The 57,671-nt window shown below is 44.0% G+C and carries 58 protein-coding genes and 1 riboswitch (2 of these 59 cut by a window edge); of the genes, 42 read left to right on the top strand and 16 right to left on the bottom strand.

The window, feature by feature from the left end:
* Positions 1-55, top strand: partial view of a lipoate--protein ligase gene (locus HC026_RS03955; protein WP_168924696.1) — the 3' end only. The gene continues 986 nt to the left of window position 1, outside the view; only the last 55 of its 1,041 coding nucleotides appear in the window; the start codon falls outside the window, past its left edge; its stop codon occupies positions 53-55.
* A gap of 7 nt (positions 56-62) precedes the next feature.
* A complete protein-coding gene (locus HC026_RS03960; protein WP_168924697.1) occupies positions 63-371 on the top strand; it encodes a DUF7671 family protein in 309 nt (102 codons plus the stop codon).
* Positions 372-430: 59 nt separating this feature from the next.
* Here the strand turns inward: HC026_RS03960 and dapF are convergent, their stop codons facing one another.
* Positions 431-1,441 carry a diaminopimelate epimerase gene (gene dapF / locus HC026_RS03965; protein WP_168924698.1) on the bottom strand — a complete coding sequence of 337 codons (1,011 nt, stop codon included), beginning with the start codon at positions 1,439-1,441 and terminating at the stop codon, positions 431-433.
* Between the two features lie 86 nt (positions 1,442-1,527).
* Positions 1,528-2,892 carry an aspartate kinase gene (locus tag HC026_RS03970; RefSeq protein WP_168924699.1) on the bottom strand — a complete coding sequence of 455 codons (1,365 nt, stop codon included), beginning with the start codon at positions 2,890-2,892 and terminating at the stop codon, positions 1,528-1,530.
* A 360-nt stretch (positions 2,893-3,252) separates the two neighbouring features.
* A riboswitch (Lysine riboswitch) is annotated at positions 3,253-3,432 on the top strand.
* Positions 3,433-3,532: 100 nt separating this feature from the next.
* Here HC026_RS03970 and lysA point away from each other — a divergent pair.
* The 8 genes from lysA to recQ all read left to right on the top strand — a co-directional run bounded on the left by lysA (position 3,533) and on the right by recQ (position 13,020).
* Entirely contained in the window at positions 3,533-4,849 is a 1,317-nt protein-coding gene (gene lysA / locus HC026_RS03975; RefSeq protein WP_168924700.1) for a diaminopimelate decarboxylase, read from the top strand.
* Positions 4,850-4,896: 47 nt separating this feature from the next.
* Positions 4,897-5,607: a 2,3,4,5-tetrahydropyridine-2,6-dicarboxylate N-acetyltransferase gene (gene dapD / locus HC026_RS03980; protein ID WP_168924701.1), complete on the top strand. Its 711-nt coding sequence runs from the start codon at positions 4,897-4,899 to the stop codon at positions 5,605-5,607.
* A 4-nt stretch (positions 5,608-5,611) separates the two neighbouring features.
* On the top strand, positions 5,612-6,763 hold the full coding sequence (locus HC026_RS03985) for an N-acetyldiaminopimelate deacetylase (protein WP_168924702.1): 1,152 nt from the start codon (positions 5,612-5,614) through the stop codon (positions 6,761-6,763).
* A gap of 40 nt (positions 6,764-6,803) precedes the next feature.
* The gene (gene dapA, locus HC026_RS03990; protein WP_168924703.1) at positions 6,804-7,700 is read left to right on the top strand and encodes a 4-hydroxy-tetrahydrodipicolinate synthase; all 897 of its coding nucleotides are present in this window, start codon (positions 6,804-6,806) and stop codon (positions 7,698-7,700) included.
* Positions 7,701-7,725: 25 nt separating this feature from the next.
* Positions 7,726-8,505, top strand: a complete 780-nt coding sequence (gene dapB / locus HC026_RS03995; RefSeq protein ID WP_168924704.1) for a 4-hydroxy-tetrahydrodipicolinate reductase — start codon at positions 7,726-7,728, stop codon at positions 8,503-8,505.
* Between the two features lie 24 nt (positions 8,506-8,529).
* The gene (locus HC026_RS04000) at positions 8,530-9,714 is read left to right on the top strand and encodes an aminotransferase class I/II-fold pyridoxal phosphate-dependent enzyme (protein ID WP_168924705.1); all 1,185 of its coding nucleotides are present in this window, start codon (positions 8,530-8,532) and stop codon (positions 9,712-9,714) included.
* A gap of 86 nt (positions 9,715-9,800) precedes the next feature.
* Entirely contained in the window at positions 9,801-10,892 is a 1,092-nt protein-coding gene (gene asd, locus HC026_RS04005) for an aspartate-semialdehyde dehydrogenase (protein WP_168924706.1), read from the top strand.
* 358 nt (positions 10,893-11,250) lie between these two features.
* Positions 11,251-13,020 (top strand): DNA helicase RecQ, encoded by a 1,770-nt coding sequence (gene recQ / locus HC026_RS04010; RefSeq protein WP_168924707.1) that lies wholly within the window; start codon positions 11,251-11,253, stop codon positions 13,018-13,020.
* Positions 13,021-13,080: 60 nt separating this feature from the next.
* Here the strand turns inward: recQ and HC026_RS04015 are convergent, their stop codons facing one another.
* Entirely contained in the window at positions 13,081-14,742 is a 1,662-nt protein-coding gene (locus HC026_RS04015) for a peptide ABC transporter substrate-binding protein (RefSeq protein ID WP_168924708.1), read from the bottom strand.
* A gap of 95 nt (positions 14,743-14,837) precedes the next feature.
* Here HC026_RS04015 and HC026_RS04020 point away from each other — a divergent pair, with 95 nt between their 5' ends.
* The 6 genes from HC026_RS04020 (at position 14,838) to HC026_RS04045 (ending at position 19,675) form a co-directional block, all read left to right on the top strand.
* Positions 14,838-15,650 carry a MerR family transcriptional regulator gene (locus tag HC026_RS04020; protein ID WP_168924709.1) on the top strand — a complete coding sequence of 271 codons (813 nt, stop codon included), beginning with the start codon at positions 14,838-14,840 and terminating at the stop codon, positions 15,648-15,650.
* 4 nt (positions 15,651-15,654) lie between these two features.
* Positions 15,655-16,773: an A/G-specific adenine glycosylase gene (gene mutY, locus HC026_RS04025; protein ID WP_168924710.1), complete on the top strand. Its 1,119-nt coding sequence runs from the start codon at positions 15,655-15,657 to the stop codon at positions 16,771-16,773.
* 57 nt (positions 16,774-16,830) lie between these two features.
* Positions 16,831-18,255, top strand: a complete 1,425-nt coding sequence (locus HC026_RS04030) for an MDR family MFS transporter (RefSeq protein ID WP_168924803.1) — start codon at positions 16,831-16,833, stop codon at positions 18,253-18,255.
* Positions 18,255-18,764 carry a DUF4811 domain-containing protein gene (locus tag HC026_RS04035; RefSeq protein WP_168924711.1) on the top strand — a complete coding sequence of 170 codons (510 nt, stop codon included), beginning with the start codon at positions 18,255-18,257 and terminating at the stop codon, positions 18,762-18,764. The genes HC026_RS04030 and HC026_RS04035 overlap by 1 nt, the downstream gene beginning before the upstream one ends.
* A gap of 80 nt (positions 18,765-18,844) precedes the next feature.
* Positions 18,845-19,162 carry a hypothetical protein gene (locus tag HC026_RS04040; protein ID WP_168924712.1) on the top strand — a complete coding sequence of 106 codons (318 nt, stop codon included), beginning with the start codon at positions 18,845-18,847 and terminating at the stop codon, positions 19,160-19,162.
* A 312-nt stretch (positions 19,163-19,474) separates the two neighbouring features.
* A complete protein-coding gene (locus HC026_RS04045; RefSeq protein ID WP_054736490.1) occupies positions 19,475-19,675 on the top strand; it encodes a cold-shock protein in 201 nt (66 codons plus the stop codon).
* A 72-nt stretch (positions 19,676-19,747) separates the two neighbouring features.
* Here HC026_RS04045 and HC026_RS04050 read toward each other — a convergent pair whose 3' ends face one another.
* Entirely contained in the window at positions 19,748-21,166 is a 1,419-nt protein-coding gene (locus HC026_RS04050; RefSeq protein WP_168924713.1) for a PH domain-containing protein, read from the bottom strand.
* Positions 21,156-21,632, bottom strand: a complete 477-nt coding sequence (locus HC026_RS04055; protein ID WP_168924804.1) for a PH domain-containing protein — start codon at positions 21,630-21,632, stop codon at positions 21,156-21,158. The genes HC026_RS04050 and HC026_RS04055 overlap by 11 nt, the downstream gene beginning before the upstream one ends.
* Positions 21,633-22,059: 427 nt before the next feature.
* Here HC026_RS04055 and HC026_RS04060 point away from each other — a divergent pair, with 427 nt between their 5' ends.
* From HC026_RS04060 to HC026_RS04075, 4 genes are all read left to right on the top strand, one after another.
* A complete protein-coding gene (locus tag HC026_RS04060) occupies positions 22,060-22,764 on the top strand; it encodes an NAD(P)H-dependent oxidoreductase (protein ID WP_168924714.1) in 705 nt (234 codons plus the stop codon).
* A 3-nt stretch (positions 22,765-22,767) separates the two neighbouring features.
* Positions 22,768-22,944: a hypothetical protein gene (locus HC026_RS04065; protein WP_168924644.1), complete on the top strand. Its 177-nt coding sequence runs from the start codon at positions 22,768-22,770 to the stop codon at positions 22,942-22,944.
* Positions 22,945-23,023: 79 nt separating this feature from the next.
* On the top strand, positions 23,024-23,335 hold the full coding sequence (locus HC026_RS04070) for a DMT family transporter (protein WP_168924715.1): 312 nt from the start codon (positions 23,024-23,026) through the stop codon (positions 23,333-23,335).
* Between the two features lie 11 nt (positions 23,336-23,346).
* Positions 23,347-23,733, top strand: coding sequence for a DMT family transporter (locus HC026_RS04075; RefSeq protein WP_168924716.1), 387 nt, complete (start codon positions 23,347-23,349; stop codon positions 23,731-23,733).
* Positions 23,734-23,922: 189 nt separating this feature from the next.
* Here the strand turns inward: HC026_RS04075 and HC026_RS04080 are convergent, their stop codons facing one another.
* Positions 23,923-24,600: a potassium channel family protein gene (locus HC026_RS04080; protein ID WP_168924717.1), complete on the bottom strand. Its 678-nt coding sequence runs from the start codon at positions 24,598-24,600 to the stop codon at positions 23,923-23,925.
* Entirely contained in the window at positions 24,593-25,936 is a 1,344-nt protein-coding gene (locus HC026_RS04085) for a TrkH family potassium uptake protein (protein WP_168924718.1), read from the bottom strand. The genes HC026_RS04080 and HC026_RS04085 overlap by 8 nt, the downstream gene beginning before the upstream one ends.
* Positions 25,937-26,138: 202 nt before the next feature.
* Between HC026_RS04085 and codA the strand changes: the two genes are divergently transcribed.
* A complete protein-coding gene (gene codA / locus HC026_RS04090; RefSeq protein ID WP_168924719.1) occupies positions 26,139-27,395 on the top strand; it encodes a cytosine deaminase in 1,257 nt (418 codons plus the stop codon).
* A gap of 142 nt (positions 27,396-27,537) precedes the next feature.
* Here the strand turns inward: codA and HC026_RS04095 are convergent, their stop codons facing one another.
* Positions 27,538-27,993, bottom strand: a complete 456-nt coding sequence (locus HC026_RS04095; RefSeq protein ID WP_168924720.1) for a hypothetical protein — start codon at positions 27,991-27,993, stop codon at positions 27,538-27,540.
* Between the two features lie 194 nt (positions 27,994-28,187).
* Between HC026_RS04095 and HC026_RS04100 the strand changes: the two genes are divergently transcribed.
* Positions 28,188-29,015, top strand: coding sequence for a ribonuclease H family protein (locus HC026_RS04100; protein ID WP_168924805.1), 828 nt, complete (start codon positions 28,188-28,190; stop codon positions 29,013-29,015).
* A gap of 18 nt (positions 29,016-29,033) precedes the next feature.
* Here the strand turns inward: HC026_RS04100 and HC026_RS04105 are convergent, their stop codons facing one another.
* Positions 29,034-29,600 carry a DUF2179 domain-containing protein gene (locus tag HC026_RS04105; RefSeq protein ID WP_168924721.1) on the bottom strand — a complete coding sequence of 189 codons (567 nt, stop codon included), beginning with the start codon at positions 29,598-29,600 and terminating at the stop codon, positions 29,034-29,036.
* A gap of 125 nt (positions 29,601-29,725) precedes the next feature.
* Here HC026_RS04105 and HC026_RS04110 point away from each other — a divergent pair, with 125 nt between their 5' ends.
* From HC026_RS04110 to HC026_RS04130, 5 genes are all read left to right on the top strand, one after another.
* A complete protein-coding gene (locus HC026_RS04110; RefSeq protein WP_168924722.1) occupies positions 29,726-30,277 on the top strand; it encodes a sugar O-acetyltransferase in 552 nt (183 codons plus the stop codon).
* Between the two features lie 483 nt (positions 30,278-30,760).
* Positions 30,761-32,338: a BCCT family transporter gene (locus HC026_RS04115; protein ID WP_168924723.1), complete on the top strand. Its 1,578-nt coding sequence runs from the start codon at positions 30,761-30,763 to the stop codon at positions 32,336-32,338.
* Positions 32,339-32,545: 207 nt separating this feature from the next.
* Complete coding sequence (locus HC026_RS04120) at positions 32,546-33,682, top strand: GGDEF domain-containing protein (RefSeq protein WP_168924724.1); 1,137 nt, start codon at positions 32,546-32,548, stop codon at positions 33,680-33,682.
* A gap of 73 nt (positions 33,683-33,755) precedes the next feature.
* Positions 33,756-34,697 carry a phosphoglycerate dehydrogenase gene (locus HC026_RS04125; protein WP_168924725.1) on the top strand — a complete coding sequence of 314 codons (942 nt, stop codon included), beginning with the start codon at positions 33,756-33,758 and terminating at the stop codon, positions 34,695-34,697.
* A gap of 168 nt (positions 34,698-34,865) precedes the next feature.
* Entirely contained in the window at positions 34,866-35,291 is a 426-nt protein-coding gene (locus HC026_RS04130; RefSeq protein ID WP_168924726.1) for an OsmC family protein, read from the top strand.
* 49 nt (positions 35,292-35,340) lie between these two features.
* Here HC026_RS04130 and HC026_RS04135 read toward each other — a convergent pair whose 3' ends face one another.
* On the bottom strand, positions 35,341-36,003 hold the full coding sequence (locus HC026_RS04135; RefSeq protein ID WP_240891017.1) for a hypothetical protein: 663 nt from the start codon (positions 36,001-36,003) through the stop codon (positions 35,341-35,343).
* An 81-nt stretch (positions 36,004-36,084) separates the two neighbouring features.
* On the opposite strand from HC026_RS04135, the gene pgmB reads away from it, so the two are divergent.
* Positions 36,085-36,762 carry a beta-phosphoglucomutase gene (gene pgmB, locus HC026_RS04140; RefSeq protein WP_168924727.1) on the top strand — a complete coding sequence of 226 codons (678 nt, stop codon included), beginning with the start codon at positions 36,085-36,087 and terminating at the stop codon, positions 36,760-36,762.
* Positions 36,763-36,787: 25 nt separating this feature from the next.
* Here pgmB and HC026_RS04145 read toward each other — a convergent pair whose 3' ends face one another.
* Positions 36,788-37,150, bottom strand: coding sequence for a DUF488 domain-containing protein (locus HC026_RS04145; protein WP_168924728.1), 363 nt, complete (start codon positions 37,148-37,150; stop codon positions 36,788-36,790).
* Positions 37,151-37,207: 57 nt separating this feature from the next.
* Here HC026_RS04145 and HC026_RS04150 point away from each other — a divergent pair, with 57 nt between their 5' ends.
* A complete protein-coding gene (locus tag HC026_RS04150; RefSeq protein ID WP_168924729.1) occupies positions 37,208-37,837 on the top strand; it encodes a DNA-3-methyladenine glycosylase in 630 nt (209 codons plus the stop codon).
* Position 37,838: 1 nt separating this feature from the next.
* Here HC026_RS04150 and HC026_RS04155 read toward each other — a convergent pair whose 3' ends face one another.
* Positions 37,839-38,564 carry a demethylmenaquinone methyltransferase gene (locus HC026_RS04155; protein WP_168924730.1) on the bottom strand — a complete coding sequence of 242 codons (726 nt, stop codon included), beginning with the start codon at positions 38,562-38,564 and terminating at the stop codon, positions 37,839-37,841.
* Positions 38,565-38,663: 99 nt separating this feature from the next.
* Entirely contained in the window at positions 38,664-39,455 is a 792-nt protein-coding gene (map, locus tag HC026_RS04160) for a type I methionyl aminopeptidase (RefSeq protein ID WP_168924731.1), read from the bottom strand.
* Positions 39,456-39,907: 452 nt separating this feature from the next.
* On the opposite strand from map, the gene HC026_RS04165 reads away from it, so the two are divergent.
* From HC026_RS04165 to HC026_RS12880, 6 genes are all read left to right on the top strand, one after another.
* Positions 39,908-40,615: a zinc metallopeptidase gene (locus tag HC026_RS04165; protein ID WP_168924732.1), complete on the top strand. Its 708-nt coding sequence runs from the start codon at positions 39,908-39,910 to the stop codon at positions 40,613-40,615.
* A 48-nt stretch (positions 40,616-40,663) separates the two neighbouring features.
* Positions 40,664-40,834 carry a hypothetical protein gene (locus HC026_RS04170; protein ID WP_168924733.1) on the top strand — a complete coding sequence of 57 codons (171 nt, stop codon included), beginning with the start codon at positions 40,664-40,666 and terminating at the stop codon, positions 40,832-40,834.
* 125 nt (positions 40,835-40,959) lie between these two features.
* Positions 40,960-41,412 carry a Crp/Fnr family transcriptional regulator gene (locus HC026_RS04175; protein ID WP_408640977.1) on the top strand — a complete coding sequence of 151 codons (453 nt, stop codon included), beginning with the start codon at positions 40,960-40,962 and terminating at the stop codon, positions 41,410-41,412.
* A gap of 183 nt (positions 41,413-41,595) precedes the next feature.
* Positions 41,596-42,972, top strand: a complete 1,377-nt coding sequence (locus HC026_RS04180; RefSeq protein WP_168924735.1) for an MFS transporter — start codon at positions 41,596-41,598, stop codon at positions 42,970-42,972.
* 210 nt (positions 42,973-43,182) lie between these two features.
* Complete coding sequence (locus HC026_RS04185; RefSeq protein ID WP_168924736.1) at positions 43,183-44,880, top strand: phosphoenolpyruvate carboxykinase; 1,698 nt, start codon at positions 43,183-43,185, stop codon at positions 44,878-44,880.
* A gap of 320 nt (positions 44,881-45,200) precedes the next feature.
* Positions 45,201-45,431 (top strand): DUF454 family protein, encoded by a 231-nt coding sequence (locus tag HC026_RS12880; protein WP_240891015.1) that lies wholly within the window; start codon positions 45,201-45,203, stop codon positions 45,429-45,431.
* Between the two features lie 81 nt (positions 45,432-45,512).
* Here HC026_RS12880 and HC026_RS04195 read toward each other — a convergent pair whose 3' ends face one another.
* Together HC026_RS04195 and HC026_RS04200 are read right to left on the bottom strand one after the other, a co-directional pair.
* Entirely contained in the window at positions 45,513-46,622 is a 1,110-nt protein-coding gene (locus tag HC026_RS04195; protein ID WP_168924737.1) for a lactate oxidase, read from the bottom strand.
* A gap of 144 nt (positions 46,623-46,766) precedes the next feature.
* Positions 46,767-48,122, bottom strand: coding sequence for a DUF2252 domain-containing protein (locus HC026_RS04200; RefSeq protein WP_168924738.1), 1,356 nt, complete (start codon positions 48,120-48,122; stop codon positions 46,767-46,769).
* A 241-nt stretch (positions 48,123-48,363) separates the two neighbouring features.
* On the opposite strand from HC026_RS04200, the gene HC026_RS04205 reads away from it, so the two are divergent.
* From HC026_RS04205 to HC026_RS04235, 7 genes are all read left to right on the top strand, one after another.
* On the top strand, positions 48,364-50,091 hold the full coding sequence (locus tag HC026_RS04205; RefSeq protein WP_168924739.1) for a phospho-sugar mutase: 1,728 nt from the start codon (positions 48,364-48,366) through the stop codon (positions 50,089-50,091).
* 226 nt (positions 50,092-50,317) lie between these two features.
* Positions 50,318-51,490: a galactokinase gene (locus HC026_RS04210; protein ID WP_168924740.1), complete on the top strand. Its 1,173-nt coding sequence runs from the start codon at positions 50,318-50,320 to the stop codon at positions 51,488-51,490.
* 88 nt (positions 51,491-51,578) lie between these two features.
* Positions 51,579-52,583 (top strand): UDP-glucose 4-epimerase GalE, encoded by a 1,005-nt coding sequence (galE, locus tag HC026_RS04215; RefSeq protein ID WP_168924741.1) that lies wholly within the window; start codon positions 51,579-51,581, stop codon positions 52,581-52,583.
* 1 nt (position 52,584) lies between these two features.
* Positions 52,585-54,051: a UDP-glucose--hexose-1-phosphate uridylyltransferase gene (locus HC026_RS04220; protein WP_168924742.1), complete on the top strand. Its 1,467-nt coding sequence runs from the start codon at positions 52,585-52,587 to the stop codon at positions 54,049-54,051.
* A gap of 22 nt (positions 54,052-54,073) precedes the next feature.
* Positions 54,074-55,069 carry a LacI family DNA-binding transcriptional regulator gene (locus HC026_RS04225; RefSeq protein WP_168924743.1) on the top strand — a complete coding sequence of 332 codons (996 nt, stop codon included), beginning with the start codon at positions 54,074-54,076 and terminating at the stop codon, positions 55,067-55,069.
* Positions 55,070-55,434: 365 nt separating this feature from the next.
* The gene (locus tag HC026_RS04230; protein WP_168924744.1) at positions 55,435-56,364 is read left to right on the top strand and encodes an L-lactate dehydrogenase; all 930 of its coding nucleotides are present in this window, start codon (positions 55,435-55,437) and stop codon (positions 56,362-56,364) included.
* A gap of 78 nt (positions 56,365-56,442) precedes the next feature.
* Positions 56,443-57,225 (top strand): alpha/beta fold hydrolase, encoded by a 783-nt coding sequence (locus HC026_RS04235; RefSeq protein ID WP_168924745.1) that lies wholly within the window; start codon positions 56,443-56,445, stop codon positions 57,223-57,225.
* 81 nt (positions 57,226-57,306) lie between these two features.
* Here the strand turns inward: HC026_RS04235 and HC026_RS04240 are convergent, their stop codons facing one another.
* Positions 57,307-57,671, bottom strand: partial view of a sugar-binding transcriptional regulator gene (locus HC026_RS04240; protein ID WP_168924746.1) — the 3' end only. Its footprint extends 586 nt past the window's final position; only the last 365 of its 951 coding nucleotides appear in the window; its start codon lies off the right edge, out of view; the stop codon is at positions 57,307-57,309.

Here is a 57,671-nt window from a genome sequence, read left to right on the forward strand (position 1 = left end):
GTCCGATGACGACATCGAGGTGCTAGTTGACCAATTATTAATTGAAAAGCAGTAGGTGAATCATGGCAAAAGCAAAGTACCCAGTTGAAGAATATATCGGTGTACCAGTTGAACAAGATGATAGTGGTCAGTACGTGATCCCTGATGAAGCCAACTTTCAGTTACATTCTTGGCGGACGGGCAGACATACTAAGGGTAAATTAAAGGGAATCGGGCAGGTGTTCTTGACCGAAAATCATTTGACGGTGGCGGTGATTGCCACTAAACCTGTGGCGTATAAGGATCGTCACGCCATTACACCGATGCAACGATTTACCAGTGAATTTGTCAGTGAGGACTTAGTTCAGCTTGCGAAAAGTAAACTCACTTAAATTAAAAATGGCTTCAACCCGAGAAGGATTGAAGTCATTTTTGCTGTATACATATTCATTTACTTTTTAACAGCAATGGCAGAAACTTTTGGCAATTGATCCACAAACTTCAGGTAAGCTGCCTCTTCAGAAGTTTCCTGAATTGAAGCTGTTTCTGTTGTAACATTAGCGTTGTGAAGTTCTTCTTCGTTAACATCAATGAGATGGGTTTCAGTGGCATTACCAATTAAATCAATCCAGTAACGGTCATCTGACTGGTGAACTTTAGTCTTTACCATACCACCAGGGTTATAAACCGAAATCGTGTGGTCGAACTGTCCCACATTAGGATGGACCATCGCAAAAGCCAAACTAGTAGCGGACATTCCAGTTCCACAAGCGTTAGTGAACCCAACGCCACGTTCGTAGGTCCGAACGAATAGCTGGTTCTTACCAAGGATTTGAGCGAAGCTGACATTCACGCCATCTGGGAAATAGTCGTTAGCACCATTCAGACGGGCACCTAGCTCGCCTAAAAGGGGACCGTTCATCGTTTCTTCATCCACGAAGCTAATTAGGTGAGGATTAGGCACAGCGATTGCCGTGAAATTCAGGCCTGGCGCAAGTGCCGGAACGGGTTGGTCAATCAATGCGCCGTCACCAAGGTTGGTAAATGGGAAATCGGCTGGCTTAAACCGCACTGGCGAAATTTCTACACTGAAAGCAGGAACGCTAGCAGCTAAATCATTTTGCCGGCTGACTTGTAAGTCTGCAGTTAGGGTTTCAACTTTAAATTGATTGGTGTGGTTCTTTTCAGCCAAATAGCGTGAAACGGTTCGTAAACCGTTCCCACACATTGAAGCTTCACTACCATCGGCGTTGATCACACGCATCTGTCCTAAAACGTTGGCGTGGTTAGATGAATTCACAACGAGTACCCCATCGGCACCGTCAAGAATCCCTGTGTCTGGGTTGGTGACTTGTTGGGCTAGTGCGGATAGTTCATCGTCGTTTAGCTGCTGGTCAAGAGTGGTTTGATCTAACAGGAAAAAATGGTTTTCAGATCCATGTACTTTACGTAATTGCACCATAGTTTTGACTACTCCTTGTTGTTGATAAATAATCGTGTTGCCATTCTATCAGTCTTTAATCAAAATGTCTCTCTTTTGGATCAAATTTAAGCTGGCTCACTGCTGAAAAAGGCGTTATAGATTGATTTAACAGCTTCGCCAGCATCTGCACGGCGGGTACCCAACATGATGGAAATCCGTGAGGCACCCTGGTTGATCATATGCACGCCAATGTCGTGTTGAGCTAGGGGTTGAATGATTTGTTCAATGACGCCAACTTGATTACGCATGCCTTCACCAACGACCATGATGATGGCATAATCATCGATCCATTCTAATGTATCAGGGTCGAGAGCTTCTTGAATATCATGACACATGTTATGGACGGTATCTTCGTCAAACTGGGTCTTATCGAAGATCACGGTTAAGTCATCGATCCCAGAAGGCATGTGTTCATAAGACACATTGTATTTTTTAAATACTTGTAACAGCTTCAGGGTAAACCCAACTTCTTTGTTCAACAGGTAGCGGTGAAGATAAAGCGCCGCAAATCTGGTAGAACTGGCAACGCCGGTAATCGTTTGTGCTGGTTTGAAATCCTTTTCGGGCACGATTAAAGTGCCAGGAAGATTTGGTCGGTTGGTATTTTTGACGTTGATGGGAATTTCGCCCTGAATTGCGGGAATTATGGCTTCGTCATGGAAAACAGAGAAGCCAGCGTATGAAAGTTCTCGCATTTCACGGTAAGTCATGCGGTGAATTGCTAGTGGATGGGCGACCAGCTTTGGATTAGCGGCGTAGATAGCGTCCACATCAGTGAAGTTTTCGTAAAGGTCCGCCTTCAATCCACGGGCAACAATTGCACCGGTAATATCTGAGCCGCCACGAGAAAAGGTGGCAATCTGACCTTCAGGTGTAAAGCCGAAGAAACCTGGAAAAACTAAGATAGAATCATCCACATCCACATGGGATAAATGTTGATATGTTTCTGGCAGCACCGTTGCGTTATTAGGCTCATCACTGACGATAATACCCGCTTCTTTAGGGTCCACAAAACGTGCCTTTAGACCCAAGTGAGTCATGACGGTTGCCATCAGACGAGCGTTCAAACGTTCACCGTGTGCTTTGAAAGCTGCGAGGAGATAGTCATCGTCCGGATAGTCAGTAGTTGGTAGTTCGCTCAAGGCTTGCCAAATAGGTGCGAGAGCATCTTCATCCAGATTAAAGTAATCACCAATTGCTTGATAGCGACTGAAGATCTGGTTGAAAACGTCGCTCGTATCTGCATGTTTAATCGTTAATTCTGCATATTTGATGAGTAAATCCGTCACTTTAATGTCACCATCATGACGTTTCCCTGGCGCTGAGGTGATAATCACCTGACGCTCAGGATCAGTTTTCATTATTGAAATCACTTTTTCAAACTGGGGTCCGTCAGCTAACGAACTGCCCCCAAACTTAACGACTTTCACATTAAACACTCCTTGTCCGTCCTGCTTTATCAGAAACGGTTAATAATTACATTGAATTCTAACAGTTTATTTTTCTTTGGCAAATTTTTTTTGACAGGAAATGAGGGTGTTTTTGTGGGGCAACTGTAGGAAGTGAATTTTTTTGAAATTTAGTTTTGGGGGGTGTGGAAAGGGTGGTGTGGCAACGTTTTCTAATCCAGTTCCGTCAAGCAGAGACTTGCACCTAAGAAGACCTGGACATAAATCCAAGTCCGGGATTTTTGTCCGAGTGTCCTTAGGCTCCAGTCTCTAAACGCTTGACTTCACCCTTTATTTTCATTATTCCCTTGACTATCTTAGAAAACAATTATAGAATTTGATTAAATCGAAGAGGTTGCAACCGACATTAGTCAGTTCACTCAGTCACTGTTATGACTAAGAGGTGGACCAAAAGGGGACGTTGCCGAAGCGCTGATTGTTACAGCAGTCAGTTTGCTGGGACGTGATTGAATAAATCACGGACTGTCGCAGATATAACGTCTGCGGAGCGCTATCGAAAATGAGTCCATAATGAATGAGTCATTAAACGTGGGGTCCTTTTGTTTAGCGCAAACAAAAGGATCCTTTTTCGTACATTCTATTAATCACCGGAGGGCATAACATGAGCGAGCAATTGACGAACCAACAGATCAACGAGGCAGGACATTTAACCATTGGCGGGGTTGACGCAGATGAGTTAGCGTCGAAATACCAAACACCACTGGCAGTCTACGATGTTTCTAAAATTCGTGGCCAGATTCGGCGGTTCAAATCAGTTTTTGAAGCAAACGGTGTTGATTATGCGGTCAGCTATGCTAGCAAAGCCTTTGCTGCAGTTGCTATGTTCCAAGTGATCGATCAAGAGCAAGGTCACATTGACGTGGTTTCCGGTGGCGAACTTTACACCGCCATTCAAGCTGGCTTTCCAATGACACGTGTTAGTTTCCACGGTAACAATAAGTCGCTTGATGAGTTGGAAATGGCCGTTAAAAATCACGTTGGTGTTATTGTCCTCGACAACTTCCATGAAATTGAGTTACTGGATCAAGTCCTTAGGGAACGGGATGCCAGTTCAGCAGTGATGCTGAGAATTACCCCAGGTATTTCGGCTCACACCCATGAGTACATTTCCACCGGCCAGGAAGATAGTAAGTTTGGGTTTGATTTAAAGACTGGCCAAGCTGATGAAGCTCTGCAAGAAGTTCTAGCGAACAGCCGGATGAACATGTTAGGGATTCACGCCCACATCGGTTCCCAGATTTTTGAACTAAATGGTTTTCAGATGGCGGCTAAAAAACTAGTTGAAATCGCCGCTAACTGGCATAATCAGTACGATTATCAACCAGAAGTGATCAACGTCGGTGGTGGGTTTGGTATTCAATACACTAAAGATGATCATCCATTGGCACCTGAAGACTTCGTTGATGCCATTGTTAAGACCATCAAACAAAGTGTGACTGATCAAGGCTTAGACATGCCGGCCGTTTGGATTGAACCTGGTCGTTCAATTGCGGGTCCGGCAGGATATAACCTTTATACGGTTGGTTCCCGGAAAGATGTTCCTGGGCTGACGTCATACGTAACCGTTGACGGCGGTATGGGCGATAACATCCGTCCAGCTCTTTATCAAGCCAAGTATGAAGCGGTTTTAGTTGATCAGCCGACCGCAGCACCCACAGAAACGGTACACATTGCTGGTAAGTATTGCGAGTCCGGTGATATTTTGATCGATAAGCAACCTTTGCCAGCAAGTAAACCAGGTGACGTATTGGCAATTCTTGATACTGGTGCGTACGGCTACTCAATGGCATCCAATTATAACCGCAACCCAAGGCCAGCGGTTGTCTTCGTCGAAAACGGTCAATCAACGTTGGTTGTAAAACGTGAGACGTATGCTGATTTGACGCGGTTAGACCAACCATTACCAGAATCATTTTAATAAAAAACTACCTATTATTAATAAACTAAGAGAGTTGAGGCAATAACATGGCAAAATTAGACGCACAGCAAATTATTGATTTCATTGGCAACGCACCAAAGAAAACACCAGTTAAGGTATACATCAAGGGTGATTTAACTAACTTAGCAGTGCCTGATAGTATTAAGGCTTTCATTGAAACAAAGACTGGTGTATTGTTTGGCGATTGGTCCGATGTCAAAGCCTTTCTTGACCAGCATCAGACAGAGATTACGGACACTGAAATTGAAAATCAGACGCGTAACTCCGCTGTCCCTCTACTAGATATGAAGGAAATCAATGCTCGTATCGAACCAGGAGCAATCATCCGTGATCAAGTGCTGATTGGTGACAACGCAGTTATTATGATGGGGGCTACCATCAACATCGGTGCCGAAATTGGTGATGATACCATGATTGACATGGGTGCTGTACTGGGTGGCCGTGCTATTGTGGGGAAGCATTCCCACATAGGTGCTGGCACCGTTTTAGCTGGTGTGGTTGAACCCGCGTCCGCTGAACCGGTTCGGGTTGACGATAACGTGTTGATTGGTGCTAACGCAGTAGTCATCGAAGGTGTTCACGTTGGCGAAGGTGCTGTGGTTGCTGCGGGTGCGGTGGTTACACAAGATGTTGCACCGCATACCATGGTTGCAGGCGTGCCAGCCAAGTTTATTAAGAATGTTGATCAGAAGACTGAATCTAAAACGGGTCTCGAAGATGATTTAAGAAAGTTGTGATGAAATGGCAGTATTAACGGAAGACGCGCTAATCAATATTCGTCGCGATTTGCATCAGATTCCAGAACTGGCACTACATGAAGTCCAGACATCAGCTTATCTGGAAAAGATAATTGCCGGTTTTGATCAGACTCATTTGCAAGTAAAAAAGATCGCGGATTTACCTACCGCTTTACTGGTTAGAGTTGAAGGCAGTTCACCTAAAAGGACGGTTGGTTATCGGACCGATATTGACGCCTTACCAGTTACCGAAGAAACCGGATTACCCTTCGCTTCCAAGCATCCGGGTGTAATGCACGCCTGCGGACACGATATTCATATGACTGTGGCATTAGGTGTCCTCAGCTACTTCGCTGAACATCAACCAGCTGACAACATGATTTTTTTCTTCCAGCCGGCTGAGGAAAGCGAAAATGGTGGTAAGTTGGCCTATGAACTAGGCGTGTTTAAAGATCAGTGGCGGCCCGATGAATTTTACGGGCTACATGATAATCCTGATTTACCAGCTGGTGCTATTGGGTGTCGAATGGGCACGCTGTTTGCTGGCACCACTGAAGTTAACATTGATTTAGAAGGTAAGGGCGGCCACGCAGCTTATCCACAAGATGCCAATGACATGGTGGTTGCTGCTGCTGAATTGATCAACCAGGTGCAAACCATCATTTCCCGGAGTATCGATCCCATTGAGGGCGGTGTGATTACCCTTGGTAAATTGGAAGCTGGTACAATTCGTAATGTGATTGCTGGTCATGCCCACATTGAAGGAACGATACGTGGGCTGACTCAGGTCATGATCAAACGAATCGATCAGCGACTGCAAGACGTTGGCGAGGGTGTTGCCAGAAGCTTTAATGCTAAGGTGACAGTTGCCTTGAATCAAGGCGGCTACTTGCCAGTTGAGAATAATCCGGAATTGACCAAACGCTTCATCAATTATATGAAGGACAATCCAGACGTTCATTTTGTTGAGACGGAACCTGCAATGACGGGTGAAGATTTCGGTTACCTGCTTTCTAAAATTCCTGGCACCATGTTTTGGCTTGGGGTTGAAGATGACTCGCAACTTCACTCAGCAACGCTAAATCCTAAGGAATCAGCCATTGAAGCAGGTGTTAATGCCATCACCGGGTTGTTGACCAACCGGATGGCTGGATAATCAGCTGCATGCAATCAGTCAATTAAAAAGGAGACATACCATGACAACATTAGAAAACGTAGATTTGATGACTGCAATCATCACCCCATTTGACGAAAATGATAATATCAATTACCAAGCGTTGGAAAAATTGACCAACCACTTGATTGATACTGGTAGCAAGGGTTTCGTTATTGGTGGAACAACTGGTGAAACGCCAACGTTGACCCACGACGAAAAGATTGATTTGTATACTCGTTTTGGTCAAATAATTGGTGGTCGGGTTCCCGTGATTGCTGGTACTGGTAGCAATAACACCCGTGAAACAGCAGCCCTGACTAAAGAAGTCAGTGAAATTCAGGGTGTCGACTACGAACTCGTGGTGGTGCCATATTACAACAAGCCCAGCCAACGCGGTATGATTGCCCATTTCACAGCGGTTGCGGATGCAGCTGAAAAGCCAATCATCATTTATAACATCCCTGGTCGGACAGGCGTGACTATGGCTAACGAAACGGTTGTGACGTTGTCGCAAAATCCAAAGATCGCGGGCGTTAAACAATGTACTTCAATCGACGACATTGAATTCTTAGTTGAACATACGCCTGACGATTTCTACGTTTACAGTGGTGAAGATGCCCAAGCACTCTCCGCCCGAGTAGTCGGCGGTGCCGGTGTCATTTCAGTTGCTTCTCATATCTACGGTGATCAGATGCGGTCAATGTACGATGCCCTCTATGCTGGTGATTTGGTTAAGGCTGGTGGTCTCAAACGACAATTGACGCCAAAGATGGCTGCCCTATTCATGTTCCCATCACCATCACCAGTTAAAGCGGTATTAAATGCCCAAGGTTATGGTGTTGGCGATTGTCGGTTACCAATCCAATCACTGAATGATGACGAGTCTCGTCAATTAGCCCACGCATTAGGCATGGACGAAGGTGCATTAGTTAAATAAGTTGTAGAACAAGGAGTTTATGACAATGACAAAAGTGTTAATCGCCGGGTTTACCGGTGCCATGGGTCAAAAAGCTGTTCACTTAGTTCAAGAAAGTGACGGCTATGAATTAGTCGCCGGTTTTGCTGCCGGGATTACATCAAAGGATCCAAAAGACTATGATTTACCAGCCGGGGTTGCCATTTATGGTGACTTGAACGAGATTCAAACAGATGCTGACATCTGGATCGACTTTACATTACCAAGTGCAGTCTACGCAAACACCAAATTTGCAATTGAACACGGAATTCACCCCGTGATTGGGACAACCGGTTTAACCGACGATCAAGTGAGTGAAGTGCAGACTTTAGCTGCTGCTAAGCACCTCGGTGGGCTGATTGCACCCAACTTCGGTATGTCGGCTGTATTATTGATGAAGTTTGCCAAGGAAGCGGCCAAGTATTTCCCAGACGTTGAAATTATTGAAATGCACCATGATAATAAGGCGGATGCACCTTCAGGAACGGCTTTGAGTACCGCTAAACTGATTGACGAAGTTCGCCCAGAACATGAGCAGGGCAATCCCAATGAAACAGAGAGTTTATCGGGCGTTCGTGGCGGTGATTATCATGGCATTCACATTCATGCGGTGCGTTTACCAGGCTACGTTGCTCATGAACAAGTTCTGTTCGGTGGTCCCGGTGAAGCGTTGACGATTCGTCAAGATTCATTTGACCGTCAATCATTCATGACTGGTGTCAAAGTTGCCATGGATCACGTCCTGGACTTAAAGCAATTAGTCGTAGGTCTTGAAAACGTACTTTAATTAAATTAAAAATGGAGTGACATTATGCCTCAATTAGCCAGTGATTTAAGTCAGCAAGTTAATCAAAGATTAAACCAAGTCGGCCCCTCTGGAATCCGCGAAGTTGCCCAAAAATTCTCAACCATCCCAGGCATCATCCAGTTGACCCTTGGTGAACCAGATATGAACGTGCCTGAACACGTTAAAGAAGCTGCGATTCAGAGTATTCGTGACAATGATTCTCACTATTCGCCTCAAAAGGGAACCATGTATCTGCGGAAAGGGATTCATCATTACTTGATGGAAAGTCAGGGACTGGACTACGACCCTGAGACCGAGATTATCGCAACGGTAGGCGCCACGGAAGCGGTATGCGCTTCGTTACTTACCATCTTAAATCCTGGTGATAAAGTGGTCATCCCAACGCCAGCGTTTGCTCTGTATTTCCCACTGGTCACCATTGCTGGTGCCACGACTATTCAAGTTGATACTTCAAACAGCAACTTTGTGTTGACCCCAGAACGTTTGGAAGAAGTGCTGGATCAAGAAGGTGACTCAGTCAAAGCGGTTTTGCTAAACTATCCAGGCAATCCAACCGGGGTGGAGTATCCGCAATCAATGATTGAAGGTTTAGCCAAGGTGATTGCTGATCACCATTTGCTGGTGATTGCTGATGAGATTTATAGCGAACTGACTTATGGTGTTGATCACTATTCAATTGCCAATGTCATTCCAGAACGAACCATTTTGATTAACGGCCTTTCGAAGTCTCACGCCATGACTGGTTATCGAATGGGTTATTTGGCTGGTCCGGCTGAGTTAATTGCCAACGTCACCAAGATGCACGCTTTCATGGTGACCTCGCCGTCGAACCCAGCACAAGCTGCTGCGGCCGAAGCGCTTCATAACGGGCTGCAAGATCCTGTTGAGATGCGCAAAATTTACCAAAAACGCCGCGATTTTGTCCAACATGCAATGGATGAAATGGGGCTGTCAATGGCAACACCATCTGGCGCCTTTTATGCCTTTGTTAAGATTCCAGACAGTTACGGTACAGATGACGTGAAATTTGCTTACGATTTAGCGGAGAAAGCTAAAGTTGGTGGCGTTCCCGGCAGTGCCTTCGGTGCTGGTGGAGAAGGCTACATTCGTTTCTCTTACGCTGCGTCGGATGATGACTTGGCTGAAGCTATGAAACGGATGCAAGCATTTTTAACTCATAAAGCCTAGCACTTGACTAATTGTGCAAAATAAAGTTTAATGCAATTATTAAAAACTAATTTGAAAATATGCGTGATGAAAACGAGGGATATCTGATGAGTGAGAAATTACGAGTAGGAATTATTGGTGCAACGGGTATGGTTGGTCAGCGATTTATCAAGATTTTGGCCGATCACCCTTGGTTTGAGATTGCTTTGGTTGCCGCCAGTGCTCACAGTGCTGGCAAGACCTATGAAGATGCTGTTAAGGGCCGTTGGAAGATGGAAGGCGACGTTCCTGAACAAGTCAAAGGGATGGTTCTTCATGACGCTGCTAAAGTTGATGAAATCGCGCCTCAAGTTGATTTCATTTTTAGCGCCATCAAGCTAGATAAGGCTGACACTCGTAAGTTGGAAGAGGCGTATGCCAAAGCAGAAACCCCAGTTGTTTCCAATAACAGTGCTCACCGTTGGACGCCAGACGTTCCAATGGTGATTCCCGAAGTTAACCCGGATCACACTGATGTCATCAAGTATCAAAGGGAACGCCTTGGCACGACTCGCGGTTTTATTGCTGTAAAGCCGAACTGTTCTATCCAAAGCTACACGCCGGCGTTATCAGCATGGCGTCAATTTGAACCTACACAAGTGATTGCGACAACGTATCAAGCTATTTCAGGTGCGGGTAAGACGTTTAAAGACTGGCCAGAAATGGAAGGCAACGTTATTCCTTACATCGCTGGTGAGGAAGCCAAGTCAGAAGGCGAACCGCTGAAGATTTGGGGCCACGTTGATGACGAGAAAAAGGCCATCGTGCCAGCAGAAGATACGGTGATTACGTCTCAATGTATTCGGATTCCAGTCCTGTATGGGCATACTGCCGCAGCCTTTGTTAACTTCCGTCAGCACCCATCGAAGCAGGATTTAATTGATGCTTTGGAAAGTTACACGGGTGAACCACAACGTTTGGGATTGCCAAGTGCACCGAAGCAATTTATTCGTTATATGACTGAGGATGACCGTCCTCAAGTTCGCCTGGACGTGAACTTTGAGCACGGTATGGGTGTTTCCATCGGTCGGCTTCGCGAAGACAAAATTTTTGATTGGAAATTTGTCGGTTTGTCACATAACACGGCCCGTGGCGCTGCTGGTGGTGCCGTTGAATGTGCGGAATTATTGAAGGCGCAGGGCTACATTACTGCTAAATAAACAGAGTGTGAAAACAAGCGTTCAGAGAGTGGAGAATAAGGCGCAACCAATGGAAATCCCAGTTTTGGATTTCTGTTGGCTGTGCCTTATTTGCAACTCTCTGTTTGGTTGAGCACGTTTCAAATAAATAGAGTGTGAGTAGAAGCGATTAGAGACTGGAGCGTAGTGAAGTTATGGTGAAAATCCCGAACTTGGATTTGTGCCATGACTTTATTACGTGCAAGTCTCTGCTTCGCCGAGCACGTTTCAAATAGCTAGGATTTATGCTTTGAAAGTTCATCACCTGGTTGACGTAATTAACATTAGGACCAGTATTCTGTTAAACTGGAGAAAGATTATTTGAAGGGAACTGAAATTCATGAAGCCGCAGACCATATTAAAAGCCAAGTTCGGTTACGATAGCTTCCGTACTGGACAAGAAGCCGTTATCAATGACGTGCTGAATCACCAAAACGTGCTGGCTATCATGCCTACTGGTGGTGGTAAATCGCTTTGTTACCAGATTCCAGCGTTGATGTTAGACGGGGTCACATTAGTGGTTTCACCACTGATTTCATTGATGAAGGACCAAGTTGATGCTCTGAATGAAAACGGAATTGCAGCAACTTTTATTAACAGTTCGCTGGATTATGACCAAATCAATCAACGGTTTAATGACGTGGAGAATGGTGATGTTAAATTACTGTACGTGTCACCAGAACGATTAGATTCAGGCTATTTAAACCGACTGGCGGAGTTGCCAATTGATTTAGTGGCTATTGATGAAGCCCACTGTATTTCACAATGGGGACATGATTTTCGACCAAGCTACTTGAATTTGGCACAGACTATCCAACGGTTGCCAAGTCAGCCGACGATCATTGCTTTAACAGCCACCGCTACCCCAATCGTAGCTAAAGATATCATTCAGCGGCTAGGTTTACAAGAAGAGGTTAAAACGGGCTTCTCGCGTCCTAATCTGGCCTTTAAAGTTATTAAACAGCAGGACAGTGACAAGTATCTGGTGGATTACTTAAAGCAAAATTCTGGTCAATCAGGTATCGTTTACGCCAGCACCCGTAAGGAAGTCGAACGATTGACCAAGTTATTAAATAAAAAGCACATTGATGCGGCCATGTATCATGGCGGTTTGACAAAGGAAGTTCGGCGCGAAAACCAAGAAAATTTCCTTTATGATCGGGTGCCGGTGATGGTTGCAACCAATGCTTTTGGCATGGGAATCGATAAAAGTAACGTGCGTTTCGTGATTCATGCACAAGTGCCAGGCAGTTTGGAATCTTATTACCAAGAAGCTGGTCGGGCAGGACGAGACGGTCTTCCCAGTGAAGCTATTCTGTTGTTTCGGCAGTCGGATGTGTCAATTCAGCATTTTCTCATTGATCAGTCAGAACGAGACGATGCTGGTAAAAAGCGGGAATACGAAAAATTGCAGGACATGACTCAGTATGCTAATACGCAGGAGTGTCTTCAAAAATTTATTTTAAATTATTTTGGTGAGGAAGGAACTGACTGCGGACAATGTTCTAATTGTTTAGACGATCGTGAAGAACAGGATATTACCGTGGATACGCAAAAGGTCTTATCCTGTGTAAAACGGATGAGTGAACGGTTCGGCAAAATTCTGGTGGCACAAGTGCTGACCGGTTCAAGCGTGGCTCGAGTTAAGGAATTTCACTTTGACGAATTGACGACTTATGGCATCATGAAAGGCTCATCACAGCGGTCAGTGGCCGAACTGATTGATTTTCTCACTGCTGCTGGCTATTTGGTAGCCGAGGGTGGCCAGTATCCCGTGTTGCGTGTGAGTGACAGTGGTGTTGCCGTTTTGCAAGGCAAACAGAAAGTTTATCGCAAGGTTGCGGTTCAAGCTAGTCATGTTCTACCACAAAACGATGATCTATTTGAAAATTTGCGGACAATTCGGCGTGAATTTGCCAAAAAGCAGGGCGTGCCGCCATTCGTTATTTTTTCAGACAAAACCCTTCGAGATATGTGTGCAGTGATGCCACAAAATGAAGAAGAAATGTTAACGGTCAGTGGGGTTGGGGAAAGTAAACTCGCCAAGTACGGCGAAGCGTTCCTAACAGCATTGAAGGCTGCTAATGAAGATGGTGTGAAGGCTGATTAGATGCGGTTTAAGAAAATAACCCTCGTCCCGATAAATTCATTTGGACGAGGGTTATTTAATTTACTTGACCCAATAAGCACTCTTGTAATCCTCAACAACACCGCTAATATTATGAACCACTCCGTTTAACTTAGGGTTGGTTAAGAAACTATCGGCTTGTTGATACAGGGGGGTGACACCTTGCTGCTGTGTTAACCGTTTCTCAGCGGTGAGCATTTGACCCCAACGCAATTGATTATTGGTACTTTGATTGTTGCTGATGATGTCCACCAGATGGTCATAAGTGGCATCGTGCCACCGACCGTAGTTATGACGACTATTGCTGGTCATGGCCTGTAGAAACGACAGTGGATCTGGATAATCAGCTCCCCAACCGGTCAACAGCAAGTCGAACTGGCCGTGACTGATGCGAGTGGTTAAGTGAGTAGAATCAAGTGAGACCACTTTTACAGTTAATCCTGTGAGCTTACTTTCAAGCTGAGTTTTGATGTTTTTTGCGACCCGGACACTATTCACATCGTTAGGAGTGACTAGCGTTAGTTTAAAATTTCGTCCGTTCAGTTGGCGTTTAGCCGTAGCCCATTCAGTTGCTGCAGACTTCACGTTCCCTTTAACGTATGATGAGGCTTCCTGTTGATTGGCAAAATCAGAATGGTTCAGGTTGTTTTTACTCAGTCCGGCGGTGACAAATCCTTTAGGCGGTAACGAAGCATTTTGTAGCGCGTTATTGATTAACTGGCGACGGCTAATTGCGTGCGAAATAGCTAATCTTGCGTTACGATTATTAATGAGTTTTTTATTGGTTGTTTCACTTGTGTTAAAATTATAAGCGATTATACGCATCAATGAGAATGGCCGGACTACGTAGTCCGGATTATTTTTGTTTTCAGGAATCTGTTTACCAATGAGTTGGATTTCAGCAACTTTGTTTTTCTGGTAGGCTTTCAAATCCTGGGAAGGGGACTTAGAGGTCACGATGGTTAATCGTTTCAGATAAACATGGGATTTATCCCAGTAGTAAGGGTTAGGGACCAGGGTTCGCGAGGCACTATTGGCGTGCCACTTAACTAATTTGAATGGTCCGCTGTAAATTTGCTTATTAGCACTGGCACCGTATGCAGAACCATATCGTTGCACTGTTGCGCGATGTTGCGGCGCAAATAGTGGGTAGGCTAGCATGGTTTCAAAGTAAACCATTGGGTGCTCCAGTGTGACTTGAAGCTCATGATTTGACAGGGCTTTAACACCGAGACGGCTTGCTTTGAGTTCACCCTTCCTAATCTTGTCGGCGTTTTTGATCCCATCAAATAAGTTAGAATTGACAGACCTAGTTTGCGGGTTAACGCTTCGTTGCCATGAGTAGACAAAGTCACTGGCGGTAATTGGCTGACCATTGCTCCAGCGAGCGTTATTTCGAAGCTTGAAGGTGTACGTTTTGGCATTTTTGCTGATCCGGTAACTTTGGGCTAAGCCGTTGTTAACTCGGCCATTATTGCCTAATCGGAATAAACCCTCAGTTGAGCTTCGTAATTTATTGAAACTGCTGACTTTCGAGATATCCACCGTGTTTAGCCGAGTTTGCTCAACCACGGTGACATTTTGGTTCTGAGACATAACGCCCTTACTGTCAGATGCTTGTTTTGAATTCGATAATTTTTGTTGGCAGCCGCCTAACAGAAGCGCTGCTACAATAATGCCAATCAGTTTTAATTTTGATGTCATGGCCGTTTCCTCTCCATCCCATTCACTCTAAGTTGATAATAATAAAGCAGTTTCATAACGTCAAGTCACGTAAACATTTTGCGAGGTGAACAGTATTGATAGAAGGACAACAACTTTCTGCAGGGCAGTTTGCCCAGCTCATGAGAATCGACCGGCACGTGCTGAATCGGTTTGATGAACTGGGGCTGTTTGAACCGGCAGTTAGGGACAAAAATGGGCGCCGGTCATACGATTTAAACCAGGTCAATCAATGGCTGTCGCTACAAGCCACGGTGAAGTTAGAAAACGATTTAAACCAAACTAAAGCGACGCTAAAGAACAATGAAAATGATCACGTTGCGATGCTCAAGTATCAGCAGCAACTCATTGAAGAACAACTCAATCAACTCGGTGTTGCACATCAGCAGATTGCTCAAGAAATTTCCAATCAAGAAACAGCTCGCCAGGCGATGCCAGAGGCTGCAACGGTCGTGAACCAGCCACCAGTTGACCTCCTGACGACTACTCTGCCTGAGGAAATGGCAGTTAACGGTGCACAAATTCAACAACAGGTGGCCCACGTGCTATCAGTTATGGCTATCCCACCCGTTCATTTATTAGTGGGAAAGGTGCATTCTCACCATGCCGTAGAGATGGGTAACAGTGAATTGGTTACGGCATTGTATACGCCATTGGCCCCAAATAGTCATGTGAAGGCTGATACTAGCCAAACTGGCGGCAGGGTCGTGATTGCTTATCATCACTTGGATCAGCCCTTAATGGTTGGGTTTGACCGACTACGCAAGTTCGCTGATGAGCACGACCTTGTTCTCGGCGGTGACTTTTATGAAGAGCCTATTATTAGTAGTTGGCAAACCAGTGAGCCGCATGACCAAGTTGTACGTTTGTCAGTTGAAGTAAAGGAGTGATAACATGATCGAATGGTCAGAAAACCAAATTCACGCCTTTAGAAAAACCTTACTGGATTGGTATGATGTTAATGGTCGTCAATTACCATGGCGACAAGATCATGAGCCTTACCACGTTTGGATTTCGGAAATTATGTTACAGCAAACACAGGTCAACACCGTGATTCCCTACTACCAGCGATTCATGACGGAATTTCCCACGGTGAGTGATTTAGCAGCGGCACCTGAAGCTAAATTGATGAAAGCCTGGGAAGGGTTGGGCTACTATTCTAGAGCTCGTAACTTGCAAAAAGCCGCCAAGCAAATTGTCAATGAGCGGGGTGGACAATGGCCCAAAACTGTTGAAGGGTTGCAAGAATTGGCGGGAATTGGTCCTTACACTGCTGGTGCAATTGCTAGTATTGCGTTCAATGAGCCGGTCCCAGCCGTAGATGGCAATGCTTTTCGAGTGTTCGCCAGACTGCTTGAAATTGATTTAGATATTGCTAAGCCTCAAGCCCGGCCTATTTTTGAAAAGATCATTGAACGCATTATGTCTCCGGATCGACCCGGGGATTTTAATCAAGCAATTATGGATCTCGGGTCCAGTTATATGACGGCTAAAAATCCTGATTCAGCTCATTCTCCCGTAAAGGCTTTTAATCAGGCCTACATAGATGGTGTTGAAATGCAATACCCAGTTAAATCGAAGAAGCCGAAACCGGTTAAAGTCTCCTATTACGGAATCGTGATCCGGCAAAACGATCAATTTTTGATGCAAAAACGGCCTAGTGAGGGGTTACTGGCTAATTTTTGGACTTTCCCGTTGATTGCGGAAGACGATGTACTCGCTTTGAGCAAGACACCGGAACTCGTGACGGATGAAGAACGCTTAAACTTACTAGAACAATTAATTCGTCAGGAATATGGGCTCCACCTTCGCCTAGTGCCGATGGGTGCTAAACCGGTGAAGCACACGTTTACCCACCGGCAATGGATAATCTCATTATTAAGTGCTGAAGTGGCGCCAGACGCTGACCTCAGTTTCTTTCCTGGAAAATGGTTATCAACACAAGAATTAAATACCATTGCTCTGCCCAAAGTCCAGGAGAAACTCATGCAACGGTTAGTTAACACTAAATAGAAAGAAAGTGAGCTTTTGGATGAAAAATTACATCATTCAGATCAACCTGTCGATCAAATGGGGCGGCCGTATAACCGGATAATCCTCGTCTTTACGATGTTAGTGGGAACATTTTGTACCTTCCTAACATCAACCATGCTGACAACTGCACTGCCAACATTAATGAGTTCCTTTAATATTTCAGCCAATACCGTTCAATGGTTGACCACTGGATTCATGTTGATGATGGGAATCGTGATCCCCATTACCGGTTTTTTCCTTCAGCGGTTTGATTCACGAAAATTATACTTATCAGCGATTGTTATTTTTGGTATCGGGACGCTCATGTGTCTGGTTGCCACGAATTTCTGGATGATTTTAGCTGGCCGGTTGATTCAGGGGGCTGGCGTGGGTATTACCGCACCGGTTTACCAAACGATTATGACCTCAATCTTCCCGCCATCTAAGCGAGGTGCTGCTATGGGTACTGCGGGAATGGTGATTGGCTTAGCACCCGCCATTGGCCCAACACTTTCTGGCTGGATTTTGATGCACTATTCTTGGCGAATGCTCTTCTTATTCATTCTGCCAATTTTACTGCTGGTCCTTGTGATGGGCTGGTTTACATTACGAAAAGTATTACCTACAAAAAAGGTTCCGATTGACTGGTTATCGGTTTTACTTTCGGTCATTGGTTTTGGTTCCATGCTGTTTGCCTTCTCGTCAGTCGGTAATTACCAGTGGACGGATCCCATCGTTTACGTGACTTTAAGTGTGGGCGTCATCGTCGTTGCACTTTTCATTTGGCGATCATTGATAATTAGTAATCCGTTATTGCAGCTTAAAGTTTTTGCTCATCGTGAGTTCTCGCTCTCCGCTGCGTTAGTCGCTGTGTCATTTATGGCAATGAACGGCTTTACGTTGATTTTGCCAATTTATTTGCAAACTGTCCGCGGTGAATCGCCATTGGCTTCCGGGCTGACGTTATTGCCAGGTGCAATTGTTATTGGGCTAATGAACCCACTTACAGGGCGGATTTTTGACCGTTTAGGCGCGCGTAATATGGCTATCGCAGGTATGTTTTTACTGACGTTGACCACGGGTTCCTTTATTCCAATTACGGCAACCACACCAGTCATCGATATCGTGTGTCTTTACACCGTGCGGATGATGGGGATCTCCATGGTCATGATGCCCGTTACGACAACGGGTATGAATGCTTTGCCTCTAAACTTGATTAGTGATGGGACCGTTGTTAATAACACGGCAAGACAAGTCTTTGCCTCCATGGGGACTGCCGTATTAGTCTCCGTGATGTCTAATGTGACGATGAACAGCATGCCTAACCATGGCGTAGCTAAGGCAACACCCATTTTATTCAAACAATTAGCATTGCACGCTAACGTAGTTGGGTTTCGATACGCCTTTGCCATTGCCACTAGCTTTGCATTGATTGGCTTAATCATGGCCTTCTTCTTAAAAAAATCTAAGGGGGTGCGCTAATGATTGCAATCCTATTATTTGCAGGCGCCTTTCTGTTCACTGGCAGTATGATTTTTATGGTGGCCGGGACTAAAAAGACCGTCTGGGTGACCATTGGTTTTATTTTGACGGTGGGTAGTGTTTTACTGATGATTTTGAATTACAATCAGTACTTAGGAATGAAAGAAGTCTCCGTAAGCCACGAGTACCCTCTGACCTCCAGTTTGAAGGGGCAAAAGCGGGTGTTACTCTATCGCCACCTTGGAACTAAAGATGAACGGGTTTACTTCTACAAGAACAATCCGCTTGAATCGAAACTGGCGCGCACTGATCCAGAAAAGGGTTCGGTTAAGTTGACTCAAAATGCGAGTCATAACCGTCTTATTGTAACCAAAACATACCGGGTTTATCGAAACGAAGAGTTACGGCTGTTATTCAGTGTTGGCGTTAAAAATCACGATTATGTGAAGACCAACTGGCACTTCAATCTAAAACCGGGGTGGCGGGTGATTGCCATGCCAGCAAAATGACCAGGACGGATTAACTTTCACACCTTGGGAACATCGTGTATAATGAGCACAATGCAATAATCAAATTGGGGGAGCCGAACATGAATAACGTTTTTGATGTGTTAAAAATGATTACGATCAACCACCAAGGAGTTGATGGCGCACAACTTGTCGTCACCGATCTGGAAGGCAAACCCAATAGTCTGCTGACGGATCTTTTACGGGATACAGTCGGTAATATGCGGTTGTTTATCAATATGGAAAAAGTTGATTCACCCGACGATGTTATTGCTGAATTTGGTGATACAACACCGCTGCCTGACGACGTGCTGGATGAATACTCCAAGATTCTTAAAGAACGCGTTGCCGGACTTAATTTTGCACCTCAAAAAGACACGATTGAGTTATTGATTCGTTAAATTTGATAATGAATAACTAAGCTTATGATAACCAAATGACAATATGTCGATAATACTGTTTGAGATCCAGTTATGCTTGGATAAATAGCAGTATATCGGGCTTGATATACTGCCAGCGGATATATGATGATTCGGAACAAGCCATCATTTTTGAGCAGTTTATTGTTGCACTTTTTTGGATTACCTGTTATATTATTGTTAATGTATTTATGCTTCGGAATTAAGGTACAACGTTCTTTTTAGAATGGCTCCTTATTCAAAAGTTTCAAATGCAAAATTTATTTGCGCATGGCGCATGGAGGTTTCATTCTAATGGAACAAGGTACTGTTAAATGGTTCAACGCTGACAAAGGTTACGGTTTTATCACTCTTGAAAACGGCTCAGATGTATTCGTACATTTCTCAGCTATCAATGCTGACGGCTTCAAGACTCTTGAAGAAGGCCAAAAGGTAACTTTGGATGTTGAAGACGGCGACCGCGGCCCACAAGCTGCTAACGTTACTGTTGCTTAATTCTTAATTAAGCTAATAAAAACCACCAATCATTTTGATTGGTGGTTTTTTGTGCTATCAACAACTTTTGACCTAGCTTGGGTTCACATACCACTGGTAAAGCGACTGTGCCACTTGTATTGGCAAGTAGCGAACCTCAACTTGCTGAGAAGAATCACCATGGCGTAATTGAAGTCGTAGGTGAGCTAACTGTGTCCGTTTCATCCAAATCGACTGAGCGATTGTCATAGCTTGAATTCGACGCTTAGGAATTAAATAAGTTGACCGTTTAAAGAAGTGACCATCTTGTGTGCTGAGTAAGTGTCGACTTAAAATCGCTATGCCCATGTTATGTCCGGCATAAGAACCTAACCCGACCGCCACTGGCAATAACAGTAGCCCCAGCCAACCCCAAGGTCGAAAAAAGTAACCTAAGGCAACCACTGGAATTGCTGCCAGGACCACTGCATTTCTGATCAGTAACCACTTTGCCTTTTTACTGATTCGAATATACGTTGGTTCAACTGATGGCAGCCATTGAATGAAAGGCTGAATTTGTTCGTAGTGGCGTTGACTAATTACCGGCATCATGACTAGGTTATTTTGATCTTCCTTGTCTGCAGCCGAGGAGGCAAGAATCACCTGAACGGATGCTAATTTTAACCACTGTCGGATAATAGTTTGCTCAATGACTACGGCTTGAATCCGGTTTAACGAAGCGGTAATCGTATTATGCTGGAAAAAGCCTTTTTCAGTGAGTAACTGATTATCCTGTTTTGTTAGTTGAAAATGGTAATAACGTTGGATGATGATGAGGTAGCTTGTTAGCATGCCGATGATTAGGATGCCCAGTATCGCACTGATTAGAAAGATGATATTCAAATGCTCTGCCCGGCTAAACACTGATTGTAGCCATTTTTTAGGAATGATGTTGTCTAAATTATTATATAGCCAACCTAAGGCCACCATTAAAGGAAGAATTCCTAATGAGGTGAGTGCATAGAGGTTTAAGTCAGTCCAGTCGATGTGATAAATAGTGCCAGAAGTCGCCGGTGTGTCCGGGACCCCCTGATCGTTTGGCTGCCCGTTAACCCGATTTTGCAGCTGATCCACAACTCGTTTCGAAACGACTGGCAATTGACCTTCAGCCTTGGAATTTGATTGGCCAGCGGTTTCAATACTTACCGCTAACACTTTGAACGGTTTCATATAAAACCACTGTTTTAATTGCAAGGTTTGAATCCGATTATAGGGGATGTGAATCTGCTGCCGGAAAATGACACCTGAATGGATGGTGATTGCTTGGTCGTCCAATTCATACGTAAACCACCAGTATTTAACAACTGCTAAGATAATTGCTAAGGAGACGATGCCGCTTAGAATCATGAGGTACTGCCACCGGTGCAGTTCCTTAATTACGCCAAACATGATTAAGGTGAACAAGACAATGTTAACGAGATTCTTCCACACCATCAGTATCAGCGTTAGTGGGTGTAAGTGCTTAGTTGTCATAAGGAGTCGCCTCCATTGCAAGGGCCATGATCTGTTGTTTTAACTGTGATGCAGTTTCTGGCAATACCGACTTAATTTTGTGTGAAGTTGCCGCAGTTTCAATACTCACGGTTTGCAGTTGCTGCCACTGCAGAATTGGACCGGCTTCTAAAGTGACGTTTTGGATGCGATTGATTGGAATCGCAGTTTGCTGATGAAAGAAGAATCCAGATTCTATCTCCACTTCTTGAGTCGATATTTGATAACGCCAAAACCGGTATCGATAGGGAATCAATGCCAATTCTATGGCAACATCCAGCACCGTTAAGCCGGCACAAATCAGCCAAAATACAGGCGACCATTGCCACCATTTAGTGGCGGCAATTAAGCCACCCGTAACGACCAGACCAACTAACAATGAACATCCCGCACTAACTCGCCAAACCGTTTTAATTTTTGCTGGTAATGCCTGTCCTTTTTCCATAATGACCTCCGTGGGTTGACCGAGTTACTTTTACAGCTTAAGAATACCTTATTAGCAATTGTTTATCCATGATGAATGTTGAGCTGTTAGGCTGATATAAAATTATCTGGGTTAGTTCGCGACTGCACCCAAGTTACCAGAACAATCTTTACGCAATTAATACACAAACAACAAAGGTTCATTACAGATCAACGGTACACTTATCTCGAATGGTAAGGGTTGCGCATTGAGCATGCGTATAAATCCCATGACCATTCCCAGTAGTTCGGTCGCTACTGTGCTCTCCCTATAAAACACTGCACAAAAACGGTTTTGAGAAAGCCTACTCTCAAAACCGTTTTGTCGTCAAAAAATAGATATTATAAGCTTTTGTGGCACCAGTAAATAATGGGTGTGATAAGATGAGCTTAATTAAAAATATCGTGCAGAAGTGATTGGAGGCGGTTTTATCAAAACTTTAGTAGTTGTGGGACACCCGCAAATTGAAGATTCTAGTACGCAGCAGTTTTTAAAGGAAGCTGCGAATTTACCAGACGTGATCTGGCATCCTGTCACCAGTTTTGCTGTAAACGTTGCGGCTGAGCAAGCATTGATTAAGCAGGCCGACAGATTAGTGCTGCAGTTTCCACTTTATTGGTACAGCGCACCAGCCATTTTAAAAAATTGGTTGGATCAAGTGCTGACTCGTCATTTTGTTTATCCGGCTGCGATGGGCGGCTTAGTGGGTAAAGAATTAGGAATCGCCGTTAGTTTGGGCTCACCAGCTAAAAACTTCGCTGCTGGAGCCGGTGAAGATTTTAGCATTTCCCAGATTATGATTCCCTTTCAGGCGCTGGCCAATAAGACACAAATGACCTTCTTGCCGACGTTTATCATTGACCAGTTTGGGTACCAGTCCGACGACACAAAAGCTAACCTACTCATTGATTATCAACGCTACTTGACCCAAGAACGGCTTGGACATTTTGATGATAAAACCAATTGGCTGATTGGCCAATTAACGGATTTAATTACAACTGTACCGGAAGAAAAACGGCAAAGATTAACGTTAATTTTGGAAGAAATTAAAAATAATCAAGCAACTTTAGATGATCTGCAGATGAACATCAAAATGATTCATGATATGGAGGATTGACTAATGGCTGAACAAACCTGGGCAACGCAACAGTTGATGGCACTGGCAGCACAGACACCGCAATTTAAGGAGCGAGCGCTGTATTTAGCTTTAGCCGAGCTGAGTGAAGAACAGCAACGACGAATTAAACTGGCACAAGGAGAGTTAGATGGACGGACGTGGAATCCTTCCAATTGGTGAAGCACTATTTTCCCGGGCAACGATTAGGGTTAGAATGAAGGCAAATAATATCTAAAGAAGCGGGGCGATGAGGTTGTTATTGGGATACGGGTTTTTGGTTGCGGCCATTGTTTTTGAAATTATTAGCAGTTCATTGCTGAAAGAGTCGGATGGTTTTCACCGGTTGCTCCCCACTATTTGCTTAGTCATTGGGTACACGATTACACTGTTTCTTTTCTCCAAGTCGCTTCGCTGGTTAGATCTGGGAGTGGCCTATGCGCTTTGGGGCGCCATCGGGACGCTTTTCACCACGATTGTTGGGATTGTTTTCTTCAAGGAACGCGTCAATCGCTCAAAGGTGGTTGGTGTGACGTGCATTATTATTGGTACGGTGATGCTAAATATATTGTGAGGTGAGGGCGGATGTTTAGGTACTACGTGGCGTTAGGAATTTCAATCGTAACCGAGATTCTCGGGGCGATTTCACTGAAATTATCAAGGGAATTCACACAGTTTTCCTGGACGTTTCTATGCATTGGCGTTTTTTTAATCATGCTCTATAGCCTGTCATATGCTATGCGTGTCGTACCTTTGAGTGTTGCTTATGGCGTATGGTCAGGTGCTGGAACAGTCTTAACCGCTGCAGTCGATGTGACCCTGTTTCACCAAACCTTTTCAATTGGTGAGCTCCTTGGATTGGCACTTATCGTGGTTGGTATCGTGTCTCTGAACTGGTCTGGTGAAGCTGAAGAGGAAATCGATTACGAGGCATTGCAGGTGGAAAATAAGATGAACGTAAAGGGGCTGTGACACAACTCGGTAGATTCCAGAGTATAACGCAGAACAATGTCATTCCGATGGCCTTTATCGGGATGGCGTTGTTCTGCGTTATATGGCCGGAATCTGAGTTGTGGAACAGGTTAAGGCTATGTGCAAGTAATGAACTAAATCCTTGTCGATATAGACTTATGTCACAATCCCTTCACATTTTTGGAAAACCTATGAAAGTTGTGCGTCCCCATTGAACTGATTAACATCAGTGGTATAGCCAACTACCGAAATTAAATCGTTGAGTTTTAACTTATCGTTAGCATCAGGTGAGAGGTTAACTTTACCATCTGTGTTGATAGCAATGACGTTGATGTGATACTTATTACGGACGGACAACTCGTTAAGCGATTTGCCAACAAACTCGGGATTATCGACTTTGACTTCAGCCATGGTGACCTGGTCGTTTAACATCAGGTAATTGACGATATTAGGTTGGAGCTGATGAAAGACGATTCGCCGAGCCATATCACGCTCTGGACGAACAATCTGATCAGCACCAATTTTCTCAAGTACCCGTGCGTGACTTTCGTTTTCAGCCTTACAAATCACGTCTTTGGCACCGAGTTCTTTGGTCAACAGGGTCGCCATGATGCTAGCTTGAATGTTTTGACCAATCGAAATGAAAACGTGGTCGAAGCTACCAATTTCCAGTTCCTTCATCGTATCTTCATCTTGTGCATCTGCAATAACGGCCCGCGTGACGATGTTAGTGAACTCGTTGACTCTTTCCTCGTCGATGTCCACAGCCAAAACTTGCTGGTTAGCCTGGACTAATGACTGACAAATGGCACTGCCAAACTGTCCTAAACCAATAACGGCGTAATTTTCATTTTTTTGTTTAACCAATTGGCACACTCTCCTCTGGGTAACGGTAGGTTAGTTGCTTGCGGTTGGCATTTAAAATTGAAAACATCACGGTGTAGATTCCCACCCGGCCAATGAACATCAAAAACATAATGATCAGTTTCCCAAGCAGGTTCAGGTGTGGTGTTAGACCCAACGAAATTCCGGTGGTTCCAAACGCTGCTAATACTTCAAAGGTGACGGTTTGCAAACCATCATTGTTAGGAATTGGCTGGGTAGCGCAGAGAATTAAAGTTGCCGTTGCTAAAATAATCAGTGCAACGAAGATTAATGTCAGTGCCCGGAAAACGTTAGCTTGTGTAAACCGCCGATGACCAAAAGTGGCGTCTCGTTTACCGCGCAGAGTTGCGATACTTTGCAGCGTGAGCAAACCAATGGTAGTGGTTTTGACACCACCAGCAGTTGAACCAGGCGTCCCACCAATGAACATCAGCAACATGGTGAAGGCGATACTAGCGATGGATAGTTGTTGGTATGGCAGAGTAATCAACCCCGCAGTTCGCGGAGTAATGGCCATAAAAACGGTGTTGATCAACCGATTGCCATAGGAGACGTGTGGGCCGAGAAATGCTAGATTATTTTCACTTAGTAGGTAAACCACAATTGACAGCAGCATGAGTACTGAGCCGGTACCCAAAGCTAACTTGGTATGCAACGTCAAATGATGCCGTCTGGGATATAAAAGTAAGTCCTGCCACACTAGAAAACCGAAAGAGCCGGCAATAATTAAAATAGCCATTACACTTAATACATATGGGTCATTAGCGAATCCTTCTAGGCTGTTACCGAAAAGATCAAAGCCGGCGTTACAAAAGGCAGATACGGCGTGAAAAATGCTGAACCAGAGCCCTTTGATCAAACCATAACGGGGGTAAAAGTCGACCATCAATAATCCGGCACCGGCGAATTGAATGATTAGTGAGAGGAACAAAATTAATTTGATGACACTGAGCTGTGATAGATTGTCAAGATTGAGTGATTCTTGTGCGAGCAGCCGCGTTGAAAGTTTCATCTGCCGGCGCATGAACAAGAACAGCATGACGGTAAAGGTCATGAAGCCTAACCCGCCAAGTTCCATTAGCAGCAAAATCACCGTTTGACCAAAAATCGACCAGTGGAGGGCGGTACTCACCAATGTTAAACCAGTGACGCACGTTGCACTGGTCGCGGTGAAAAGTGCATCCAGTACGGAGGTCGTATGTGTGCCACGAGTGGCAATTGGCAGGCTTAGCAAGATTGTACCAATTAAAATAATGATCAAGAAACCTAGGGTCAGCATTTTTGGCAGTGATAAGTGCTGACGTTTTGGAATTGACATATCTGATCCTCCTTGTATGTATTCAATCTCACTATAGCGAAAATCAAGTTAGTTTAAAAGTAAAATGGTCATTCTTTCAGCTCTAGATTTATCGTGCGAAAAGTAAATTATCAGGAAATAAATAACACGACTAATAATTGGTAAGTCCCGTGGTATAATCAAGTTATATGCGTAAACAAAATAAGCTGGGGGTTGTAAAAAGATGCTGATACAGCAAGTGTCAATTGAAAATAGCGAAACCTTGAAAGATGTTCGAATCGAGGACGGCAAGTTTGTTGAAATTGCTGAACACATCACTCCAAAGGATAGTGAAGGACTGATCGATTGTCGTGGTAAATTATTGTTGCCACCATTTGTTGACCCTCACGTTCATTTGGATTCAACATTGACAGCTGGGGATCCAGAATGGAATCAGTCTGGTACGCTGTTTGATGGTATCCGAATCTGGTCTGCAAGAAAACAGAAGTTGACCATTGAGGACGTCAAGAAACGCGCGACGCAAACATTAAAAAAGCAAGCTAGTCATGGGACTCAGTTTGTGCGGTCACACGTGGATGTAACGGATCCTAATTTAACTGCATTGAAGGCGCTAATCGAGGTTCGGGACGAAGTAAAAGACTTTATTGAGCTCCAGTTGGTTGCCTTTCCTCAAGAGGGAATCCTTTCTTTCCCACATGGTAAGGAATTAATGACTAAGGCAGCTGAGATGGGCGTTGACGTCATCGGCGGAATTCCACACTTTGAATTTAACCGTGAGTACGGCGTGGAGTCCTTGCATTTTGTCAGTGATTTGGCTGAGAAGTATGATAAATTAATTGATGTGCACTGTGACGAAATCGATGACCCAGCTGCTAGAGGCCTTGAGACACTCGCAACCCTGGCGTACGAAACTGGCATGAGCGATAAGGTGACCGCTAGCCACACCACTGCTTTGGGCTCTTATAACGATGCCTATGCATACAAGCTTTTCCGTTTGTTGAAGATGTCTGGCATTAATATGATTGCTAACCCACTGGTAAACACCTTCCTGGGTGGTCGGTTCGATACGTATCCAAAGCGTCGAGGAATGACCCGGGTTAAGGAGCTCACTGAAGATGGGATTAACGTTGCTTTTGGTGAAGATGACATTAAAGATCCATGGTATCCGATGGGTGATGGCAACATGTTAGATCCATTGCACCTGGGACTCCACGTCGCACAGACGATGGGCTATGATCAAATTATGAATTCATATCGTTACGTCACCAAAAATGGCGCGCGGGCAATGCACATTCTAGACCATTACGGAATAGAAGTTGGCAAGGAAGCCAACTGTATCATTATGAACCGTGATAACTTCTACGATGCACTGAACGAGCGGGCAGAAGTACTGTACGCGATTCACCATGGTGCAGTTACCGTCAAGACTCAACCACAAGAGGTAAAAACGTATTTCGCGTCAAATGATATGACTAAGTAATCATTCGGGTAATTAGTTAACAAAATCCCTTAGAACAGTCGATAACGGTATGACTGTTCTAAGGGATTTTAGTAAATCGGGATTGAAATTCTGATGTCAAAATAAAATAAAAAAGTTCCGATTAAGTTCAGAACTCACGATGCTAAGCGTGCTTTTTAGGTTTGTGTGCACGAGAATCTGCCGCCTTCTTTTTGGCGATAGCTTCCTTATGCAACGACCGCAGCTGATCCTTGTAACCTTCGATTTCTTCAGCATGGGTTTCGTGCCACTCTTTGAATGAAAATTGGCTGTCAGTATCACCTGGTTTAAGACCAGTTTGGAGCCAGAATAGAGCTTGAGTTAAACTGGAAAAGTTATGCATCCATAGAGTTTGACCGTTTTCAGAATCAAAGGCCACGTAGGACTTGTAGTGCTTCTTTAAAAAGGTGTGTTTACGAATTTTGAACGCTTCCCGTTTACGAGTGAGCCGATAATCTGGTAGGATGTATTGACCAGTTAATGTTAGCTCTGGGAAAAATTCATTGGCTTGACTATGTTGCTCTTTCAACAGCGCGTGGGCTTGATCGATGTTGATGAGCTGAGCGTGGATTTCTGACATCAGAGTTCCTCCTCTTGAACTGCTGGATAAATTGACAAAGTTCATCATTGAACGTTGATTTTTGTTAAATAGTGTTTACACTAATAACTTTAGCATAATTTTCACAGAATTAGTATGATTGACTACCGAAAAATTGGGATTGTAATAAGAATTTACTAAACTTAAATAATATTTAAAGTGATAAGTGGGTGACTATTTTGGGTAAATACTACGCAGTACGTAAGGGTCAGCACCCTGGTATCTATACCAGTTGGCCAGAAGCACAAAAGGAAGTTTCTGGTTTTTCTGGTGCCGAATTCAAGGGCTTTAACAGTGAGGCGGAAGCCAAGCAATTTATGGGAGAAACAACCGCCGAACATTTAAATAATGACGGTATGATTATTGGCTATACAGATGGTGGTACTAGGAACTCGGGTAACGTTAAAGGCGGTCACGTAAAGGCTTCTGATCCAGCAGCCTGGGCCTATCGATTAGAATTACCTGGTAAAGTACTGAGTGATTCTCACGGGGAATGGGGAGCAACTAATAATCGAATGGAAATCATGGCGTTCATTAAAGCACTAGAAGCCTTGATTGACGCAAATCAGCAAAAAGCTGATATTACGCTAGTGCTTGATTCGAAATATGTTTTAGATGCAATCAATAAAGACTGGTTAAAAGGTTGGCAGCGACGTGGTTGGCGACGATCTGGCGGAGAGCTGATGAATGCTGAGCTATGGCAGCAAGTCAGTCAACTATTACCAAAGTTTCCCAAGCTATCGCTGGTTTGGACAAAGGGACATGCAGATAATCAGGGCAATATTTTTGTAGATAGTTTATTGAATAAAACCATGGATGCCATGTTAAAGCGTGGCAGACCCGTTTCGACTCGACCAGTCAACACGACAGCTGGTTCTAATAATAAAACGACAGGTAAGCCCAAGATGGTAAAACCGGCAGCCAAACCACAAAAGGAAGTTGACCAGTCAGTTTCAGACATTAAAAAGGCACTAGGACAACTGGATTTGTTTAAGAATCCATAGCCTAGTGCTTTTTACTGTTTACTTTTCTTTATGAGCGACTTTCCTGAAGCGTCGTTCAACTTCCTTGCTCCAAAACCCACCGGACATTTGGGTTGGTTCGTTGACCATGACGAATGCTTCAGGGGCTAGTTGATGAATTAAGTCCATCAGTCGGTGATCAGCTTTCCGTGGTGCCAAGATATTTAAAATCAGTCTTGAACCGTCACGACCATATCCCCAAGTTTCTGTGACACCATAGCCGTTGTTACGTAAGTCTTCTGGCAGCTTTTTATTTTGCTGATACTTCGGATCGTCATTATCAATTTTGACGGTGACCTGAAAGTTAACGTACCCCAGTGCAACATGGTCTTCGATGAGAATACCAAGGTAAATCCCAATTCCGAAACCAACGGTATAAGCAACGACGTTAATTGGGGAATTAATGTTTTTCAATGCAATTGCCAGGGCAATCACGTATACGAATTCCTCTAAAACTGCTAATAGTGGTGCCCACAGACGCTGACGGCGGACAACCAACATGGTTCGAAACGTATTTAGTGTTATATAACAAGCATTTAGGAGAAAGATAGTTAGTGCAAGTTTCAAATAAATCGCCTCTGCTTTCCATTTTGGATACTACTTTAGTTTAGTTGCAAAGTATCATTGATGGAAGCAATTTAACTCAGATTTGTGACATGTGATATGCTTATTAGCAAAGGAGTGTTCAATTCATGACAACAGAACGCGAAAAAATGACGGCTGGAGAACCCTATAATCAATTCGATCCTGAACTGATTAACCGTCGAGTATATATGAGACAACAACTGGAAGAAATCAATCAGATTACTGATAATGACAATCGGAATGGTCGATTTAAAGCATTGTTGGCAGACGTTGGTGATGATTTCTTCGTAGAATCATCATTCAAATTCGATTATGGCTTCAATATTCACATTGGCAATCATTTTTACGGTAACTACGACATGACCTTTCTGGATACCTGCCCAATAACGATTGGTGAGCACTGTTATTTTGGCCCCAATATTGGCCTGTATACACCAGTTCACCCACTGGATCCGGTACAGCGAAACGCAGATGTTGAACTAGGCAAGCCAATCACGATTGGTGATAATGCTTGGTTAGGTGGCCGGGTAACAATCTTACCAGGGGTCACTTTGGGCGATAACGTAGTGGTTGGCGCGGGCTCTGTGGTAACCAAGTCATTTGGCGATAACGTTGTTATAGCAGGGAACCCAGCTCGAGTGATTAAAACCATCAATTAAATGTGATTCCTTATCAATTGCACACATTTTACTTATTCTTTCAAACGTGTATAATGAAAATGTAAATTCATTCGGGTTACATTTGGAAGTGGCAATTTGTTGCAGAGAAAGCTGTTGCAAGTGGTCTTAGACCGTTTTCGACAGCTTTTTTGTGTTTTGTACTTTGCTGACCCTTATGAAAATACGTCGGGTGTTTTCAGAGTTGAAAGGTAACAATTTCATCGGTGGTTTCAAGTACATCTTAGCTAATAAAAAGCCATGGTGTACTTCACGAATTAAAGCACGAGACGCAAGGTAGAGGTTTTAACTGGCTCACAAATGGTCTGAATTCGATAACGGGATTCTTATCAGGCGTGAGTTGAGGGCGGCCTTTTACAGCCTTGCCGGACACTTTGGTTTGCGCCACACTCTGTCCCCGGTATGTACAATTATTAGAGGAGGAATATTATTTTAAGAAGCAAGTTAATCAACAAGTGGGTCTTTGTGCCAACTGTGGGATTATTCTTACTGGCAACTTTAGTGTTAATGATAGGTGGAAAGGGTCTTCAAACACCGCTATCTGGCCTATTGAGTTGGATGAACCTAAAGTTAGGGTGGATGTACCTTGGTATTTATATCATCAACTTTGTCTTCTTAATCGGATTGGCATTTAGCCGATATGGGAAAATTAAAATTGGAAAACCTGATGACAAGCCGGTTTACAGTGGTTTCAAGTGGGGCGCAATGGTTTTTGCCACTGCGATTGATGCCAGCATTATGATGCTGTCGATCACTGATCCACTGACGGTTATTCAAAATCCACCTTTTCACATCAAAGCCTATTCTCACGCCGCCTATATCTCTGCCACAATGATGGGGCAGTTTAACTGGGGGCCAATGGCTTGGATGATGTTTGCACCCGCTGCAGTTTTGATTGGTTACCTGATGTATCGTAAAGGTCAGCCAGTTCAAAAACTCAGTGATGGGATCGGCATGCTAGACGGTGATAATCATCAATCAACAAAAAAGTTTTTTGGTGGCTTGATCAACGTCCTTGTCGTGATTGGTATTATTGGTGGTGTTGGTTCATCGATTGGGATGGAAGTTCCAATTACAGCCAAAGCATTTTCAAGTGCAACCGGTGTTAAGTACGGTTTGCCGCTAGAAATGGGCTTGTTTGCCGTCTTGTTTGTTCTGTTCGCTGTTACAGTCTTTAAAGGCTTAAACGGTGGGATCGATCGATTGAGTATGGCACACATTTGGTTAGCCATCGGTTTTCTGGTCTTAATTTTATTCTTTGGCCCAACGCGTTACATTATTACGAACGAAGCGCGCAGTTTAGGCATGCTGGCACAGAAGTTTGTGCCAATGGCTACGAATACGCAGCCAAGTGCCACCCAGCAGGATACGATCTTTTACTGGGGCTGGTGGTTATCATACATGCCAGTAATGGGATTGTTCATTGCGAAGATTTCCAGAGGTAAGACGATTCGTCAGATGCTCATGGGTATGTTGCTGTACGGCTTTACCGGCTGTGCATTATTCTACGCCGTCATGGGTGGTTACGCACTCTGGCTGCAACAAAATGGGGTCATTAACCTGGTCCACATTTTAAACACTCAGGGTCAGGCTGCTGTCATTGCAACCGTTATTGGGACGTTGCCGATGAAGCAAGTCATGACATTGCTTTACTGCTTGTCATGTTTCATCTTCTTGGCGACAACCATTTCTGGTTCAGCATACATTCTGTCATCGTTCACAAGTACACCACTGAAGCGCCGCGAACCAACCCGTTTCAATCGGATGACATGGGTCATTATTTTTATGATCTTTGCCTTCTCATTGGTCTTAGTGGGTGGTTTCAAAGTGATTCAGACGATTTCTGTCTTAGCTGGATTCCCGTTGATCGGGGTTTGTGCGGTCATACTGATGTCAATTCATCGTTTGGTCAAGCACGATCACGAGCTGGTCTTTACACCATCTCCAGAAATTGCGGAAGTGGCAGCTCGTCCAGTTACAGTGGAACGAAAGTCGGCTATTCGTGGTAAGTTGATCTTATCGCCTAACCGCTTAGCTAATTAAATTTTGAATTGAATAATAGTTCTGGTAAAAATTGTTAAAAAAGATTTTTACCAGAACTATTTTTTGAAATGAAAGCAAACCCGGTATCTTCGCGGTTGCGAAAGTCGGGTCAGTTATCTTAAAATAGCAGAGGGCAAACAGAAACAGAGAAATGTAATAAAATAATACGGATGTTTTCAAAATTAAATTGAAAACGGAGGAAATGTTATGTTGATATGGGAAGTTCGTGGGGTCAACTTTATCATTAATCTGCTATTATTAACGGGATTTACTTTATTGTACTCTTGGCTGCAACGAACCGACTTTCACCTTCAAATTTGGGAACGACTTCGTGGAGTAAGCCAAATCGTGCTCACAATTGGGTTTCTAGTCCTTTTTCACTTGGCTTCAGAGCTTCGTATCATGGAGGCACACGATAGGCAAGGACTCGGCTGGAGTTATTTGGCGTTTCAAATTGGTGTCATTATTTTTGCTCTGTTCTTCAAGCGGAGTCGCTGGTTGTTCTTAAGTCTCACGGTGACGTTGCTGTTCTGGTACTGGTGGTTGCCTAATTTGACGTGGTGGGGTTATTTCTTTGTGGCAACCATGATTGTGATGGGGATAGCCGATCGGTTTGGGTATCTGATTATTGATCGGCCTATTTTGTATTATCCGTTCTGCTTTTTATTTTCAGCTCCGTTTCTGTGGGCCAACTGGATCTCGTTGCGTGGTATTGAAGTCGGTTGGGTAATTGCATTAGCTCAGTGTTTCGTCGTGTATTATTTACTCTGGTTTATCTATTACCAGCTTAAGCGTCAAAACGAACGACAAGCACTGCTCATTTACGAAGCCAGGCGGGATAACTTAACCAAGCTCAGTAATTTTAGAATCTTTACCGAAGACTTACACCAAGCCTTCAAAGAGTACGGCGAAAATGGTACGCAGTATTTGCTTTACACCTTTGATATTGACCATTTCAAATGGGTGAATGATCGCTATGGTCATTTGGAGGGTAATGAAGTATTGAAGGCGGTAGCGACTGAATTAAATCGGCTCTTACCTACAATCAGCACCAACAGCAAGGCTTATCGAGTCGGTGGTGAAGAGTTTTCGTTCATCGTGTTCGACGTGGAAACTCAACAAGGGACTGCCGAGATGGTCGCGGATCAGGTGCGACAGGAAATTGGCGGCCTAAAGTTCATTACACCGCATGATGAACAATTTCAAATTACCATCTCCATGGGCCAAGATCAGGTTGATGCTGAGGACCAGAATTATTTGGATGTTTATAAGCGGGCGGATCAACGATTATATCATTCAAAAGAAGCCGGTCGGAATAGAGTTTCCACAGTTACTCAGCCTTAAATTAAAAGATTAGCCGGAGTCATGTTAAAATTTAAAGCGTGAAGAATACTTAAAACAGAAAGGAATTCTCAGAATGCAAAAAGTAATTATTCCGGAGATTGCTGACAAGCAAACCGACCATTATTTAACTAAGAAAGGTTACGAGGTGCTCACTGTTGCTGATGCTGATGAGGCGACTATTTTGGCAACAGCACCAGACGTTGCTGGCATTATGATGTTTGTGTCACCTTTCCCCAATGATTTGTACGACAAGTTGCCAAATCTGAAAGTACTTGCCCGTTATGGTGTGGGGTATGACAGTATTGATGCAGAGTACGCTGCAACCAAAGGTGTTTGGGTGACTAATACCCCTGGCGCCAATGCGACTAGTGTGGCAGAAAACGCTGTAACAGATATGATGATGTTAGCAAAGCAATCATTTGAAGTTTCAACTTTGATGCGTGCTGGCCAGCAAGATGCTGCTAAGCAAATCTTTGGCCATGAAATAACCGGTTCCACAGTGGGAATAGTAGGTTATGGTCATATCGGTCAAGCGGTTGCCAAAATGCTCAGTGGTTTTGGCGTAAAAGTTCTAATTTACAACCGAACTAAGCGACCAACTGAGTACGGCGAATACGTGGACTTGGAGACCCTGATGAAGCAATCCGATTACGTGACGTTGCACATTGCGGCCACTAAGCAAACGACACACTTGATTGGTGAAAAGGAGATTAGCCTGATGAAACCTAGTGCCTCACTGATTAATTTAGCACGAGGCTCAGTAGTAGATGAACAGGCATTGATCAAAGCACTCGAGGACCATCAAATCGCCAGCGCTGCCTTAGACGTTTTTGACGAGGAACCGTTACCAGCCGATAGTCCATTTTTCAAGATGGATAACGTCTTTTTGACGCCACATACTGGCTCGAATACCGTTGAGGCTGGTGTGAAAATGGCACTTGGCGCGTCTAAGATGATTGATGAGGCGTTATCTGGTCAAAAACCAGAATGGGCAGTTAACGCGCCGAAGTTATAAAATTCGTTAATTATTAGCTGATAGTTACTCCTTTTATTAGTGGTACCTAGATTATCTTGTGTGTTTTGGGGCAAATTAGTTTGTACAAATCATACAAGCTAAATGCTTTGGAATCGCTTTCTTGCGTGCTACACTACAGGCACAAAAAATAAAAGGGGGATCCTGACAATGGCAATTGATGGATCGTTATATCATACTGAGGCAGTTAATGAAAAAGGTTTGAGCGGTGTCAGCTTCATTCGTGGTAATGAAGGCTTAGCGCTTGGTGTAAGCAGTTCACTGGTCAAGGGGTCTGGAACGAATCCAGAACAATTAGTTGGGTTAGCGATTAGTACGTGTTTTAACGCAACCATTGAAATCATTGAGCAGTTGCACAAATTACCACACACCAGTGTTGTTCATACGGGTGTTGATCAATTAAAGGACGACACAGGCTATAAGTTTGTGGTTAGAGTCCAAGTGTTGATGACTGGTGTTGACCATGAGCAAGCACAGGCATTAGTTGATGAAGCCAAAAACTACTGCCCAGTGGCTAAGATGATTAAGCAGAACGCTAACGTTTCGTTTGAAGTAGTTGATGAATTTGCGTTTTAATCAGTCAATAAAAAGTTCGTCCGCGATGTATGCGAACGAACTTTTTTGGTTATAAACGTTGATGCTTTAATTTTCGAAAAATGTATCGGTCACTTAACGCAATGAAAGTACCCTGGAATAGTAAGGCAACGATGGTACCGATATTCACAGCCCATAGGTGACGCTGGATCACAAAACAGATGGCAATAATCGTAATCGGGATAATGAAGGCGACGAGCGATGCAGTCACCGCGTTGCCGTGTAAATATCTAAATCTTAGAATCTGCATGAAATCGTCATTTGGATGAAGGATGAGATTAATCCGCTGGTAGATGGAGATACCACAACCAATCATCATCACGCCAATAATGTCTAAAATCACTGATGGTACCAGTGATAACTGCTGGATGTGAAAGACGGTCAATAGCTGGGCGATCCCGCTGACTAGGTAGCTGAACGGGACCATGAAAAGGACGTTGCCCAACATCCGATGCCAATCAAACTGGTGGAGTAACATCGCGTTTGATAGGATAACCGCAATGCCCTCAAGTAGCAAAATATTGCCCAGGTTCATATTGAACAGGTGGGACATGTTGACAGCAGACGCGGTCCATAACGCGCTACCAAGGTTTAGGGAGACCGTCAGTGCGTTCCCTAATGAATTGATTATAATAGAGATAATAAGTAAGATACAATCTCCTAAAATAGTTGTTTTCCCGTTGTCTTGATACACGCGCGATCCCTCCATAACGATTCCATTATACGGGATTACATTTAAAAAGAAAGGGCGATTGCCCTGGTAGAGGTGATTCAAATGGTTAAATTCGAGCAATATTCAGGCGTGCTTTTTGATCTGCACGGCGTGATCGCCGATTCTTCTCAGTACCATCTTCAAGCCTGGCACCAACTGGCGGATGAACTTGGTATTGCGTGGTCTTCAACGCTTAACGAAACGCTGCTAGGCATGGATCGGCCAGAGGCAGTGGTTACTATTTTAAAAGCTGGTCATCGATTAGATCAGTATTCAGAGGAAGAACGCCGAAAATTAGGTGAACATAAAAACCAGATGTACCTTGAGTTGATTTCTCACATGTCACCAGTGGATGTGCTGCCAGGAATTATTGATTTCCTCGATGAGTTGAAGGCACAGCATTATGGTGTCGTGCTCGCTTCTGCTTCGGTTAATGCGCCACTAGAAATTAAAAAAATGCAATTGGAGAATTACTTTCCGCTGATTGTGGATCCAGCGACACTTAGTCACAACAAACCAGATCCAGAGATTTATCAGCGTGCGGCAGAAATGTTAAAACTTCCTTCAGATAAGTGCATCGGGATTGAAGATTCCAAAACTGGTCTGACGGCCGTGAACCGCTCGGGTGCTTTATCGGTTGGCGTTGGAGAGACGGCTGAAATTGCTTCAGCAACTGTGAAGTTTCATAGTACGAACGAGCTTACCTTAGCAGGAATTCGCGAGCAAATTGACAGGCATTAAAAAAGATCACTAATTAGTGATCTTTTTACTTAAGCAATTTTTCTAAATAGTCTTTTAATACCACAGCTTGGTTATGAGTTTCATCCTTTGCACCGAAAAGCATGATGACGTTGCCCTCAGCTAAATGAGTTTTGATTAAATCCAAAAACTCATCTCGATCTGGATTTGCATCGAGTTCAGCTACATAACGGGTTTTAAATTCGTCGTACTTCTCAGGATCATGTCCGAACCATTGACGCAGTTCCTTTGAGGGAGCAATGGACTTAAACCATTCATCAAGTGCGGCGTTGACCTTGGAAATTCCGCGTGGCCATAACCGGTCAACTAGGATCCGATAGCCATCCATATCGGCTGGTTTTGTATAAATTCGTTCAATTTTGAGTGCCATTTTGTATCACCTCTTCTATAATATACAATATCACATTACAATGTTAGGGGAAAAATAATGATAACTATGGCAGAATTTTTTAGTGGTCGTCCCACTGAAATGATCACCCGAGATTTGCTGGGAAAACTGATGAGATACGAGTCACCTAAGGGGCTGGTCAGCGGCTATATCGTTGAAGCTGAAGCATACTTGGGTGCCGCGGACTCAGCGGCCCATGCATATGAAGGGCGTCGGACTAAAGCTAATGACGCGCTGTACGGAGCGCCTGGTAATATTTACATTTATACGTCTCGTGGATACTATGCTTTTGATATTGCAGTTCAAAGCAAAGGTGAACCACAAGGAATTTTAATCCGGGGTGTTGAGCCTAAAGAGGGGCTGGGCATCATGATGGCTAACCGGCCTAAAAACGGATCAGAACTAACCAATGGGCCGGGAAAACTGATGCAGGCGTTCGGCGTCAGTGATCTCCACTGGAATAATAAGATGCTTGATGATAGTCCCTTTACGGTTGATTTACTTGATACTCGCGAGCCGTCAGAGATTTTAACCTCTGCTCGGATCGGTGTCAGCAAGCGCGGTGGTCAGACTAACGCGCCTTACCGGTATTACGTAGCGGGAAACCCCTACGTTTCGGGGATGCGCAAGCGAGATATGAACTTAGAAACCCACGGGTGGGTTAACTAATTTACTGTTTGGTGTACGATTTTCGTGCGCTGTGAAAAGCTGCCGCGCCCATGTCAAAGGTTTGGTAGTCAATTTTTTCGAATCCCGCATTGGCATACATTTTCGCTAACGTTTTTGCATCGACAAATTCCGCTGCCGTCTTTTCCAGGTAGACATAGTCTTCATAGTTATGAACGGCCAGTTTGGTCATCATCGGAATAAGCTTGAAATAAACTTGCCAACCCAGTTTAACTAGCGGCTGAGTTGGGTGTGACGTTTCTAGCGAGCCCACTTGACCGCCGGGGCGAACCACTCGATGCATTTCACGTAAAACTTGATTAGCATCCGGCACGTTACGCAAGCCGAAACCAATTGTGACCACGTCAAAATGATCATTGTCGTAAGGGAGTGCCATTGCGTCGCCTTGAACCAAGGTAACCCGATCATTCATTCCAGCAGCCGCAACTTTTGTTTTGGCAACAGCTAACATTTCCTCGCTAAAATCTAAGCCGATGACTTGGCCAGAGGGACCAACCGCCTTCGCTAATGCAATCGTCCAATCTCCTGTGCCGCAGCAGAGATCGAGGACGAAACTACCAGGTTTAATGGCTAATTTTTCCATCGCTACTTTTCGCCAATGTTTGTGAGTACCCAACGAAATCAGGTTGTTCATCCGATCGTAGTTGCCAGCGACCCGTTTGAAAAGTGATTGTACTTGGGGCTCTGGTGTCTGGTTAGTAAGTGACATTTTACATTCCTCCTGAGTAAATTCAATAGCTCAATCATACCAAAAAACGTCTCGCAAGTCTGTTTCCACCTGCGGGACGTTTTAATGTGCTGATTTTAATTATAGATACTTAGCATCTTCAACTGGGTCTTGAGAAGTTAAGATCTTAGGACCATCTTTTGTGATTACTAAGGTATGTTCGTATTGAGCTGAAGGGGTACCATCAGCTGAAACGTAGTATTCCCAAGTATCGCCAGGAACTTGCTTAGAGGCAATCTCCCAAGTACCTAAGTTGACCATTGGTTCAATGGTGATAGTCATGCCTTCACGCAAACGTAAGCCCTTGCCTGGTTCACCATAGTGAGGGACATTTGGTTCTTCGTGCATTGTCGGTCCAATCCCATGGCCAATCAATTCGCGAACGTCGCCCATGTGGTTTTCGTCTTCAACGTAGTGTTGAATGGCGTAACCAATGTCACCGATCCGGTTACCAACGACAGCTTGGTCAATACCAAGGTAGAGCGCCTTTTTAGTCACGTCCATGAGGTGCTGCTTTTCCTCGCTAATTTCGCCAACCGCGTAGGTCCAGCAAGAATCACTCATGAAGCCGTCCAAGTTAACCACCATGTCAACGGCAACGATGTCACCCGTCTTAAGTAAGAGTTCCTTACGGGGAATAGCGTGGGCAACTTCGTCGTTAACGCTGACGCAAGTTGCGTATTTGTAACCTTCGAAGCCCTTTTCTTCAGCTTTGGCGTGGTGTTCTTCAATGTATTTGTTAGCAAACTTTTCAATGTCCCAGCTAGAAATACCAGGTTTGATAATATCGCGCAGACCCAAGTGAACACCAGCCAAAACGGCACCGGATTTACGCATCATTTCAATTTCACGTTCTGATTTTATAGTAATCAAGAATATATGCTCCTTTGTTCTTTTATGAATTCAACAGTTATAATGGTACACCAAAAAACGAAGGTGCGAAAGCAAACGTTTTGAGACTGGCATGGTGTGGAAGCAAGCGTTTAGAGACTGGAGCCTAAGTTACTTCTGGCAGAAAATCCCCGGGATTGGGATTTTTGCCAGAAGTGACTTAGGTGCAAGTCTCTGCTTGCTGGAACCCGAATAGGCAAGGTGTGGAAGCGGACGTTTTGAGAGCGGTGTGTAAGCAGGTAACGTTAAGAGCCTTGGGCTTGGGGGCTTATAACGTTACCTGCTTACACGTAGCTCTCAGTCCGCTGGAACCCGATTAAGCTATATAACAGATTCCCCCCCATAACCTTAAGCATTCATTAAATTTCTTGTCCCCACTGCAATAACTTGTTACAATGTTCTGCAACAATAATATATCTAAAGGGGGACGTTTAATGACATCACCGATATTTGCCTTTTTTGATCCAACCTATATTTTAGTGATTGCGGGTTTACTGTTATCAATGTTGGCATCAGGTTACGTCAATTCGACGTATGCTAAATATGATCGTTATCGTGCTCAAAGTGGGGTAACCGGGACCTCCGCTGCAGAATATATTTTACAGCAGTCGGGAATTCATGATGTGTCTGTTCACCCAATCGCAGGTAATCTGACTGATAATTATAACGGTGGTAATAAAACGCTGAATCTGTCTGAATCAACGGCTAATTCGTCATCGGTGGCGGCTGTGGGAGTAGCGGCTCATGAATGCGGACATGCGGTCCAAGATGCCACTAATTACGCGCCAATGAGGTTGCGAACCGCCATTGTGCCAATTGCTAATTTTGGCTCTTCCATTTCTTTCCCGCTGATTTTAGTGGGTGTCTTTATGGGAATGAACCAAACATTAATTCACATCGGGATTTTTCTATTTTCTTTCGCACTCCTCTTTCAATTGGTGACGTTGCCCGTTGAATTCAACGCTTCACACAGGGCACTGCGAATTCTTAGTGACGGCGGCTTGCTTACGGCTGAAGAAGTACCAATGGTAAGACGGGTTTTAACAGCAGCAGCACTTACTTACGTTGCGGCCGCTTTAGCAACATTTTTGCAACTATTGCGATTAATCATCCTCTTCGGGGGAAATCGTGACGACAATTAAGCAGGATTGATTTATAATAAGAATAGGACGAAAAGGTTGGTGGGAAAGATGGACTTAATTTCATACTTAAAAGATCAAATCGAATTTTTAACAGAGCAATTTAACGAAGCAGAAACAGATAAAGACGTTACGATGAAGTACATTACAGAGTCACGCTTGGATGAAGCCAAGAAAATCAAAAAAGCGATTGATGATGGCACGATTAATAGTTTAAGTTGATTTAGGCACGGCCAATTTGGTCGTGTTTTTTTAATGGATTGGGGGGATTGATAATGGATCTGAGTGAATATTATGATCAAATTGAGCAAATGGGGTATTCACAAACCTTTGAAGCGTGAGAAGACCTGTTATTTGAAGGGGATATTGCAACCCGACTTTATCTGGTGAATCAGGGTGCCGTTCGGTTGTGGCATAATGATGACGGTCGCGATATCACCGTTCAGTTCTTCTTTGAGGGGCAAGTCGTGTCTTCCTTTGAAAGCTTTTATCTGGATAAGCCTAGTCTGTTTGCAATTACCGCCATGGAGAAAACGGTGGTGATGGTCGTTGACGGTACAAAACTGCGCCGAGAAATTGAATCAAATTCTAAGTTGATGGCAGCTTTTACGGACTATGTCTGCCATCGGTTCATCGACTATACCCAGTACTTTCTTAATCGGATTGAAGACTCACCCGAGTTGCGCTATCAAAATTTAGTGGCCTCTGACCCCAATCTGGTTGACCGTGTTCCTCAGTATGAATTGGCGTCGTATCTGGCATTACACCAGTATCTCTTTCGCGAATTCGTAGTCGGTTAAATCATGCTGGCAGTTAGTACGTTGTCATATGATAGTTAGAACTGTTACTTTTTGTTAGGGTGATAAAACTTAAAAGTAAACAAGACAAATAATAAAAATATTTTTTGGCTTAACCTGTCTTTTACACAATTGATTTTAGCCCCGATTACGCCTATGATTATAGTCGTAAGGGGGAATCTGAAAATGAGTCAATCTACTACTCTATCTGGCCGCACACGCCTATGGTTTGTGACGACTTTGCTGATGGGGACTTTTACAATGTCTATCAGTCAATCAGCTCTGTCGACTGCCTATCCAACGTTAATGCGGTATTTTTCAATTTCAGCGTCAACGGTTCAGTGGCTGACGACGGGGTTCATGCTGATCATGTGCATTATGATGCCAGTTAGCCCGTGGCTGTTGAGTAACATCGGTTTTAAGCCATTATTCTTATCCGTTTTAACGATGTTTGACGTGGGTACACTATTAATTATCTTAGCCCCCAACTTTCCGTTAGTTCTGTTGGGACGTGCAATGGAAGCCATCGGTGTGGGAATTTTGTTTCCATCATATCAGACGGTACTCTTGACGATCACACCTCGTGACGAACGCGGCAGCGCGATGGGTGTTGCAGGGTTGGTCATGGGGTCTGCTTTGGCGGTTGGTCCAATTATTTCAGGGATCGTATTGCGGTTTACTACTTGGCAAGGACTATTTATTGTCTTTATGATCGTCATCAGCCTGGTTATTTTGCTATCGCTGAAAACCATCGTCAACGTCATGCCACAGGTTCCATCGCACTTAGACTGGCTTTCAGTTGTCAGTTTAATTGGGTTTATCGGCGTTCTATACGTGGTTAACTTGGTTGGTACTCCAGGGGTTAACTGGGGAATAGCCAGTGTGATCTTGATCGTTAGTATCGTTTTGCTGCTGTTTTTCGGGATCAGACAGTTACGCCTACCTGAACCATTGCTTGATTTGCGGGTCTTCAAAGTCCGTCAGTTCAACGCTTCAGTGTGGTTAACGGGTTTATCATACATTGCACTGATTGTTGTCACCATTGTTTTCCCACTCTATTACCAAATTATTTTGGGTGTCAGTCCCTTCATTTCGGGGATGGCTTTAGTACCCGGTGCCTTGTTCCTGAGTATTTTGAACCCGTTGACGGGGCGCTTAGCTGACAAGATTGGGTTTAAGAAAGTACTGCTCATTGGTATGGTCATGATTCTCGTTGGCTGGGGCATTTTAGCATTAGTCCCCGTTAAATTCTCGCTTTGGGGTATGATGCCGATTGCGATGCTGATTGAAGGTGGCAACGCCTTTGTTATGATGCCAGCGACCACGTTGGGTGCGGATGCGCTACCTAATGAAAAGGTTTCTCATGGGACTGCTGTAATCACCACTATGCGTCAACTTCTTGGCTCTACCGGTGTTGCTGTGGCAACCATCTTACTGTCACTGGGTGGTGTTGCCACTGCGACCCTAGGTAATTTTCACATTGTGTTCATTACTTTCTTCATTCTTGAAATTATTGGGCTACTTTTAGCACTAAGTTTGAAAGAAAAGAAAGCTCAAAATTAATCCGAGATAAAAACTTGCAAAAAGAGTTTCTTTTTTATTCTAAATATTTCAAAAAAATCTCTCATTTTTACAATTTTAAAAAGCGATAATACCCCGTCATGACGGAATTTATCGCTTTTATTAATTTCTCATTTTTCTATTTTCGTTCGGCTTTTTTTAAGCTACAATAGAGCTATGCAAATTAGTTGCATTGGAAGGAGAATTGTCCACATGACTGAGTCAGGAAAAGTAGAAACATCTGCGTTATACATGAATCCGGATCGAGAAGTTGCCGTACTTAATTATACGAACAAGTACGTTTCCGATATCTTTACATTGATCAATAGTAAAGAACTAGAGGAAGTTGTTCGTTTGTTTTTAGAGGATCGTCGTCATACTCAAGAGAGTAATCGAAGCGATTTTGAGGATGCGGATCCAAAAACTTACATCGATACGTTAAAGGCGGTACTGCTTGATCGTCCTGATGCTTTTGAAACTTATAAGCGTGAAGAAATCTTGTATAGCGTTGAAGATTTGTATTCATACTACCGATCATATCTTCGAATCGGAGTTGTCAACCTGCATGGCAGTGAAGCTACTTCCAAGAATTTCATGCAAATGGATAATAAATTTAACGATGTTGTCATTGAAGCTTACCGGACAATTGAAGAAAAATTGCAAGGCTTCCGTAATAAGACTTATCGTCAGGTGAGCGCTGGGACTTCAGCTTGTGTGTTGACACAATCATTAGATTGGCCAATTCCAAGCGGCTACGAAGCGTTGAAGCCTATTCGATTCCTGGAGACCCTGATGTTGCGGCCACCAATGATGATGAAGACACCTTCAAATAAACGTGAAGGAACTTTTACCGCTGTTCCTGACAATCCAATCGATAAATTCCACGGATCAAGAAACGAATGGTACTGCTTCCCAGCTAAAATTGGTGAGAGCTTGGCTTACATCTACTTCCATCGTGATTACTTTGTCAGTGGTATTTCCTTGGCTAACTTGTTTGAAGTTGCCAGTGCCAAAGATGTTGCCGGTCATAAGCCAGACGAGATCCTGCTGTTCGGTTTGCAAAAAACTGAAGGCGATGTTTGCCATTATCACCACGATGAAGAAAACGATATTTGGGTCGGTGAAGTGCCATATAACGACAAGACCACTTACTTCGGTTACATGAAGAAAATGTGCTTAACGTTGCATAACCTGCACATGATCTACGAAAACCGCTTGCCAATTCATGGCTCAATGGTGCGAATCAAGTTCGCTAACGGTAAGAATAAAAACGTGGTCTTCTTCGGCGATTCAGGTGCCGGGAAGTCTGAATCACTGGAAGCCTTACAAGAAATTGCGGATGACAAGATTCTCAGTCTTGAAACGATTTTTGATGATATGGGTAGCTTTACGCTAACGGATGATGATTTGTATGCGCAAGGGACTGAAATTGGGGCATTCGTGCGACTAGATGATTTAAGCTCTGCCGTGGCCTTCAATAATATGGACCGTGGTGTTTACTTGAACCCAGACCGGAAGAATGCTCGGGTCATTATTCCAGCGGATCCGTATAATCGAGTTGTGGGCCACCACGGGATCGATATGTGGGTCTATGCCAACAACTATGATAAGGACATTGGTATTCACCGTTTTGATAATGAAGAGGAAGCCAAGGCAACCTTCATAGAAGGCAAGCGCTTTGCGTTAGGGACTACCGATGAAGTCGGCATGAGCACAACTTTCTTTGCTAACCCATTTGGGCCAGTGCAAGAAGAAGCCAAAACGCGGCCAATAATCGACAAGGTATTTAAACGTCTATTCGATCAAGGGGTCTATGTAGGTGAAATTTACACCCACCTTGGTACGGATAAGAGTAAGGATAGCTTGAATGAAAGTGCTAGAGAACTGTTGGATGAGTTGTGGAACTCATAGAGCGTGAACCGCGGCGTTTAGATAGCGGCGTGTAAGACAAGAACCACCTAAATCCCTGAACTTGGGATTTGGGTGGTTCTTGTCTTACACATAGCTGTCTGCCGCGGTGAACGCGTTTCAGCAAGGTAATAGGAACCAAGCCCGAACTTGGAATTTGCGTGGCTCTCGTCTTACACATAGCTATCTGCCGTGGTGAGCGCGTTTCAGCAAGGTAACATTACGAAAGTATTAACATTCTGAAAATCCATCACATATCCCTTGATAGAATTTCGGATAGCAGATATACTACTTTAAAATCAAAAAGTAAAAGGGATGATAACGTGCAATTAATTTTTACAAAACTACTATGGTCAACGTTGATGTTTACCGGTATCATTGGGTCAATTGTTGGCTTTGTGCTACCAATCATCCCGGGCATTCCGTTTATGATATTAGCTGTTTACAGTTTGAAAAAACTATCACCGAAATTTCACCGCTGGCTTAGTCGTACTCGTCTGGCTGAATGGCTAACAAAGCATCAACCGACATTGGCAAAATGGTTGATCAACTAGAATCGTAACACCAAAAAGGGACTCAAACAGTATCTGATTACTGTTGAGTCCCTTTAAATTTGAATGCTTAAAGTTTTTAAATTAGTATTGAATATGCAATAATTCAGCGTGCTTGATATCGTCAATTGTCTTAGTGCCAGCTAACTGCATCACGATCTTCAGTTCGTTGTTCAGATGTTCGAAGACAGAGAACACACCATCAGCGCCGCCAAGGGCTAAGCCATAGATTGCTGGCCGGCCAATACCGACTAAGTCGGCACCTAATGCGATTGCCTTGAAAACGTCTGAGCCGCGACGAACGCCAGAATCAAAGATAACCGGAACTTGGTGGTTAACGGCCTTTGTGACGCTTTCCAGAACATCGAAGCTAGCTGGACCACCATTCAACTGACGGCCACCATGGTTCGAAACATAGATACCAGCAGCACCAGCACCGATTGCGTAGAGTGCATCTTCAGGTGATTCAATTCCTTTAACGATGACTGGTAAATCAGTGTAGTCGATGATGCGCTTAACGTCATCAGGACCAATCTTTTGAGCAGCAGAAGCATAAATTTCTGAAATACCTTTCCCTTCACCATCGCCCTCACTAAACTTGATCAGGTTGGCCATTGGGATTGGGAATTGGAAGTGGTTAATAATATCAGCTTCACGGTAGCCGCCCACAGTGGCATCAACGGTGAGGATAATGGCTTTAACGCCGGCCTTCTTGGCTTCATCCAAGAGTGAACGGTTGAAGTCCCAGTCTTTACTCATGTAGAGTTGGAAGAATTGTGGCGCGCCTTCACCACCAGCAGCAGTGTCAGCAATCGAGGTTGATGAATAAGTACTTTGGGCCATTAAGCCACCAGCCTTTGCGACACCCTTAGCGGTATCAACTTCACCTTTAGCGTGGGCTAAACCTTGTGCGGCAGCTGGGGCCATCATGATCGGTGTTTTTAAGTCCAAACCAAACACTGTGGTATCAGTCTGTGGATCTTCAATATTGCTCAAGGCCTTAGGCACGATTTGTCTGTGCTGGAAAGCTTTGCGGTTGGCTTGTAGGGTCCACTCGTCTTCGGAACCACTAACTATGTAACCAAATCCGCCCGTAGGAATAATCTTCTTAGCGTCAGCTTCTAGTTGATTTAAATTTAAAATGTCTAAAACTTTTTCGTTTTCGTTTTGTTCGTAACCATTAGTCATAACCATAATATTTGCCTCCAGCAAAGATAATTATTTTTGAATGACTTTAGAATACTTACTTTTTGTAAGTGAGTCAAGAATAAGGCTTTGCTATGTGCCAAATTAAAAAACCGCAACGTGACCATATTTGCTGTCACATAGCGGTTTTGACTATAATCGATACTGTTTAAAAGCTTGGAAATCAGCTGCGACTTGATCGACATAGGCAACAGTCCACGTTTGAATAGCACTGTCAAATTTATCGGAATGGCCGGTGTATCCCAAAATTACGCCAGCAGTTGGGCTTTGAGCATGCCCAATCCCCAAAATCCAAGCACAGGTTTTCGCATAAGCATCGAATTGATCCCAGTCCAATAACGAAAGGTCGATAGAGGCTTTCATATCACGAAATTGGCGGACGTAGTAACTTCGATTAGTCGTGGAGAAATAACCTAAGAAGGAATCCGATGCGGATTGGAGAATTTTTTGACAGTCCACGATTCGCTTACCTTCATTGAGTTCATACTGAACGTTGTCCTCATTCAGTTGATCGGCCAGCTGACGGTGTGGTAGGGCTTCTTTAATTTGCAAGATGAGGTGCGACTCGTCCGTTCCAGTTAATAGTAGCAGGTAACAACGAGAGCCAAAACTGCCGACGCCGACGCTATGGCGGACAATATCAGTGACGTGATATTGCGACAACATTAAACTAACGTCAGGAGACAAGGTTTGCCGATATTGCGTGAGATATTTGGTAATGTGTTTTGTGACTTGATCATTAACGTGACGTGTCCGCGGCGGATTTTCCTTGAAGACTGTTTCGCCAGAGCTATTGGTAGTCGTAAACTTGCGGACGACCTGTTCCGAATCCCGTTTACCTGCTTTCTCGAGAAATTTTATAAGCTTTTTGGTGTGAACTTCTTTCGATGGAATCGTGTTGAGGACAGTTTTCACATCGTTAACGGGATAAAAGCGATTCAGCGCGGTAAGTTCAAACATGTTTTGGAGACTTTTACGGTAGGTTTCACCGAGTTCTTTGATCAGCTGCTGCAGACCATTTTCGTCAAATGAATTTTCACGGCCAGCTAACAGAGTGCTGACTGCTAAACGTTTAACGTCCCACTCGAAGGGGTTGATGCCAGCTTCATCAAAGTCGTTCAGGTCAAACAAGAGGTTGCGTTCTGGTGAACCGAAAAAGCCGAAGTTGCCAATGTGAGCATCACCGCAAATGACCGCATGAATTGGCGAATTTATCTGGTGTGCCAAATCGTATTCCATTAATTCGGCGGTGCCACGGAAAAAGGAAAAACTCGATTGGGTCATGCGCTGGGTCCGTTCAGGTAATAACTCTGGAATCAAAATCGCACGAACTTGGTCCATGAGCTGATTGGGATCACGATCCATTGCGTTGTATTCTCCAAGCTGTTCAAAGGGAAAGGCCTCTCTGAGTTTTTTGCCAAACTTTTTTTGCTGTTTTAACGATTGCTGTACGAATAACTGACTAAAATCAAATGGTTTCACACTCATAGCTGGGCCCCTCACATTAGTTGTTAGGTTTAGTTTAACACGCAACAGTCTGAATGTAGCAAGCAGATAGAAAGCCAATGCAATCGAAAATTAAAGATGGTAAAATTGAAAAGAGTTTCAGAAATTCAAAAAATCGTAATTGTTTAGTAAAATTTTTACTATTTTTCCGCTTTTCGGCTTATACTGAAAGCGGAGACATAATTGAGAATGAGTAATTTAAACTAAGAGGAGTGGCGATACGATGACTTGGCAAGATAACTATCAAGTATGGAAGAACTATCAAGACTTGGATCCAGCACTAGCACAAGAACTAGTTGATATGGCGGATGATCAAGAAGCACTGGAAAACGCCTTTACAAAACCAATGGCGTTTGGAACGGCAGGGATGCGAGGCTTGATTGGTCCCGGAATTGGTCAAATGAACCTTTATACCGTGGGTGCAGCTGCTGAAGGGCTAGCCCGCTTCATGGATACTTTATCTGACGAAGACAAGCAACGTGGGGTAGCAATCAGTTTCGACTCCCGTTATCAATCGCGAGAATTTGCCCATCATTCTGCACAGGTACTTGGTGCACATGGGATTCCAAGCTTTGTTTTCGATGATATTCGACCAACACCAGAATTATCATTTGCTGTCCGTCACTTACACACTTACGCTGGGATCATGATTACGGCTAGTCATAATCCTAAGCAGTACAACGGGTTTAAAATCTATGGTCCAGATGGTGGTCAAATGCCGCCAAAGGCCGCTGATCAAATTACCGAGTACGTTAACGGTATCGATAACATGTTCACCGTTAAAACTGTGAAGGAAACAACCCTGAGAAAGCAAAACCTCGTTCACATCATTGGTGAAGATGTTGATGAAGACTATCTGGCTGGTGTTAAAGCAGTTTCAGTCAATCCTAAGCTGATCGATGAAGTTGGTAAGGACATGACGCTGATTTACACACCATTGCATGGAACTGGGCACATCATTGGCTACCGGGCATTGAAAGATGCCGGCTACAATCACTTTACGATGGTCAAGGAACAAGCCATTGCTGATCCTGAATTTCCAACCGTTACTCATCCAAATCCCGAATTTCCAGAGGCCTTTAACATGGCGATTGAGCTAGGTAAAAAAGAGGGCGCTGACCTGTTAGTTGCCACTGACCCTGATGCTGACCGTTTAGGTGCTGCTGTTCGGATGCCGAATGGCGACTATCAACTGATGACCGGTAACCAGATTGCTTCAGTTTTATTGAACTACATCTTGAAGGCTAAGCAAGACGCCGGCAAATTACCTGCAGACGGCATGGTCGTTAAGTCCATTGTCTCCACTGAATTGGCAACTAAGATTGCTGATCACTACGGCGTCAAGATGGTCAACGTGCTGACTGGTTTTAAATACATTGCCGAGCAGATTAAATTGGCTGAACAAAATCATGATCACACGTTCCTATTTGGGTTTGAGGAAAGCTTCGGTTACTTGATCAACCCATTTGTTCGGGATAAGGATGCGATTCAGTCAACTATCTTGCTGGCCGAAGTTGCTGCTGATTACAAGCAGCAGGGACTGACCCTTTATGACGGGATTCAACAACTATACAAAACGTATGGTTACTTTAAAGAAAAGACGACTGCCAAGGAATTTGACGGTGTCGATGGTGCTGACAAGATGGCTGCAATCATGAAGTCACTGCGGGCGAGCCAACCAACAGAGTTTGCTGGTGTTAAAGTTGAAACCACCGATGATTATCAAACTCAAGTTGCGACTCACCAGGATGGCAGTACCGAAAAGTTGACTCTACCAGTTTCAAACGTCTTGAAGTATTGGTTGGCGGATGGAACCTGGATTGCTGTTCGGCCTTCAGGGACTGAACCCAAGATCAAGTTTTACATTGGCACTAACGGCAAGACGGATGAAAAAGCTACTCAAAAATTAACCGATTTCGAAAACGCACTGAATCAGTGGGTAGAAGATTAAAGGTGAGTCAGTTTCTATTAACAAATAAATAAAGGCGGTTTAGTTTGCTCAATCGGAGGGTTGAACAGATTGAATCGCCTTTATTTTACTCATATACGCCTTTGAAAAATTTGTTAAATATTGATTTTACGCTAAAGAAAACGATTTCATTTTTCGTTGACAATCACGTGAATTTAGGTTAAGTTAGAGGTAGTAAAAATTTAGTAAAATTTGTGGAGGCATAATTATGGACTATCAGAGCTTAAAAGACGAATTCAATCAAGCTTTTGGCTACGCAGGTGAACGTGTCTACTTTTCACCAGGTCGAATCAATCTAATTGGTGAACATACCGATTACAATGGCGGTCATGTTTTTCCTTGCGCAATCACCATGGGCACATACGGTGTTTACGCAGCCCGTAAAGATGATCAAGTTCGACTTTATTCCGCCAACCTTCCAGACGCAGGTATTTTAACTTTTCCAATTGATAAACTAGACTTTGATAAAAACGATAGCTGGGCTAAGTTCCCACGCGGTGTCATGTATGAGATGGCTAAGCAGGGTAAGACGGTTAACCATGGTTTTGATCTCTTCGTTCACGGAGATTTACCAGATGCATCAGGTTTGTCTTCGTCAGCATCAATCGAACTGTTGATTGGTAACATTTTAAACCAAGAGTTTGACTGGGGTGTTGATCAAATGACGTTGATCAAGAATGGCCAAGCAGTTGAAAACGATTATTTAGGCCTTAATACTGGTATCCTCGATCAATTCGCTATCGGCATGGGCAAGAAGAACCAAGCCGTATTGCTTGATGCTAATACCATGAAATATGAATACGTTCCCGTTGAATTGGGCGACAACGTTATCGTCATCATGAACACTAACAAGCGCCGTGAACTGACAGATTCTAAGTACAACGAACGTCGGTCAGAATGTGAAAAAGCGGTGGCGCTTTTACAAAAGGGCGGCGTTGACGTTAAGACACTGGGTGATCTAACGCAAGAAGAATTCGATAAGGATGCTTACTTGGTCAACGATGACACCTTAATTAAACGTGCCCGCCACGCGGTAATCGAAAACCAGCGGACGTTGCGTGCCAAGAAGGCTTTGAGTAATGGTCAGCTTGAAGAATTCGGTAAGTTAGTTAATGCGTCGCACGTTTCACTGCACTATGACTATGAAGTTACCGGTCAGGAATTGGATACTTTAGCTGAGACCGCATGGAAGCAACCGGGTGTCTTGGGCGCTCGTATGACTGGTGCCGGTTTCGGTGGCTGTGCAATTGCTATTGTTAACAAGGCTAACGTTGATGACTTCATTAAGAATGTCGGTAATGTTTACAAGCAAGAAATTGGTTATGAAGCCAGCTTCTACGTTGCAAGCATTGGTGATGGCCCTAAGGAACTTAAAGCTTAATAGTTATCACAAGGCGCAAAGCAATTAAACCTGCAGAGCGCTTTTATATCGGAATTAGGTCAAAGAGAAAGCATGGAGGTAATTAATTATGACAGTTGTTGTATTAGGTGGTGCGGGCTATATTGGTTCACACACTGTTGATCGATTAGTTGAAAAGGGGTATGACGTGGCCGTAATCGATAATTTGATCACAGGTCATCGGGCAGCGGTTAACCCCAAAGCCCGTTTTTACCAAGGTGATATTCGTGACCGCGCCTTCTTGGATGAAGTTTTTAATCAGGAAACTGACGTGGAAGGGATTATTCACTTCGCAGCCTTTTCAATTGTGCCAGAATCCATGAGTAACCCACTGAAGTACTTTGATAACAACACTGGTGGCATGATTACCTTGCTTAAAGCAATGAAGGATCACGACATTAAGCGGATCATCTTCAGTTCAACCGCAGCAACTTACGGTGAACCAAAGCAGATTCCAATCAAGGAAACTGATCCTCAAATTCCAACTAACCCATATGGTGAAAGCAAGTTAGCCATGGAAAAGATTATTCACTGGTCTGATGTGGCATATGGTATTAAGTTCGTGGCTTTACGTTACTTCAACGTTGCGGGTGCCAAAGCTGATGGCTCAATCGGTGAAGACCACCATCCAGAAACCCACCTGATTCCAATCATTTTGCAAGTTGCTGCGGGTGAACGTACCGGCTTAAAGATCTTTGGTACCGACTATCCTACTAAGGATGGGACTAACGTGCGTGACTACGTCCATGTTGTGGACTTAGCGGATGCACATATCCTGGCTTTGGAATACCTGAAGGCGGGCAATGATAGTGATGCCTTTAACCTTGGGTCATCAACTGGGTTCTCTAACAAGCAGATTCTGGAAGCTGCACGTGAAGCAACTGGACAACCAATTCCCGCTGAAGACGCCCCTCGCCGTGCCGGTGATCCAAGTACCTTAATTGCGGCCAGTGATAAAGCACGTAAAGTCTTAGGTTGGAAACCACAATACGACGACGTGAAAGAAATTATTAAGACTGCCTGGAACTGGAAGCAAACACATCCAAAGGGCTACAATGACCGAGGTGAAGCCTAAAATGTCAGAAACAGTTAATCGCTTTGTTGATGCTATTATAGAAAGTGGTACTTATCAGCCGCTTGACCGCATCTACGTGACTAATCGGGTACTGGGATTAGTTGGCGATGATGATGCCGTTGAAGCTAAAAGCAATGATCTGTTAGACATTGTGGATGCTTTACTTGAAACTGCCGTTAAGAACGGTAAAATTGAAGATGGTCAATCTGATCGGGATATTTTGGAGGCGGAACTAACAGATTTATTGACTCCAACACCTGCTAAGGTGAATCAAGAATTCTGGAATGAATACCAAAATTCGCCGGAAGCTGCAACTGATTTCTTCTATAATTTAAGTCGGAAAAATGATTACATCAAGACGCGTTCAATTGCTAAAAACATTGTCTTCAACACGCCGACGGACTACGGTGATTTGGAGATTACCATTAATCTGTCGAAGCCGGAGAAGGATCCTAAGGCCATTGCAGCGGCTCGAAATCAGAAGAGCAACACGTACCCGCTAAGCCAATTAGCCATTGAAAACGAAGGCTACCGTGGTCGCCTGGGCTATCCCGCACGGACCAATCACCGAGTCATCAGAATGACACTTGGTGGGGAACCTTGGGGCTTCCAGTATTCCCCATACGCTTACTTCAGTGAGCACGCCATTTTCTTATTGCAAGCTCACCGGCCAATGGTGATCAATCAGCATACTTTCAGTAATTTGCTGGAAATCGTGCGCGTCTTCCCACACTACTTTGTGGGCAGTAACGCGGACCTGCCAATCGTTGGTGGCTCTATGTTGGCTCAAGACCATTATCAAGGCGGTCGTCATGACTTTCCAATGATGAAGGCACCAGTGGATCGGAAAATTAAACTAGCTGGCTATGATGACTTGGACGCTGGCATCGTGAAGTGGCCAATGTCGACAATCAGGCTTTCAGGTGACACGCCGGAATCGTTGATTAACGCGGCAACTGCAATTGCGAACAGCTGGCAGCATTACGATGATGAATCAGTGGATGTGCGCGCGTACACTGATGGTGAACGACACCATACAGTTACACCGATTGCGTATCGTCGTGGATCCAAGTTTGTCTTGGACATTGTCCTGCGTGATAACCAGACTTCTGAAAAGTATCCAGACGGCATTTTCCATCCGCATCAGGACGTTCAACACATCAAGAAAGAAAACATTGGTTTGATCGAAGTTATGGGCCGGGCAATTTTACCTGCACGTCTTAAAACTGAAATGCAAGAAGTTAAGCAATACGTCTTGGATAATCCCAATGAGATGAAAGACTACCACAAGACTTGGGCAGACCAGCTGAAAGCAGATCACCAATTTACTGCTGACAATGCTGATGAAATCATTGACCAGTCCATTGGTGAAGTCTTTGCCCGAGTGCTACAAGATGCAGGCGTCTTCAAGTGGAATGATCAGGGACAAGCTGCCTTTGACCGCTTCATCGCACAAGTTAAAAAATAATGATATGAAAGGGGAAGCATCTATGAAAGTGACATTAAAAGACATCGCTCAAAAAGCGGGTGTTTCCCTATCTACTGTTTCTCGAGTACTGAATTATGATACGACCTTGTCCGTTAGTGACGATACTCGGCAACGCATCTTTGAAATTGCCGAGAAGTTGAACTACACGAAAACTAAACGGGTCTCACAAGTCCCTGAAACATACAAGATTGCGGTTGTTCAGTGGTATTCCATCAATAAAGAACTAGATGACCTATACTACATGACGATCCGAATGGAAATTGAAAAGCGTAGTCAGGAATTGCACATTCAAACAATTCCCGTCTTTCAAAACCAAGTTTCTGAAATCAGCAAAGACGTTGATGGTATCATTGCGGTTGGAAAATACAGCGAGGCTCAGGTTGATGAGCTTAGCGCAATTAGCAATAACCTTGTTTTCGTGGACTGGAGCGAAATGGGCCGCGGCTTTGACAGTGTTGTTACCGAGTTTAAACCAGCTGTACTAAAGGTGATCGACTATCTGTTGCCCAAAAGTCAGGATATCGGCATTATCTATGGTTCCGAGCATACAACGGATGGGTTACTGAAGATTCCGGATCCGCGGTTTAAGGCGTTTAAAACCATTATGACCGAACGAAAATTATACGATCCACGGTTTGCGTATGAAGGGAACTACACCAATCAATCTGGTTATGAGTTAATGAAGCAAGCCGTTCATGATTTGGGTGAAAACTTGCCCCATGCGTTCTTCATCAGTAACGACCCAATGGCAATCGGAGCGTTGAAGGCCCTTGGAGAAAAAGACATTGCGATCCCTGATCGGGTAAGCTTGTTTAGTTTTAACGACACCTCAGTTGCTAAGTACGTTTATCCTGAACTTAGTGCCGTTCACGTGGCAACCGATCAAATGGGTATTAGCGCTGTTGATCTGATGCAAAGCCGATTAGAAAATGGTCGCGAAGTCCCACTGAAAGTTTCGGTGGGGACTAGGTTGATTATTCGAAAGAGTACGCGTTAAATAGTCTAATTTGATAGAAAGTTTAAAAATCTAGCAAGGCGGTTTAGCCGAGCTAGATTTTTTGCGTATTCTGATTCACAAATAAAAAAAATTAGGCCGTGAAACGTTGCTGATACGACACTGAAATACCACCTTAAATAGTGAACTAGTGAAAAGTGTTGTAAAGATTCTCGATGCATGTTAGATTAATGATTCAATAAATACAGCGATTATTTATGATTTGATAAAAATATTTTTGACAAATTTAAAAAAATCACGATAATTTTTAAAAAAGTAAACATTTTTTGACGAAATGCAGTATAATGAATGTGACATAAATAACAAACACATTGGGTATCAGGATCGACTGAAAGGAGACCATCATTATGATTAAAAAACACCGTAAAGTATTACTAGTGGGTGACGGCGCAGTTGGCTCATCATTTGCATTCTCACTTCTTCAAAACTGTGGCATCGATGAATTAGTCATCGTTGACATTCAAAAAGAACACGCTGAGGGTGATAGTCTTGATTTGGAAGACCTGACACCAATGATGATGCCAGCTCAAATCAGAACTGGCGAATATTCAGACGCTGCGGATGCAGATATTGTGGTTCTGACCGCTGGCGTTCCCCGTAAGCCAGGTGAAACTCGCTTAGACCTTGTCAATAAGAACACTAAGATTTTGGAATCAATCGTTACGCCAGTTGTTAATAGCGGTTTTAATGGGGTCTTTGTTGTTTCTGCTAACCCAGTTGACATCCTGACTGCTTTGACTCAACATATTTCTGGCTTCCCTAAGAACCGTGTTATCGGTACCGGTACCTCATTAGATAGTGCCCGCTTACAAGTGGCGCTCAGCAAGGAATTAGATGTCAGCACCAGTGATGTTGACGCCTACGTCTTAGGCGAACACGGCGACAGTTCATTTGCTGCTTATAATGAAGCAACGGTTAACGGTCAACCATTATTGAGCTTACCAAACGTCGATCGTGACCGTTTAGCTCAGATTGAAGAAGACGTTAAGAAAAAGGGTGGCGCCATCATCAGCCGTAAGGGCGCAACGTTCTACGGTGTTGCTGTCAGCTTGATGAAGATTTGCCGGGCCATCCTGTTAGATGAAAACCTGGTAATGCCAATTTCAGCACCAGTCAGTGGCCAATATGGTTTGGAAGATGGCTATATCGGTACACCAGCCGTTATTAACGGTAGTGGTATTCGTCAGGTGATTGAAGTTAGTTTAACTGACGAAGAAACCGTCAAGATGCAAGAATCAGCACGGAAGATGAACGAAGTTTTACTCGCTGCTGAATAATTAACTGTTAAAATAGAATTAATTAAACGAGTTGGGTAAGCAATTACTGACAACTCGTTTTTTAGTTGAGGTGGAAAAATGGACTTTATTACAAGCGATCACGTCAAACTTTCCTATACGGATGAGGGCGATGGTCAACCAGTGTTATTGCTAGGCGGTATTGGTAGCTACCGAGAGATCTGGTTACCCACTAAGCAGTTTTTGATTGCAGCCGGTTACCGGGTAATTAACTTAGATGCTAGAAATCAGGGTGCTTCACAGCGGACAATTAAAGGTAGACGGATCAGTAGGCACGCAATCGACGTGCAGGAATTGTTGGCACACCTAGAAGTGAATCAGGTGATTGGTGTCGGTAATTCCATGGGTGCCAGCACGCTGTTTGCGTACGTGTCGTTGTTTGGTACACAACAGTTCAGTGCTATTGTTGATATTGATCAAAGTCCTAAAATGATCAGCGATAAAACGTGGCAGTATGGGTTTAAGGGGCTGACTTGGGAAACCTTTCCTGGGATGCTAAAATTCCCGTTAGGCTCGGGAACCGCCACGCCAGTTTCCGAAGAGGTCCGTGCCGGTGTTCAGACTGCTAGACAGGCCCATCCGTATGATAGTGACGAAAATTATGCTTGTCTGGTAGACCATGCTTTCCAAGATTGGCGGGACGTCCTGTTGGGTTTACAGGTACCCTTATTAGTGATTGCTGGGGGAAAGTCGCCTTATTTTGATCCGAAATTTGCGAAAGCTGCAGCTAATTTGGCGCCACAGGGACAGTCACAAGTCATCAATAATGCCGGCCATATAGTGATGGCTGAACAACCAGCAGCGTTTAATGAAGTGTTGGCTACCTTTCTGAAACAGCTATGAACAAATGACCAGTGTTGGCTCAAGTAAAAAAAGCACTATTCGGCTAGAAAGTCGAAATAGTGCTTTTAATTTACTCTCAGATTATGATCGATCCATTTCAAGCAAAACGCGATTGGCAACGGACTCGTTGGTGACAAAGTCCGTTAACAGACCACCGCGTAGTGCACCCAATAAAGCGCGTCCTTTGAACTTACTCTTGACGATGGCTAACCGGTGCGGCACCGTCAAAATGGCATCTAGTGATGCGCCAAAGAGCTTATCGTGACCGGTATTTAGAATATGCCCGTCAATGTCATACGGACGGCCGTACAGCATCCCAGCGACATCGTCCGGTTCAATTTCTCCCAGGATCTCGTTGCGATGGTTACGCCAGAGGGGAATGGAATCTACAGAGGCCAATGTACCGACACCGGCAAATAGCAGATCCATTTTAGCCATGGTAGTAA

Origin of the sequence: Secundilactobacillus angelensis (genome assembly GCF_012641075.1) — a bacterium.
GTDB lineage: Bacteria > Bacillota > Bacilli > Lactobacillales > Lactobacillaceae > Secundilactobacillus > Secundilactobacillus angelensis.

What these genes read in the sequence shown, in the direction of transcription:
- HC026_RS04045 (WP_054736490.1), top strand. Translation starts at nt 19,475, where the DNA reads ATGGAACAAGGTACTGTTAAATGGTTCAACGCTGACAAAGGTTACGGT.
- HC026_RS04185 (WP_168924736.1), top strand. Translation starts at nt 43,183, where the DNA reads ATGACTGAGTCAGGAAAAGTAGAAACATCTGCGTTATACATGAATCCG.
- HC026_RS04085 (WP_168924718.1), bottom strand. Translation starts at nt 25,936, where the DNA reads ATGTCAATTCCAAAACGTCAGCACTTATCACTGCCAAAAATGCTGACC.
- HC026_RS04130 (WP_168924726.1), top strand. Translation starts at nt 34,866, where the DNA reads ATGGCAATTGATGGATCGTTATATCATACTGAGGCAGTTAATGAAAAA.
- HC026_RS04230 (WP_168924744.1), top strand. Translation starts at nt 55,435, where the DNA reads ATGATTAAAAAACACCGTAAAGTATTACTAGTGGGTGACGGCGCAGTT.
- HC026_RS04120 (WP_168924724.1), top strand. Translation starts at nt 32,546, where the DNA reads ATGTTGATATGGGAAGTTCGTGGGGTCAACTTTATCATTAATCTGCTA.
- HC026_RS04030 (WP_168924803.1), top strand. Translation starts at nt 16,831, where the DNA reads ATGGGGCGGCCGTATAACCGGATAATCCTCGTCTTTACGATGTTAGTG.
- HC026_RS04195 (WP_168924737.1), bottom strand. Translation starts at nt 46,622, where the DNA reads ATGGTTATGACTAATGGTTACGAACAAAACGAAAACGAAAAAGTTTTA.
- HC026_RS04170 (WP_168924733.1), top strand. Translation starts at nt 40,664, where the DNA reads ATGGACTTAATTTCATACTTAAAAGATCAAATCGAATTTTTAACAGAG.
- HC026_RS03960 (WP_168924697.1), top strand. Translation starts at nt 63, where the DNA reads ATGGCAAAAGCAAAGTACCCAGTTGAAGAATATATCGGTGTACCAGTT.
- recQ (WP_168924707.1), top strand. Translation starts at nt 11,251, where the DNA reads ATGAAGCCGCAGACCATATTAAAAGCCAAGTTCGGTTACGATAGCTTC.
- HC026_RS04165 (WP_168924732.1), top strand. Translation starts at nt 39,908, where the DNA reads ATGACATCACCGATATTTGCCTTTTTTGATCCAACCTATATTTTAGTG.
- HC026_RS04235 (WP_168924745.1), top strand. Translation starts at nt 56,443, where the DNA reads ATGGACTTTATTACAAGCGATCACGTCAAACTTTCCTATACGGATGAG.
- HC026_RS04065 (WP_168924644.1), top strand. Translation starts at nt 22,768, where the DNA reads ATGGCTGAACAAACCTGGGCAACGCAACAGTTGATGGCACTGGCAGCA.
- asd (WP_168924706.1), top strand. Translation starts at nt 9,801, where the DNA reads ATGAGTGAGAAATTACGAGTAGGAATTATTGGTGCAACGGGTATGGTT.
- HC026_RS04050 (WP_168924713.1), bottom strand. Translation starts at nt 21,166, where the DNA reads ATGACAACTAAGCACTTACACCCACTAACGCTGATACTGATGGTGTGG.
- codA (WP_168924719.1), top strand. Translation starts at nt 26,139, where the DNA reads ATGCTGATACAGCAAGTGTCAATTGAAAATAGCGAAACCTTGAAAGAT.
- HC026_RS04220 (WP_168924742.1), top strand. Translation starts at nt 52,585, where the DNA reads ATGTCAGAAACAGTTAATCGCTTTGTTGATGCTATTATAGAAAGTGGT.
- HC026_RS04150 (WP_168924729.1), top strand. Translation starts at nt 37,208, where the DNA reads ATGATAACTATGGCAGAATTTTTTAGTGGTCGTCCCACTGAAATGATC.
- HC026_RS04095 (WP_168924720.1), bottom strand. Translation starts at nt 27,993, where the DNA reads ATGTCAGAAATCCACGCTCAGCTCATCAACATCGATCAAGCCCACGCG.
- HC026_RS04035 (WP_168924711.1), top strand. Translation starts at nt 18,255, where the DNA reads ATGATTGCAATCCTATTATTTGCAGGCGCCTTTCTGTTCACTGGCAGT.
- galE (WP_168924741.1), top strand. Translation starts at nt 51,579, where the DNA reads ATGACAGTTGTTGTATTAGGTGGTGCGGGCTATATTGGTTCACACACT.
- HC026_RS04125 (WP_168924725.1), top strand. Translation starts at nt 33,756, where the DNA reads ATGCAAAAAGTAATTATTCCGGAGATTGCTGACAAGCAAACCGACCAT.
- HC026_RS04145 (WP_168924728.1), bottom strand. Translation starts at nt 37,150, where the DNA reads ATGGCACTCAAAATTGAACGAATTTATACAAAACCAGCCGATATGGAT.
- mutY (WP_168924710.1), top strand. Translation starts at nt 15,655, where the DNA reads ATGATCGAATGGTCAGAAAACCAAATTCACGCCTTTAGAAAAACCTTA.
- HC026_RS04110 (WP_168924722.1), top strand. Translation starts at nt 29,726, where the DNA reads ATGACAACAGAACGCGAAAAAATGACGGCTGGAGAACCCTATAATCAA.
- HC026_RS04205 (WP_168924739.1), top strand. Translation starts at nt 48,364, where the DNA reads ATGACTTGGCAAGATAACTATCAAGTATGGAAGAACTATCAAGACTTG.
- HC026_RS04180 (WP_168924735.1), top strand. Translation starts at nt 41,596, where the DNA reads ATGAGTCAATCTACTACTCTATCTGGCCGCACACGCCTATGGTTTGTG.
- lysA (WP_168924700.1), top strand. Translation starts at nt 3,533, where the DNA reads ATGAGCGAGCAATTGACGAACCAACAGATCAACGAGGCAGGACATTTA.
- HC026_RS04200 (WP_168924738.1), bottom strand. Translation starts at nt 48,122, where the DNA reads ATGAGTGTGAAACCATTTGATTTTAGTCAGTTATTCGTACAGCAATCG.
- dapD (WP_168924701.1), top strand. Translation starts at nt 4,897, where the DNA reads ATGGCAAAATTAGACGCACAGCAAATTATTGATTTCATTGGCAACGCA.
- HC026_RS04225 (WP_168924743.1), top strand. Translation starts at nt 54,074, where the DNA reads ATGAAAGTGACATTAAAAGACATCGCTCAAAAAGCGGGTGTTTCCCTA.
- HC026_RS04000 (WP_168924705.1), top strand. Translation starts at nt 8,530, where the DNA reads ATGCCTCAATTAGCCAGTGATTTAAGTCAGCAAGTTAATCAAAGATTA.
- dapB (WP_168924704.1), top strand. Translation starts at nt 7,726, where the DNA reads ATGACAAAAGTGTTAATCGCCGGGTTTACCGGTGCCATGGGTCAAAAA.
- HC026_RS04015 (WP_168924708.1), bottom strand. Translation starts at nt 14,742, where the DNA reads ATGACATCAAAATTAAAACTGATTGGCATTATTGTAGCAGCGCTTCTG.
- pgmB (WP_168924727.1), top strand. Translation starts at nt 36,085, where the DNA reads ATGGTTAAATTCGAGCAATATTCAGGCGTGCTTTTTGATCTGCACGGC.
- dapA (WP_168924703.1), top strand. Translation starts at nt 6,804, where the DNA reads ATGACAACATTAGAAAACGTAGATTTGATGACTGCAATCATCACCCCA.
- HC026_RS04155 (WP_168924730.1), bottom strand. Translation starts at nt 38,564, where the DNA reads ATGTCACTTACTAACCAGACACCAGAGCCCCAAGTACAATCACTTTTC.
- dapF (WP_168924698.1), bottom strand. Translation starts at nt 1,441, where the DNA reads ATGGTGCAATTACGTAAAGTACATGGATCTGAAAACCATTTTTTCCTG.
- HC026_RS04040 (WP_168924712.1), top strand. Translation starts at nt 18,845, where the DNA reads ATGAATAACGTTTTTGATGTGTTAAAAATGATTACGATCAACCACCAA.
- HC026_RS04075 (WP_168924716.1), top strand. Translation starts at nt 23,347, where the DNA reads ATGTTTAGGTACTACGTGGCGTTAGGAATTTCAATCGTAACCGAGATT.
- HC026_RS03985 (WP_168924702.1), top strand. Translation starts at nt 5,612, where the DNA reads ATGGCAGTATTAACGGAAGACGCGCTAATCAATATTCGTCGCGATTTG.
- HC026_RS04210 (WP_168924740.1), top strand. Translation starts at nt 50,318, where the DNA reads ATGGACTATCAGAGCTTAAAAGACGAATTCAATCAAGCTTTTGGCTAC.